Origin of the sequence: Sulfurovum sp. (assembly GCF_041562805.1) — a bacterium.
Lineage (GTDB): Bacteria > Campylobacterota > Campylobacteria > Campylobacterales > Sulfurovaceae > Sulfurovum.
On sequence record NZ_JBFFOH010000008.1, the window covers coordinates 1 to 50,104 of the forward strand.

Genomic DNA, 50,104 nt, shown 5'->3' on the forward strand with positions numbered 1-50,104 from the left:
GACATCTATTCTCAAAAATAAAGTTGAATTTACCGGTATCGGTGCACAATCAGACGATGACGATACGGAAGACAGTTACAATAAAGCAATATCTGTGGAAGGAACACTAAGTATCACTCCTGAGATTATTGCGAAAGTAGGTTATATGGCATTCGATGATCAATTTGATTACAGATATAATCTTAATTCATCAGATGATAAGATTGATGTAAAAGATCTTGATTATGCCATTAATGTCGGAGTTGATTATGGGTTCATGGCAACAAATACGCCTATTAAACTTGCAGTTGAGTACGCATGGATGGCACCATCATTGGATAGAGTGGAAAATTACGAATCTTTTATGGCAACACTTACTTGGCCATTTTAGGGTAGGTTTTTATAATATCACACGAAAGGGTGATAGATATAATACGTCATTTATATTATAATAAGAATATGACATGTTAAGTTATTAAAATTATATAAGGAAGAAATATGAATAAAAATATCGTAAAAATGAGTTTAGTTACAGCAATGCTTTTGAGTTCAGGAGCTTATGCTGGTAATATTATTGGTGCGAATCCAGGAGATACTGTTGAACCACTTGAACAGTTTGGTTTTGGCGGATGGAATTTAACTAATGTGATGGTGAATATTACAGATACAGAGTATGTGCTAAACCCAAATCTAACATTTAATTCTGATGGTACATATGATGAAATGACATATGGGGACTCTTTCGAGTCAATTATCACAACAAATGGTTTAGTTACAGGTAAACTGCATGGAAAAGACTGGCCTGTAGGTGAACCTGCAGGTATAAAAATCATTAATGGTGATACTAAAGCGAGCAAAGGTAAACCAGGAAATTGTATCTTGACAACCTCTTATCTTTCGGCAGAGAATAATCTTCCTTCTTTAGAGAATGGTTATCTTGACGGTGATGATCCAGCACCTGTAATATGTTCAAGCCCTTTCCAAACGCATAAACGTTTTAAAGTCAATATGACAGAGGCTTCAACAGAGGATTATAATACGACTACCGGATACGGTAAACCTATAGATCTTGTATTTAACCTTGATGGTACTGATATGAATATGGAAAATGTACGATACCAAGTTTTCCAAAAGATCAATAACTATACTGGTATGAGACTTGATGGGTATAAAGTTGAAGTACTAGATGAAAATGGTACAGTAAAAGCGAATGATCTTACACTTTCCATTGGTCTTGATGAAGCTTTAACGGGTGGCGATAACCCACAACCAGATGGTGATATTTGGGACGTAGAAGATATGGCTAATTATTCACATGGTTTATGGGGACCTCAAACATTTGAAGAACCTGATCCACATTTTCCAACTGATGGTTTCTTTGACTCAAAAAGAGCAGGTTTTGTAGTTGATCCAGCAGGACATGGTACACCAACGCTTGAAGGTGGCCCTACAACACTAGGAAGTAATTATGTAGATCTCTTTGGTCTTTGGTTACCTTCAAAATGGCAGCCGATCGGTATATTCTTTGATAATGACAATAATCCATTGACAGATGCGGAACTTGTTGCTTTCTGGGGTACTGTTCCAAATGCAGAAACAGGTACTTTACCAGCTTGGCATAAAGGTAAAGACTATGATCTGTCAGACGGTGATCAAAGTTGGGCTGAACCTACAGTAGAAGAGTTACTTACTTGGATTTCTGATCCACTTTATGCACAAGGTCATATTGAAGATACGCTTAACTTGGGATTGAACTATATAGTTAATGTTGGAGAAAATAGTAATATTGGTGATACATTTACTGTCCGTATTACGCCACGTGTAGCGGCTGAACAGACAGCTCCTAATTATATTATGGATGATAATGAAACTTATATAGAACCACCATCAGGGTATGATGATGCAGAAAAAATTCTTATCATTAGTCCAGCGCCATACTTTGCTCCAGGTGCAGATCTACATGTAGGTTTGGCAGACACTGAGCTAAATACAGATGATCAGAATGCAGATGAAACGATTATTGTATTAACAAGCGATAATGGTGATGAAGAAAATCTTACACTTACTGAAACGGATGCAAACAGTTCTATATTTGTAGGAACTATAGGAACAAATACAGATCCTGCTGCTGATGATGGAGAAATGAATGTAGTGGACGGCACTGTTGTAACTGCAACGTATGAAGCCAATGCTACTTTAACATTGACTGCAACAACGACTGCAGAAGATGGAACAGTGACACCACCAGTAGTAACTCCTCCAAGTAGTGGTGGCGGTGGTGGTTGTACATACAACCCTAACAGTAAGAACTTTGATATGACATTCTTAATGTTAATGGCATTGGGTCTACTCTATCCGTTCAGAAGAAGATTTCTAAAATAGTCCTCTTTGAATAAAATACATATTAAATATGGAGCAGCTGTCTTGGCTGCTCCAATATTTGTTCTTCTTTATAACACTCTATTTCAACAACAATTATTTGATCTCAAGTTAGTATCTTTTGATACAAAATCACTTTTTTTTCTGATTGTTTTTTATCCGGTGATCGAGGAGTTGGCTTTTCGTGGAGTGATCCAAGAGTTTATTGCTTCAAAAACGAAACAATACCCTTCTTTTTTCTTTTTGAGTGTGGCCAACATACTGACATCAGTACTTTTTGTTTTGATGCATTTTGTACACCATGTACCTCTTTGGGCACTATTGGTTTTTATACCGTCTTTGATCTTTGGTTACTTTAAAGATCAGTATAAACATATACTACCTAGTATATTCCTGCATATGTTTTATAACTTCTGTTCTGTGTTTATGATCGTATCGTAAGATACAGTTTAGATACACATCGCCTGTTTTATCTTTTCCTGATTTAGTTTTTTAATGAGTTTCGTTGAAAGCTCACCATAACGTTCTTCATCCAGGTTGAGTTGAGTTCTTAGCTCTTCTGCAGGTATCTCATCTGCCCATGACTTCAATAGTTTTAATTCTTTTTTAGTGAGTTTTACTTTCAGTACTTCGAGTAACTCTTCAGGTTCTTTGAGTGGGTTTACGAGTTTTTTAATATGTTTTTCTATCTCTTGATTTAATGTTGACAATGTATATTCCTGTTATTTAGTTATTTGCATTATTAAGACGTACCCGATTCCTGCTAGGAGTATGGTACCAAAAAGGTTAAGTGCCATGTTGGCAAAAGCATGTGCATAGTGTCCTGATTCAAGTAAAAAGAAGCTTTCTATTGCAAAGGTAGAGTAGGTAGTGAGTGCACCAAGTATTCCCGTAACCAAAAATGTTTTGAGTTGCGGTGAAAGAGAGGTGTTTAAATGAAAATATGCAAAAAGCATACCTATAAGCAGACTACCAATCAAATTAACAACAAGTGTACCCAAGGGTAGGGCATGAACAAAATGTTTATTTGTTGCTCCGTTAATAAACAGTCTTAGCGTTGCACCTATAGCACCACCGCTAGCGACTGCAATGATTGTTGTTAAACTCATCATCTATAACCTTTTGCATATCTGATCTCAGTGTCTCAAACCAGTTTTCATCCTCACCATTGACAGAGATAGTAGGCATAAATGTATATTTTACTGTACCGCTGTGACCAGTTCTGACATGTTCATTTAAGACCCATTTACTGCCTGTTATGACTATCGGCTGTACACGTAGTTGTAACTTCTCTGCGATGATCTTTGTTCCCTGTTTAAAAGATAGTAAAGCCTGCTTGTCTGTTCTTGTGCCTTCAGGGAAAATGGCAACGGGACGATGATAGACTTCTTTAGATTCTTTTACATCTTTGATAAGTTTGAGAAGACCGGCTTTGTTTCCACGATCCAGAGAGATCATCTCTCCATGACGCAAGAGATTACCAAACCAGATCGCATCAAAAAGTTCTTTTTTTGCTACCCATCTTAAGTGGTTGTTCTGTAATGCTTCAAGGCCTATGATATCTACGATGCCCTGATGGTTCATGACATACATATCTACAGTAGTATCCATGACACCTTCTTGAGCCAATTTACCACCCATCATAAAAAGTGTCAAACGGTTGATATGATGAACAATGGTACTTTTGTACCTACCAAACAACATTAGGGCAGGTATCATAAAAACGGCGGTATTAAATGAGATGGCAAAAGCACCCCAGTAAAATCTAATTGTCGCAAAGATCTTCATTTTTGACCCATCCTATGATTCCCTCTTTATATTCAACCTTTTGAAACCCTTTACGTTCACCCAGTAACATGGTGTCAAGCGTTTGATCGATCTTTGTACTGACCGTACTTGTTTGCGTAGGTAAGATGTAGAGTGATGCACCCTGTTTTACACATATTTTCTTATGTGGTATATAAAATGTCAAGAGGGTGATAATCGATACTACACCAAAAACAAGATAGAAGAAATCTCGTTTTAATAAGAACATGAACAAAAAGAAACCAACCAAAAATATAAAGGTATATTTTTTCAGTTTTTCAAAGCTGTCTTCTTTAGGATTTAGATCAGACTGTGTAGTGACAGAAGCATCGGCAACGACAACAGGAACTTCTAAAAAAACATACTGTTTTTTAATAGTGTTGAAATAGGTGAACTTTAGCACCTTTTCTTCTAGAGGGAGGACCACATAAAATTCGGCTTCTACCTTTGCATTATTACGCTTTAAATTCTCAACACCAGCTTCCTGTACGTCATTTAACTGCATGTCCTCAAGGTTTGCTTCAAAGGCTTCTATGGAAAGGGTGACAATATGACTTTTTTCATCATAGTTTGAGACTTGTGAATTTTTTATCTTCATGTCAGCCGCGAGTACCTGACAGAAGTCATCTCTTTGTTTGATCGTCTTTATAAAGATCGTGTTAGAGTCAAGTGAAGCTTCTCCATACTCAGATGATATAAAGAGTCTTGGAATACGAATATCTACATTCGATGCTTTAAAATAGAAGGTGTAGAAACTATCAGGACCATTTTGCACCGTAAGAGGCTTTTTGAAGAGAGGTTGGATCTCACTTGAAGTGTCAAAAGTGAATTGAGGATTACTTTTACCAGATTCCCCGGGAGCGATGATAGTCACTGCGAAGAGTTGGTTCTCATATACCTTTTTAGGCATATAACTGTATTTAAACTCGTTCTGAGCGCTTAGTAGGGTAGTATAAGCTAATATAAGACCTATGAAAAGCCATACAGAACGTAAGTGTCGCATTAGGCTTCAAAACCTTTAAGCATACGTATACCATCTTCACTTCCGAGTATAGCTTCTAAAGCACGCTCAGGGTGAGGCATAAGCCCAAATACATTTTTATCTTCGTTACAGACACCGGCGATAGATGTGACAGAACCATTAACTACAACAGGTTGACCTTTTTCGTCTGAATAACGAAGAAGTATCTGACCGTTGGTTTCTAGCTTTTTAAACCCTTCATCATCGATGTAATAATTACCATCTGCATGAGCGATAGGTATGTTAAGTACTTCACCTTCTTCACATTTATTTAAGAATGCATTGTCATTGTTTATCACACAAAGATTTTGGTGTTTAGAGATGAAGTGGAGGTTGTTATTACGCTTTAGTGCCCCTGGAAGAAGACCTGCTTCTGTAAGGATCTGGAAACCATTACAGATACCAAGTACTTTACCACCATCATTTGCATAGGCAGTAACAGCCTTCATAACAGGAGAAAATCTAGCGATAGACCCCGAACGTAAATAATCTCCATATGAGAAACCACCAGGTACAACAACAAGATCGATGTCATTTGGAAGCTGTTCACTTTCATGCCATACAAGCTCTGTTGTATGTCCTAACTTTTCAAAAGCATACTGTGTATCAAACTCGCAGTTTGTTCCAGGAAATCTTAATACTGCTACTTTCATGTTAGTTGATCTCTATTGTATAGTCTTCGATAACTGTATTGGCAAGAAGTGTTTCACACATCTCTTTTACTTCAGTTTCAGCTACAGCTCTATCTGCAGTATCAAGCTCAATGATTATCTGTTTACCAATACGTACATCAGCTACTCCGGCAAAGCCTAAAGAGTCAAGTGCATGGTGTGCTGCTTTTCCCTGTGGGTCTAGAACACCTTCTTTTAAAAATACGTTTACTACTGCTGTCATTGTTATTCCTTATCTGTTTTTAATTCTGTCTAATACTTGTCTGTACGCTTCAGTGAGTCCACCTAAACCTTGTCTAAATCTGTCTTTATCCAGTTTCTCATCTGTATCTGCATCCCAGAGTCTGAAGTTATCTGGACTGAGTTCATCGATAAGAATGATATTTCCATCTTTATCTCTCCCAAATTCAATTTTGAAATCTACAACTTTAATGTTCAGGTCAGCATAGAACTCTGTGAGTAGTGTGTTGATCCTTCTTGCCATAAAACGAATATAGTCAAGTTCAGATGTGTCATTTACCAAGTTTAAAATGAGACAGTGTTGATCGTTTAGCTTTGGATCTCCAAGTGCATCATTTTTATAGTCAAATTCAACAAGTGTAAAAGGAAGTACAGTTTTATCTGCGATACCAAGATTTTTACTGAGACTACCTGTAGCGATATTTCTTACGATAACTTCTATATAGATCACTTCTGCAGCTTTATGAAGCATGTTATTATCGTCAATTGTATCTACATAGTGAGTAGGGATACCTTTTTCATCCAAATATTTGAAGAGTTCAGTTGATATTTGATTGTTGAGGGCACCTTTACCTTCTTCAGATGATTTTTTCTCACCATTAAATGCAGTAAGGCTATCTTTAAATTCAGAGATAAGAAGATCTTCATCTTCCGTTTTCCAAATCTTTTTTGCTTTACCTTCATACAAAAGTTTAGCTTTTGTCATTTTTATTTTCCTTTATTTGTGATGATCAATGCTTTCAAAATTTGCACAGCACTTTTTAGTTGTAGATCTTTGTAGAGTTGTGATTCTGTAATGATAGTATCATCTACTTTTGTTTCATTGCTATCCACTTTTAAAAGTGTATTTGCTTCTCTGGTCGCATTCACATCTATTTTAGAAAGTTCGCTTTCCAAATGTTTTTTAAGATCACTCTCTTTTAGTAAAACAGGATCTTCTATGAGATCTATTTTTCCAAGAGGGACGTTGATGTCAGGAGTCACACCTACTGCCTGGATAGTACGTCCGCTTGGTAGGTAATAACGTGCAACAGTAAGCTTTAAAGCTTCATCTTCACCGATAGGCATAACCACTTGGACTGAGCCTTTCCCAAATGTTTTCTCACCAACAACAATTGTACGGTTAAAGTCTTGAAGTGCGCCAGATACGATCTCTGATGCGGAGGCTGACCCTCCGTTTACAAGTACAACGATAGGCGTTTTTGTATCTGTATTTTCTTTATGTGCACGGTAATTAAGGTTTTCTGATTCAAGCTTTCCTTTTTGACTTACGATAACACCTTCTTCAACAAAGAGGTCTACGAGTCCGACAGCTTGATCAAGAAGTCCACCAGGGTTGTTTCTTAGATCAAGGATCATACCTTTGGTTGCATTGTGCTCTTTCATGGCATTCTGTACACCTTCTACTACTTTCTGGTCAAAAGAAGTAACGTGTACATAGAGTATTGTATCTTCTATGGTTTTTGTATAGACAGATTGTATTTTAATGATGTCTCTGACGATCTTGATTTCGAGAGGTTTAGGCTCTCCTTTTCTTATGATCGTTAAGACCAAAGAAGTTTTAGGTTTTCCTCTCATCATTTTCACAGAATCATCTATACTCATACCGATAGTCGCAGAATCATTGATCTTTAAAATGATATCTCCGGCTTTGATACCGGCATGAAATGCAGGTGTATCCTTGATAGGTGCAATGACGGTAAGAGCGCCATCTTTCATACCTATAGAGATGCCCAGTCCGCCAAATTCACCTTTTGTTTGCACAGAAAGGTCTTTAAAGGCCTTTGTATCCATAAAAGAAGAGTGGGAATCGAGGTTAGCCAGAAGGCCTTTGAGTGCTTTATCTACAAGGTCTGTAGTATTGACATCATCCACATATTGACTCTCAATAACGTTAAGAATTTGTGTGAATTTTATGTAAGCTTCAAGTTTTTCTTTTGCCGTAGAAGGTTCATGGGTTTTGTCAGTAGTATCTTTAGCCTGAGCGAAAGATCCAAACATGTATGCTGCAGTCAAAGTGCTTACAAGTCCGGCAATGATAACTTTTTTGCTTTTTTTAATCATTAAGGTGGTGTCTCCATATGAGAATTGGTTTATAATTTTATTTAAAAACATCTAAGAGGTTGCTTTGAATGCTCTGTATTACTATACATAAGAAAGTTTAACCGTTTTATAAAAGATCATCAGATGATTATGAAGATAAACACTTCTTTACCATGCTTTTTAATTGTTTCATAGTATCCACTGAATTGTTACCACCATAAGAGATAAGCTCATAATATTGATCCACGTCTTTTATGGCACTTTTTTCTGGATTATCTTCCATATATCTTAAAAAGTATTGGTGTAGGGTTTCACCTTTTTTTCGTGTATATCCTTCTTTTTTCATCTTTTTGAACAGTGGTTCCAAAATACAAAGTACTTTATGTGTACATCGTGGACGACGGAAGTATGAAGTGATGCTAAAAGTGATCAGTACTAAAGTAAGCAAAGAAAGTACAAACAGTAAAATAAATCGTGGATTTTCTTTTGCGTATTGCAGGAGTTGCAGTTGTCGGATATTGCTATAGTAGAGTATCCATGTTTCGACTTGATATTTTGCATACATAAGATTAAGATTCAATTTTTTAATAAACTCATTATCAGTATATATTGATAATTCTGTCTCAACATCGATAAATGATGCGGTACTTGTTGTCTCATATCTAACCCAATGTTCATTTATGTAGAGCTCAGCCCATGCATGTGCATCGCGTTCTTTTATTGCAAGATAATTGTTAAGACTGTTAACTTTGTCAGCCTTGTAACCTGTGACGATACGTGAAGGTATGCCTGCCATACGTGCCATAGTAACAAATGAAGAGGCAAAGTGTACACAGTAACCTCGACGTTTATCAAATAAAAAACTGTCTGTCGTGTTGTTTATGTCAAGTGCATCTGGTTTTAAGCTATAGGTTAAAGACTGAGTTTGAAAAAACTTTATAATGCCTTCTGCTCTTTTATCGGGTGAGCTAAACAGAGTTTTTATTTTTTGTGCTTCTTGATAGGTTTTAGGATTAGATTCTTTGTCAAAACTTGATGAAGCATTGCGTGTGTGGTTATCTAAAATATCATGAAATTTATGACTCAAAGAAGAGCTTGCAGCATAATGCATAGGTTCTTTTACAGGCTTTTCAACGGTACTTATCAGATCTCTGTCTAAATCTGCATCTTTAACGGTATGTGAAGGCATATCCAACATGTAGATCCACTGTTTTTGTGTTGGATACAAAGTGACTTTGTAGTCTACAATTTCTCCAATTGTGGGGTAATAAGACTTACTTTCTCTTTTAATATAAGCAGGGAGTGGCTCCCAATGGTCTTTTTTATCTAGATAAAGCATGCTGCCTCTAAAATAGAGAGTGTTAGAAGAAGGCACTTCTTTGTCAAATCCCACTTCCATCACGATGCGGTCTGATGGAACGAGTAGGGCTTTACTGTCTAAAAACATTGTACCATCATGTCCCATACGTTGAACGGTTTCCCCTTTAAATCCATAGTTCGCATGGTCAAAAGAGATACGAGGAAAGAAGATAAAAAGTACAACTACCCAAGGCAAAGAATACATAAACATTACCATGCTTGAACGGAAACTCTCTATCAAGTCGCCACTCATACGGTGTGCCAGTACCATCCATAGTAGGAAAAAGATCTCAAATATAACATAGGTGAGCATGACAATGCCATGAAAAAAGAACAAAGAGAGTGCCAAAAAAAGTATAGGGGAGAGCAGAAGATAAAAGTTGATCTCCCTTGTGAGTCTCTGCATGGAAACGACGATCAGTAAAACATAAACAAGCAGTTCAAGAAAAAGTTTTAGTCGTGAAAGACCTCTGAAAGAGAAGACACCATATAAAGAAAGAAATAGAGTGACCATACCGATGAGAAAGACAAAGACGATCAGATATTTGGATGCAGGAGTATGTTTAAAGAACAGTATTCCCAGAACCATAAATGTAAAGATCAGCATAGGTACTTTAAGTACAAGCATCAAAGGCAAAAGCACGATGATGTATGACATGTCTAAAAGACTTAAAGGAGGATGTTTAGTATCTTGCAAGAGTTTCAAGGATAACATCTATACTCTCCTTTGTAGAATTTAGCAATTTGTGGGGCATTTGTATCATGAATGGAAGGTTTTTCTTTTCGCACTCAAGTACCCATAAACAGAGTTGGGATAAACGTGCTTCATCTTCTTTGGCCACAGTATGAAAATTAAAAACCAGTTTAGGTGTCTGTGTCTCTTTACTAAAGACTTTGACAGACATTTCTCCTTTGGCTACAGATGCCCAGTGGATGTGAGAAAGCTTTTGGGAGCCATCATACGTACGTAAACCGTCAAACTCTTTTTCCTCACCATAATAGGTCTCTTCCTGTTGCAAGAAAGAGTCTAATGGAAGACCTTTTGGCTCAGGATAGACTATACATTCATAAGACTCTTTTATTTTAAGGACTAGACGTACGGTTGAAAGAGGGTATTTACTTTCCAAATAAGCATTTTGATGAATGAATGTACCACGTTTGTCTGGTGTCACAGGAAGTTTTAGGATTTTTGATGTCTCCCCTTTTATTTGTTCAAGAAGTACAGAAGTGTTTTCATCATGAAGTGTTATAGACCATGATGTTGTAGCTGAATTGTTAAATATCTCTATAGGTATGTGACCCTCATGAAAGGCAAAAAGGCGTCCTGAGCGTAGATATTTTGCCTCAAGATGTCCCAAGTTTAAAATACCTATGGGACCAGCAGAAAATGCAAGAGAAAATACAAAGAATAGAGTAATATATACGAGGTTGAAGTCATGCATATAGGCTTCGAGAAAAAGCCCAAAAAGCAAGACTACTACAAGAGCACTGTAACGTGTAGCATGTTGGTCTATGCTTCTATATATCTGAGCGAATGTGCGTAAAGATTTCATTTTGTATACGTTTTGCTGTAGTGATACCTTCTCTAAACTTCAAACGGTGGGAGCAGACAACAGAAGTAACTGCTTGTAAATCATCAGCAGTTGCATAAGTGCGCCCCTGCAGCATGGCCCAGGATTTTACCATGGCAGTTAAGGAGAGTGCCCCACGTGTTGAAAGACCATACTCAAAGATACTACTGTCTCTGGTATAGGCGATGATATCTTGAAGAAAATCAAGTAAAGTATCACTGAGTATGATCATAGAAGCCTGTTTCATATATGTTTCTATCTGTTGTAGGGTAAGCAAGGTGGCGGATGGAGTGTCATCATGTCCTGTTTTGCCCTTGAGGATCTCTCTTTCTGATGTTTTGTCCGGATAACCTATACCAAATGAACACATAAAACGGTCTAGTTGAGAAGTAGGCAAAGGAAATGTTCCTACCTCTTCATGCGGATTTTGTGTTCCTATGACAAAAAAAGGCTTTGGAAGAGTGTAGGGCGTTGCATCTATGGTGATGGTCCCTTCCTCCATGGCTTGTAACAGAGCAGACTGTGTTTTAGGCATGGAACGGTTTATCTCATCGGCTAAAAGAAACGAGGCAAAAATAGGTCCTTTTTTAAAGATAAAAGAGCCTTCTTTCTGATTATAGTAATTTACACCAAGTATGTCTGAAGGCAGCATGTCAGAGGTAAACTGTATACGACCAAAGTCAAGTCCTAAAACTTGGGACAGATGTTTGGCTAAAGTGGTTTTTCCTACACCGGGAATATCTTCCAAAAGCAAGTGCCCACCTGCAAAAAAAGTGGCCAAAGACAAAGCAATGGTTTCTCTTTTTCCCACCAAATGGGTTTCTATAGCATCGATAATAGGAGTAAATTCTGCTGCAATTGTATAATTCATAAAAGTATGTTAGCGTAAATTATATGTAACTTCTCTATAGCGGGCACTTTTTATCTGTTCAACCTTAGTATGATGATTTTAGACTTAGATGTTTTAATAAGAAGAGATTTTTGATATACTCTTCATATAGAAATATCGTAATAGCCTGCCAAAGTGTCCGGTTAATAAATAGTTCTATTAAGAAATGGAACACATACATGATCTTTAAAGTGGGAGTAGAATAACTATGCATAATGAAGACCTTTTATATGTTGAAGATGCCAAGAAGCGGAAATTGTTTTACCGTTTCACTCCTGCAGCTATAGCTTCAAATTTTGTGCCATTGATCGTTATCTTAGATGATGAGGGAAAAGCCCAAGAAAGACACTTCGAGCACAAAATGTGGAATGTACTCACACCCCTGGATAATTTTGGATATGAAAACAAAGGTTCTTGCTGGTTGGGTGAAAAGGGAGACTTTTTTGTTAAAGATCTTTTACAACATCTGATCCATGAAATCGCCGAAGAGTATGAATGTGAAGACCATATCTACATGTATGGAAGTTCTATGGGAGGCTACGGGGCCATTTTACACGGTATTTTGTGTAAGGCAAATGCAGTCTATGCACATGCTCCTTACATAAGATTACAAGAGACAAATAATGCCAACACAGCACAGAAAAACTTTTATGATTCTATATTCAATGAAAGCATCTCTAAAGAAAATGATCTGACAAATTTTCTAAATCCTATAGATGCTTTTCCTATTTTTTACCTGTGTGACGATGGAACTGCTGATGAAAACTGTCTCGAAGATGAGATGACCTATTTTCTAGATGCATGTAAAAAAAATGACATTAAAGTTGATCTGGATCATTGTGCAAAATTGGGAAATGATGGAACTCAAACCGTAAAAGAGGTTTTGAATTTCTTTGAACGTATGGCTTCTGGCGCATAGCCAGGGAGAATAAAATGGAACTATTAATTAATATTGATGTAGACTGCTATAAAAAAGGATACTTATGGACATGAGCATGCACATGGAACAGATAAATTTAGTGAAGTCATTGAGGGGCACGTACAAAAAAGCTGATAGAGAGATGGTAGTAGAGGTAGTTAATGCGTATAAGGAAAAGTATAACTGTAGCTATAAACATGCATATGAGAAGATGGTTGATGGAAATCCATCATACTCAACATATACAGCATGGAGACGTAAATCAGCAACCAGTAAGTAATACTTCAACTTCTGATCAAACCCCTAAATTTAACTATAAACAGGTCTGAACTATCTCTTCACCAAGCCTATTAGCCTCTTGGTGCATTTTCCACCAGTATGCAAGTTCACGTGCCTCGTTTGAGTCTGTGTTGTTCACTATTTTTTCAAAGATATCACTGTCTAAGCTTTCTATTTCATTAGACAACTGTGCAACACAGTCAACAAGAAAGTCATAATCATATGAGTCTGCACATTCTTGTATCGCTTCTGGCACCTCTTTTTCAAGTGTTACCAGTAGGTAGGCATAAAGCTGACAATTTTTACGTAGTCGTAGCTCTTTGTTAGAGGGGTTAGTCATTTGTTGTCCTTTTTAAACGTTCAAAATGATGTATTTTTTCTTACTTTACCCTAGTAATGTTAAATTGTCTTTAAAATAAAATGTCGTCCGAGTGATTTTGTTTCAAGAAGGTTTTTTGAGGAGGACATTATATGACTTTAAAAAAGTAGCCTGTCACATTTTTCCTATTTTAAGTAATGTGACTTAGATAAAAAGTATTAGCTTCTTGTCGATTTTAAAGAGATGTAGTTAATGAAGATCAGATCCCTATAGCAAACCTTATGAAATAGTCTATATGGGATGTTTTATAAGGTATCAGGATACATTTAGGAGATGAATGTATTAGAGTAAAATTAGATATATTAAAATATTTACTAAGTAAACTTGACAATAAGTGACTAAAGGTTGTATAATTAATTATAATTAAATCATTTTAAGGAGTTATACTATGAGTATACTAGAAAAATTAACCAACCAAATGCAAGGTACTATCGAGTCAGGTGTATCTTTAGCATTACATAATAAAAACCAGGAAGTAGATCCTATTCATCTTATTTGGGCCTTACTTACAAACAGTGGTTCCATTTTACATCAAGCACTTAATAAAATGAATGCTGATAAAGCTGCCATTGAGCTCGAAGCTAAAAGCATTGCAAATAGATTACCGACAGTTTCGTCAGTAACAAAAGAGAACATCAAACTTTCTCAAAATCTCGTACGTTCACTGCAAAATGCAGAGGGTGTTATGACAGCGAATGGCGACCAGTACCTTGCTGTAGATGCTTGGCTCATGGCGAATGCAGGGGAGAGCTTTATCAAAGAGACGCTCGGTAAGTACATTGATATGAATGAATATAAAAAGACTCTGGAGAGCATACGTGGAGGAAAGCAGATTGACTCACAATCTGGAGATGAAACACTTGAAGCATTAGCGCAATATGCAGATGACTTAAACCAAAAAGCACTCGATGGTGAACTGGACCCAGTTATAGGACGTGATGAAGAGGTGCAACGTATGATGCAGATCCTCATCCGTAAAACGAAAAACAATCCTATACTTATAGGTGAACCTGGTACGGGTAAAACAGCTATAGTAGAAGGACTTGCACAGCGTATCGTGAACAAAGAAGTGCCTCTAAGCCTTCAAAATATGCGTGTGATGAGTCTTGATATGAACAGACTTATAGCAGGGGCGAAGTATAGAGGTGAGTTTGAAGATAGACTTAAGTCCGTGATAGATGAAGTGAAAGAGTCAGGAAATGTGATCTTATTCATCGATGAGATTCATACGATCGTAGGTGCAGGAGCATCTGAGGGTGGAAATGATGCAGCAAATATTCTAAAACCAGCGCTTGCACGTGGTGAGTTGCATACCATTGGGGCTACGACACTTAAAGAGTATAGAAAGTATTTTGAAAAAGATACAGCCTTACAAAGACGTTTTCAACCTGTAAAAGTAGATGAGCCAAGTATAAATGAAGCATTGCAAATCCTAAGAGGTATAAAAAATAGACTTGAAGTACACCATAATGTCGTCATTACTGATGCAGCATTGGTTGCAGCAGCAAAGCTTTCTGATCGTTATATTACAGACAGGTTTTTACCAGATAAGGCCATAGATCTTATAGATGAAGCAGCAGCAGAACTTAAGATGCAGATAGAGTCAGAGCCTACGGATCTTTCAAAGATCAAGCGTGAGATCTCAACGATACAGGTAGAAAAAGAAGCACTTAAAATGGAAGAGAGTGATAAAAATACGTCACGTATCGCTGAGATAGAAAAAGAGTTGGCAGATATGGAAGAGAAACGTGTTTCATTGCAAAACCAATTTGAGAATGAAAAAGCAGTATTCAATAATATTGCAGAAGTAAAAAGTGCCATAGAATCACTCAAAACGCAAGCAGAGTTTTCCAAAAGAGACGGTGACTTCAACAAAGCTGCAGAGATAGAGTATGGGCAAGTTCCAGCAGAAGAGTCAAAACTCAAAGCATTGGAAGACAAGTGGATCCAGATGATGTCTGAAGGCACTTTACTTAAAAACTCTGTAGATGAAGAGATGATAGCAAGTATCGTAAGCCGTTGGACTGGTATAAGTGTGAGTAAGATGCTTCAAGGTGAAAAAGAGAAGATCCTTGCCATCGAAAGCATCCTTAAAGAAGAGGTAGTAGGGCAGGGAGAAGCACTTAAAGCAGTGGCACGTGCCATTAAACGTAATAAAGCTGGGCTTAGCGACCTGAATAGACCTATAGGTAGTTTTATGTTCCTTGGACCAACAGGTGTAGGTAAAACACAAGTGGCTAAAACCCTTGCAAAATTTCTGTTTGACTCTGAAAAGTCACTCATCCGTATCGATATGAGAGAATATATGGAGAAACATGCTGCAAGTAGACTTGTCGGTGCACCTCCAGGGTATGTAGGATACGAAGAGGGAGGACAGCTTACAGAAGCAGTAAGAAGAAAACCTTACTCTGTAGTGCTTTTTGATGAGATAGAAAAAGCACACCCGGATGTGTTTAATACACTTTTGCAAGTACTTGATGATGGACGTTTGACAGATAACAAAGGGGTAACGGTAGACTTTAAAAATACTATTATCATTATGACCTCTAATATTGCCTCAGATAAAATTATGACAATTACAGACAAAGAGGAGAGAAGAATAGCGGTAAACGATGAACTCAAACGAAACTTTAAACCGGAGTTCCTTAACCGTCTGGATGAACAGGTTATCTTTAATCCACTTGATCTTGAAGCAATTACAAGTATCGTAGATATATTATTTAAAGGTATCCAAAGTAAGCTTGCAGAGCGTGATATTACGATTACGTTAACTGATAATGCCAAAGCTTATATCGCTGAAGCAGGATTTGATCCGGTTTATGGAGCTCGTCCTTTGAAACGTGCACTTTATGAGGTTGTAGAAGACAGACTTGCGGAACTTATACTTGAAGACAAAGTGGTTGAAGGCTCGTCAGTAGCCTTTGATGTTGTTAGTGGAGAGATAGTGGTTAATATAAATTAATTGTTTATATAAATAAATAAGTTTGCCTCAGGGTGACTTGTTTTTCTAAGTGTTGTTAGGCATAGATAAAGATTCTTCTCTACACTCAAGAGTACTGCCGTGTAGAAGACCATGATGGTCTTCTGGTCGCAATCTAGAGATAGTAGCAAGTCGGGAAAGACTTGTGATAATAGTTGATCGATGATCCAAGCGTAGTTTTACTCATTGTTTTTTCTGCTATTATTGTCTCTGTTTTGTTGTACATAACTTTCTCCTTATTTTAGTGTTTTATATTGATATCCATGCTAGGATAATATTTTACTGTCTGACCATCTTTTTATGAGTTCTAGTCCCATGTCATATGGTAGTTTACCTTCTATACTAAGTCTTTCAACCTCTTTTTGAAGTTGTGTCGTACTCATACAGTCACTTGTATAGCACAGGGTTTCATATGTTTTTGTTTCCATCTTATTAAGATCAGTTGTGCTGGTTGCAAATGTCATTGATGTACTGATAATCGTAAGTCCAATGATATTTTTTATAAATTTCATTGTCATATTAAATCCTTTCTATATTAATTTCATAGAGCAAGTATAACACTGAAATTATATTTTTTATACATCTAGTTGTATAATATTTAATCAATATATTTTTGCAGTTTTAGGATGAAGTATAATTATCTGCTGTATGGATTTTGAAAATTAGATTTATGCTTTAAGATTTTGGTGGGGATTTACTATAGGTATTATTTGCTTCTTGTTTTTGCTTATTCTTCTCATTTTGATACACTCTAAAGGCTCTAATATTCTCTAAGTGCTTATCGTATGTTGCAGAAAAGTTATGTGTACCCTTTTTGTTTAGCATAAAAAAAAGATAGTCACTGGATGCAGGTTTCATAGACGCTTTAAGTGCATCCAGTGTAACGGTACTTAGAGGATCTGGCGGTAAACCTTTATGTTTGTATGTATTATATTGACTTTTATCATTTTTAATACGTTCAGGGGTTACAACAGTATGGGCATAGGGTCCATAATTCAACGTACCATCCATTTGCAATTTCATACCTTTTTCAAGTCGATTATATATCACCGAGGATATCAGTGGCATTTCATCGATAGAATTACTTTCTTTCTGAATAATAGACGCGATCACATGTACAATCTTTAGTTCCATTAATTCTGGTTTATGTTTAAAGTATTTATGAACAAAAGTATTTAATTTTCGTCTGGAATCTAAGAACATATACTGCATCGTTTCATTTTCATCTGCTTGACGTGCAATGGTATAACGTTGAGCTAATATATCCGCTTCATCATAATATGCATGCATTTGATAGGCACTTAAAAGTTTTTTTTTATCTAGTTTCATATCATTGGAAAGACGTGCAGTTAGCTCATCCTTTGTCTCTCCTGCATATACGACAACATCCATAAGTTCATTTGTCTTTTGTTTATAGAGATGCTGAAAAAATAAAAAACGTCCATGTTCACTGGGTTCAACACTATACCACCCCTCATCAGGAGTCCTTCTAAGTCTTAACATCAGTTTATCCATCCATGTGACTTCATATCCATTTGATTTGAGTGTTTTAACAACGTCATCAATATTTGAAGAAGGGATATAGAACGTTTTGGTTCCTTCATTTACAGGAATAAGATTATAGGTTAGGGGAATCAATAATAGTAGCATGAAGATCTCAAAGTAAAGAACAAAATGTCTGTATTTATCTGAAAGTATCTTTTTCATTAATGCCCTATAACCCCATAGTTTATTTTTAATCTTAACTGTTTATTATATCTAAGTTGTATAACTTGGTATATAGATGTGTCAAATTGTCATACAAATGAAGTTTTATACTATAATAATAGAGATGAAAAGTATATAAGAAGGAGTAATATTTATGATACCATTTAATCATTTGGGGTGGATATTTAAATACATAGGACCATTAATATATCCTCACACAATACGAGAGTCTCTTTGTAGTTTCTTGATACCACTTTCAAGATCTGCATCTGTATTGGATCTTGGCGCAGGAACAGGTGTTATGAGTGAATTTGCCTATGCCTGTCGAGAGGATCTGCAATTTACTGCTGTAGATCCTGCCGAAGGTATGCTTAAATTTTCTGCGGAGTACGTTCAAACACATAAGGCTAATGCGGAAGCGCTTCCTTTTGATACTAGTAGCTTTGAAGCCATACTCATAGGTGAGGCACTTCATCATTTTCAGGATGTAGAAAAATCATTGCAAGAGATTGTACGTGTACTTGATGATGAGGGTAGGCTTTTTATCTATGATTTTGACTCAAGTACTTTTATGGGGAATACGCTTTGTCGAGTAGAAAAGATACTGGGTGAACCTGGAAACTTCTTTGCACCTGAAGTATTAAAGCAAAGACTTGAAAGTCACGGTTTTTCAGTCAGTATTAGTCAATTTGGGTATCGTTATACTATTGCTGCACAATTGCTCTAATTGTATAATGTATTGAACTTGTAGTCTCCCGTGTGCCCGTAGGTAATGCCCTTGGGGTACAAACAAGAGAATGATTCTTAATAGTTTTTTGCTAAAAATGCATTGAGTTGGTTGGCAAAAGCATGGGCATCTTTCGTCCCAAATGCTTTTGGTCCACCTGTCATCTCTCCACTCTCTCGAATGCTCTCCATGAGGTTTCTCATAGCCAGATACTGTTTGATGTTATCTACACTGTAAAGTTCGCCTCTATGGTCAATAGCATGGGCATTTTTATTGATGATCCTGTCGGCCAAGGGAATGTCAGCAGTAATGACCAAGTCACCCACTTCACATAATTCAACGATGTGATGATCGGCTTCATCTGCACCTTGATCTACGATAATGTATTGTATATATTTTGAATTGCCTATATGTATCTTTTTATTGGCTATAACTTTTGTAGGTAGAGCTAAGCGTTCTATGCTACGAAGGACGATAGGTTTAAGAAGATTAGGAAATGCATCCCCATCGATAAAGAGGGTCATACTATCTCTTTAACACGTCCTACTTCACCTGTATTAAGACGTACTTTTATACCGTGAGGATGGGTAGGGGAGTTAGTAAGGATCTTCTGTACTTTTCCGTAAGTAAGCCTTCCCGTAGCTTGATCTTCTTTAAGTACCACTCCCACATCCAAACCATACTTGATATCGGCTCGTTTTTGACCACCGTTCATCTATTATGCCTTTGGTTCGTAGTTAAGTACTTTTTTGACCGTATCTACAGAACAAAAGAAGACTGCATCAAAGACAGGATTTAATTTCACAGTATTCTCATCTATGAGATCAAAAGGCTGAAAGAAAAAACCTGGTCCGTCTTCTTTTATAACCGGCTTGACATGAAAAACGATAGGTTTTAATGTACGTACGACATTGAGGATCTTTTTATAGTTCTTCTCATCAGACTTTGGCAGGAAGTTCTCTTGCTTACTCTCATTTACACGTGCTTTAAGCAAAAGTTGCAGTTTATCATTGAAGATGACTTTATTCCACTTGATGGTTCCTAATTCGATCCTAAATTCAGTATTGCCCGAGGTAAGTGGATGTGGCTTGGTTTCACGGATGGCTTCGAGGAGTTGAAGAAAAAAGTTCTTCCCTCCAAAATTGTTTGCACACTGTAAAAGTTTTTCATGATGGAGTATTTTCTCTTCATCTGTTAAGGTACTGAAGTCGCACATAGTTTATTCTTTGTATTGATTTTTCTAATTATATCTAAATAAACCCCTATATTAAATCGCCCTTACACTATAATACAAACCAATAAAGTACAAGGTAGAGAAGTGACAGGATACACCCCCTATAATAAAGTAAATAAAGAACAACTGCAAAGAGATATAGACAATATAAAAATTACTTTGGGAGCGCCATCCCAAGAGGACTTTAAGCATTTACTAAAGATGGAACGTTGGGGAAGAATATTCACTTTTACGGGTTATTTTCTGATATTACTTTTAAGTTACCTAGAGCTACATTATACTGTGGGTACTTTCATATTTTGGACTATAGCTCTATCTGCAGCTTCCTGTATGGGCATTGGTAATGTTTCCAGATGGGCAAATATCACACATCCTATTTTACATGGTGCATATGACAAAATACCAAACATACCCGCACGTTATACCAGCAAGTATTATGCTACGGGGAAAAGAAGATATATAGACTGGCTTGACTGGCTGAAAGTAGATGCATGGTCTTTTGAACATAACATCATGCACCACTATCACCTAGGAGAAGATGATGATCCGGATAATGTAGAATATAATCTTAAATGGCTCACTACTTCAAAAATACCTATGTGGCTGCGTTATGTCATCATTTATGGTTTTACAATGGTATGGAAGCCGGTGTATTACGCACCTAACACACTCCGTATACTTGACAACAAAACACGTAAAAGATCTAAGTTACCAGAGATCAAAAAACATGTATGGAGTCCTTTTTCAGTCAATGGATTGAGATTGTGGAAAGAGTATCTTCTGCCTTATATAGGCATAAAGTTTATACTTATTCCTTTGCTGTTTCTTCCGTTGGGATGGGGTGCTGTATTGAATGCATTGCTGATTACATTTATGGCCGAATTGATGGCGAATTCTCACTCTTTTACTGTCATAGTACCTAACCATTCTGCCGGAGATATTTACCGTTTTGATACACCGCATAAAACTCAGGGTGAGTTTTACCTTAGACAAATTATGGGATCTGTAAACTATAGAACTGGTACAAATCCTTTGGATTTTGTGCATGGATGGCTTAATTATCAGATAGAACATCATTTATTTCCGACTTTACCGCTTAGTCAGTATCAAAAGATGCAGCCTATCGTAAAAGAAATCTGTGCTAAACATAACCTTGAGTACAGACAGGAGTCTGTGTTTAAAAGGGTGAGAATGACGGTTGAACTGATGGTGGGTAAAACAAAACTTCTCAAAGTAGAGGGTGTGTAAATTATGAGTACTGAGCGTAGAATGGAACGGATAGATGAGAGTCTTTTACGTAAGCAGCCTACACTTCAGGTCATGCTTGACAATGTACATAGTTCACAAAACCTCTCGGCCATAATCCGTTCCTGTGATGCGGTAGGTGTACTCGATATTTACTACACAACAAAAGAGAATGAATCACTTCGTATACATAAGACCATCACGCAGGGTGCTCACAGGTGGACACACCGTTACAGAATCAACTATGATCACAAAGTGAAATTTTTAAAACAAAAAAAAGCCCAGGGATTTCAAATTGTTGTGACACACCTTGAAGAACGTGCAGTCTCTTTTAGACAGATAGACTATACCAAACCGATACTGCTAGTCATGGGAAATGAAAAAGACGGTGTTTCTTCTGAAATAGTTGAGATGGCAGATGAAGTCATCATTATACCTATGCAGGGGATGGTACAAAGCCTTAATGTTTCCGTCGCTACGGCACTAATACTCTACGAAGCAGAAAGACAACTTGAAAATGCCGGAAGATATGACACACCTCTGTTAAGTGAAGACAAAAGAGATGAAATCAAAGATGCTTGGGTCTATCGCGATACAATAGCACGAAAGAGTAAAGGTCAGATTCCTTTGGAGTTTAAGGAAGAAATTATAGGTTTTTAATCTACACGATACCTACACTTTTATACTCTATGATACAAAAAATGAAAGGATTCACATGTTAAATAAAACAAAATATTTAGGATTGATCGCAGCTACTTCTTCAACATTATTTTTCACTGGCTGCACTACTCATAGTTCAGGTTACTATAATGATGGATATTATGATCGTGCTCCATACTCTTCAAGTGTCACTGTTGGTCTCTCCAGTTATGGTTACCCATATTATTATAATAGACCGTATTATTATGTTGGTGGTATTTATTATTATGGTGGGTATTACAGTAATGGATATTATCATTATGGTAAGCGTAAATTCCGTCATGGACATTACTACAACAAAGGGTATCGCTACTATAATGGAAAACGTTATCGTGCAGTAAACGGAAACCATGGATACTATCACAGTAGAAGTACTTACGAACGATCAAACCATTATAAAAACAGACATCGTAAAAATAACAATGATAGATCTCATACAAAGACGAGAACAAATGATAGAGATCAATATGGCAGAATGAACACGAGAACCCATGTCAGAGCGAATGATAGAGATAATATAAAAACTAAAACTAGAACCAAGAATGGTGAGTACGTCAAAACTAAAACCAGAACTAAGAATGGTGAGCATGTTCGTACTAAGACAAAAACTAAAAATGGCGATAATGTAAGAACAAAAACGAGAACAAAGAATGGTGAGCATGTTCGAACTAAAACTCGAACAAACAATGGGAATAATGGCTGGGGCAATGGTGATCAGTCTGCACCCGGAAACTCTGGTGGCAATAATAATGCTGAAAACAGTGATAGAACTAGAAGAAACTAGTATCACTTAGCGTTAAGTGATCAATAAATATTTAAAGTATTCCACCTCATATGAGGTGGAGGAATGAACTACTCTAACTGCCCATTTCCATAATGTTCAAAGAAATAGTCAGTAACTATCTCAACATCTTCGTCAGTCATAGGTGCTTTAAAGTGAACGATCATTTTATCTACTTTTCCACGCCAAAACTTTTTAGACTGTTTCCCACTGTTGATCATATATCCAAAAGAGTGACACGTCAGACAATTTGCCTGTACCGCGTCAAAACCTTTACCCATTTTTATAGGAAAAGGTACATAAGGTACTTCAACTTTTTCTTTTACTTGTGCAAAAAGTGGTGATGCAAGCAGTGTTGCAATTAAAATTAATTTTTTCATTATACTACCTCCACAGTAACTTCATCGATACCATTATATTTATATCCACCGTGATTCCATTTGATATCTTTCGCAAATGGTTGTTCATCACCTATCTTATTGATAGCTTTAGTCATAATAGTCACTTTTCCATAGGTAGTTGGTTTATATGCAAACCTAAAAGCTCTATATGAGTAACGGCCAAGTTTACCATCATCAAGAAGGGCCTTATCCCATGTTTTTCCACCGTCTGTTGAAACAAGTACATCTTGTATACCATGTCCATCATCCCATGCTACACCACGCACTACAATGTGAGAATTGTGAGACACAATAGAGTCCCTGGTTGGATAACCGATCACAGATTTAACGTTCATTTTTTTGATAGGTTTTGTTTTAGGAAATCTTTTCTCTGGTGTTTCTGATTCAGTCTCATTGTCTGGAACACGATACGCAACATCCATAAAGAAGAGTTTTTTGTATTCATTGGTCACCGTAATATTTGAAAGCATTTTAACCCATGAATCAGAGTAGTATCCTGGTAGAACCAGTCTAAGTGGGTAACCATTGAGGTATGGTAGATCTTCACCATTCATCTCATATGCCAATATCACGTGGTCATCAAGTTCACTTATTTCAAGCTCACGTACAAACTCTGGTGTTTCATAGTAGGCAGCTTTTTCAGAACCATTAAATCCTATCCATCTTGCATCTTTGTGTAGTCCTGCTTTGCTAAGAATATCAGATAATCTTACACCTTTCCATGTAGCACAGCCCATTGCACCTGAACCCCATTGAATACCACCAGCGATAGGCTTGAATGCAGAACGGCTGTTCCCCCCACATTGTAGTACAGCGGTTACTTCTACTTGCTCGAACTTTGTTTTAAGATCGTTAAGTGAGATATGCAGTTCTTTTTTCACAAGCCCATTGATGTGAATAGTATAAGTATCCGGATCAATATATGTAGGGATATCTGGCATATGCCAACGTACAAAAAACTGATCATTTGGTGTAAGTACAGAAGTAAATACATCTCTAGGTGTTTCCAACAAAGGGGGTCTGTCAGAATACATGATAAGTGGTCTTTTTTCAGGAAAAGCAACGGGTGATACTTTTCTGTTGTCGATAGGTTGTACTGTCTCTCCAGCATCAAGTGTACTGGTCCCTACTGCGGCAGCTCCTGCCGTAACTATAGCTTTTTTAAAGAATTCTCTTCTTTCCATTAAATACCTTTCCGTATAAAATTTATAATAATATAAATTTTAAGTTATATGTAGTGTGATTATGGGGAAATACCTCTTAATGAAGACTGAAAACAGATGTTAATACGACTAATTTACTAGATTATTGCAGGTTTATTTATTATCTTAGGTTTTATTATCAATTCCATTTACTTATGTATGAGAATATATTGATATACTTTTTATTACTCTAGTGGTTCAATTGTATTGTAAGATCGATCTCCTGCATCACCTAACCCTGGTACTATAAACATATTCTCATTAAGTTTTTCATCTATTTGTGCAATGAATATTTCTATATCCGGGTGTTTTTGTTCAAGTATTTCCATGCCTTCAGGTGAACCTATGATATTGAGAGAGATGATCTTTTTAGGTGACTTGGTCTTAATAACAGATATTGCATCACATAAGGATCCTGCAGTAGCTACCATAGGATCAACAATAACTACTGTTTTACCTTTGCATTCAGGTATACGGTCATAGTACAAAACACTCTGATGGGTCTTTTCATCACGTTTCATGGCTAAGAAACCGGAAGAGGCTTTAGGAAACAGTGCCGTTACGGGCTCGATCATAGGAAGACCTGCTCGTAATATAGTGACAAAAATAATATCTTCTTCTTTTATAAATCCAAATGATCGGTCTCCCTGCCATGTTGTAATGGTTTTATCTTCAAGTGTCTCCGTTTTGAGTGCTTCGTAAGCCAGAAGTCTACTAAGCTCTTGAACGATATGCCTAAAACGTAATGCATCTGTTTGTGTTTCTCTCAAATGGTTCAACAAAGTTTTAACAACAGGATTGGATAGTTCATAGATCATAATATACCTCTCATTTTATTTTATTATACCAAAATCCATTTTATCAATATCATTTTATCGTCTGCTAAAATCCTGAGACAATTTGAAATCCGAGTAGGGTGAGATTAAGAATAATGGCAATGGCAGGGATGATCATAGGATACGTTTTAATATCTTGTGGATGTGGATCTTTTAATTTGATCCTAATAAGTGATATATTTACAAGGGTAAATATAATAAAAATAAGAAAACTGGTTGACTGTGCCAAAGTAAGAATAGGAAAAGCAGTAGCCAAAAGAAAAACAAGCAGACTGGCAAAGATAGTGGCATTTATGGGGGTTCTTGTTTTTGGATGGACAACACTGAGAAAAGTAGGTAACCATCCTTGTGTACTCATGCCATAGAATATTCTTGAAACCATGATAATTTGTATAAGTGCACCGTTGATCACAGCAAACAATGCGATGACACTTAAAATCGTTGCTTTTGAGTGTGTAGCTGTTTCATATACTTTAGCCAATGGTGCCTTGGAGTGGGCCAAGTCATTGACTGGTACGACAGAAATGGAGATTATAGCAATGGCGATATAAAAGAGTGTAGCAATGATCAGAGTAATGATAATGGCTTTGGGCATAGTTTTAGTAGGGGTTTTGACCTCTTCAGCAATATTGACCATGTCTTCAAAACCAATAAAGGCATAAAATGCTAAAAAAGCACCTAATATGATTGCGTTCAATGCGCTGAACTCAATGGGCGGTGTGAAACTCTCAAGCGTATGTATATCCCATGAAACATACTCAAATCCAACATAAATGATCATAGCAAGACCAAAGGTTTCGATTAATGTAAGTAAAGCAGTAATTGTAATGGATTGGGTAATACCCCATATGGCAATAGTACATATGAGCATGACAACTATAAGTGATGTAATAATCTCTGGAGTCTGTATAAAAGTACTCAGGTAGCCGTCAAATCCATCCAAGATAGTAGCAGAAGAGAGAATCCCTGTGAGGGCAATACTGAGGCCTATAAATGTAGAAAAAACAGGGTTGTTAAATCCGGCATTGATATAAACTGCTTCTCCTGCACTCACAGGATATCTTGCACTAAGCTCAGCATAGGTCAACGCCGTAAAAGAGACAACGATACAGGCAAGAAGGAATGAAAGAGGGATATAAATTCCAGCCAAACCAGCCATCTCGCCGATAAGAACATAAATACCCGCACCAAAGATGTTACCCAACCCATAAAAAACCAGCATAGGCAAAGTAACATTACGTTTTAATTTAGGCTTGTCTATACTATCCATTTCGCTACTTTAGGCATATTTATTGTTATAGTATATTACAATCTAATCAATATGCAAAATAGTACTACTAATAAAAAATCTTGCAGGTTTGGGAGAAAGAGTTATGCTAAAATTAGAGTATAGAATAGAATAGAATTATGAAGTGTATAAATTCACAAAGGTTTGAGATGGCAACGAAAAAATCAAAAGATACACCTACGATAAAGAAGTCAAAAATTGGCTTTGATGATGTTGTAGGACATAAGCAGATAAAAGAGCGACTAAAAGGGATCATTAAGATCATAAAAAACCCTGAAATGCTTGAACGTTTTGATACGGCTATACCTAAAGGTCTGCTTCTCTATGGGCCAGTTAGTGTTGGTAAAAGTATGCTTGCAAAAGCATTTGCAAAAGAAGCAGCACTCTCTTATATGGAGATATCCGGTTCTAAACTCTTTGAACTTGATCATATTAAAGATGTGTATGAGATAGCTTCAAAGAATGCACCATGTGTGGTTATACTTGAAGATATAGATGTTAAAGGCATTATGCAGGGCGCAATCACCAATGTTTCTTTTGCAGATATCGCCAAAGTACTGGAGTCTACAGATGAGAGGGTTTTTACTGTTGCTACAGCTGAGAGTCTTGATGAAATAGACCCTGTATTAACATCATCACAGAAACTTGATTTTTTACTGGAAGTATCAGAACTTGATAAAGATGCAAGAAGGTTCTTTATAGAAAAGATCATGCAAAAACCACATGATACAAAGATCGATGTAGAACGTATCGTACGCTATATCGCAGGTATGAGTGCTTTAGAACTTGAAAGAGTTGGACGTATGGCAGCACTCAGTGTTGTTGAACAGGACAAAGAGCTTATTACAGAAGAGATACTCATTGAACAGATCAATATTATCAAATATGGGCATAAAGTTGAAAAGAAGATGATTGAGAATCTTGAAAAAGAACTCAAAATGACAGCTTATCATGAAGCAGCCCACGCAGTACTTTCAGTTTTACTTTTACCTCAGATTAAAATCGAACAGGTCACGATAGCACCAAGAAGTAAAATGCTCGGTTTTGTCTCTTATAATGATGATGACCAGCTATCAAATATATCAAAAGAAAGTTTGTACCACGATATTTGTGTACTGCTTGCAGGTCGTGTGGCAAAGGTCAAAAAAATGGGAAGTGAACATATGGATAGCGGAGCACAAAATGATCTTTCTCAAGCTTCATTACAAATCTATGCAGCCATTACGACTTTAGGGATGGATAAAGAACTAGGGTATATCAATATCAATGCTATTGGTACTTTAGACAACTATTTTCTGGAACAACAAATTGAAAAAAGATTTTTACATTGGATACATGTAGCAAAACAAGATACAGAAAAATTAGTGGATGCACATTGGGGTAAGATAGAAACTTTGGCACTCAAATTGATAGAACAGGAAATAGTAGAGAGTGATGAACTCTCTAAGATCATAGGGGAGAGTGAAATAGTCCATAAAATACCAGACAGCCTGTAGAAGATCATATTTTACAAAGAAGAAATTATGAATGGTGTTATATATTATATAGTTTTCAGTACAATTAAATATGGATGTACATAATTTTTTTCTGATACTTTTTTTAATTTTAGTGACTGCCAGAATTTTAGGTGAGTTATTTGCCCGTTTGGGCATCCCTTCTGTGTTAGGGGAATTGAGTGCCGGTATATTACTTGGTGTCTCAGGATTTGGTATCATAGAGGTAAATGATATACTCAAAGTACTTGCTGAGATAGGTATTCTGCTTTTACTCTTTGAAATAGGCCTAGATACTGATATCCAGCGGCTTAAAGAAGCAGGCCCTAAAGCAATTATTGTTGCATTATTTGGTGCAGTGTTTCCTTTTACCGTTTCAGCAATAGTCGCTTATTATGTATTTGATCTAACACTGGTTGTATCTCTTTTCATTGGTGGTACTATGACTGCAACGAGTATAGGGATAACCATGAGGGTGTTAAAAGATCTCAAAAAAGAACACTCAGATATTGCCCAGATCGTTATTGGCGCAGCGGTAATAGATGATGTCTTAGGCGTAATCATCCTTGTATTTATTTATGACTATGCCGTCATGCAAGAGTTAAGTGTGTCAAATACCTTGAATACAACCATATTCATTTTATTATTCCTGACGTTCGCGCCTATTTTTGCAAACTTTATCTCTAAATTTATGAAAGAAGCTGATAAACATCAAAAAGTACCTGGGTTTATACCAACAATAATTATATCTCTCATTGCACTATTTGCATATATTTCACATCTTTTTGGTGCACCAGAGATCTTAGGTTCATTTGCTGCAGGTATCGCACTTTCAAGACGTTTTATATTGCCTTTTGGTATAGGGTTGAGAAATGATGAAGTGTATTTGGAAAAAATAAAAAATGCTATTACTCCCATTGCCCAGATGTTTACACCTATATTTTTCGTGATGGTCGGATTATCGGTGAATTTAAATGTGATTGACTTTTCATCAACACAATTTTGGTCCCTAGTATTTATTTTCCTGTCAATTGCTGTTATTGGAAAATATATGGGAGCTTTTTTCCTAAGAAAAACAAGTGAATTAAAAAAAGCATTGATCGGTATTTCTATGATACCACGTGGAGAAGTGGGGCTTATATTTGCTGAAGTAGGGCGTGTGAACGGCATACTTGATAATCATATCTATGCCGTTCTGATCTTTGTGATCATCGTTACAACTGTCGCCCCACCATTCTTACTTAAATGGCTTTTTAAATATGACAAGTCGTAACCTTTTATAGCATTATGTATGGAAATTATTTGATCGTAGACTTGAAGTTTTTTTCCATGGATATCGCTTCATCACTTCCATAAGCAATAATATCACAATCTACTTTTATAGCTTTGTTACTGATCTTTTCTGGATAATCAACAAAATTCAGGATATGTTTTATACAATTGATTCTAGCTTTTTTCTTGTTGTCACTTTTAATAACTGTCCAAGGTGCTGATTTTATATGGGTAGCACTTAACATCATAAATTTTGCGAGCGAGTATTCATCCCATAATTTTTGTGACTCTTTATCTACAGGTGAAAGTTTATACTGCTTTAGAGGATCAGTTTCTCTTGCTTTAAATCTTCTTGCCTGCTCATCTTTAGATACTGAAAAATAAAATTTAAACATTTGAATATCTTCATCTATGATCATCTGTTCAAACTGAGGTGCATCTTTTAAAAACTTGTGGTGCTGTCTTTCAGTACAAAAACCCATAACAGGTTCAACCATTGCTCTGTTGTACCAACTCCTGTCAAAAAGAACGATCTCACCAGCACCAGGAAGGTGCTTCGTGTATCTTTGAAAGTACCATTGTGTACTTTCTTTATCACTAGGTTTTTCAAGGGCAACAACTCTTGCACCTCTTGGATTTAGGTGTTCAGTAATTCTTTTGATCGTACCACCTTTTCCGGCAGCATCTCTACCTTCAAAGATCATCAATATTTTAAGACCTTTATCTTTGACATGGTTTTGAAATTTTAGAAGTTCAACTTGAAGTCTCTTTAATTCTTTCTCATATGCTAAGGTTTCTTTCTTTACCCAAATTTGAACTTTCTCATTATGCTTGTTTGACTTTTTATTCTTTTCCATTTTATTCCTTTGATATAGGGTTAACCTATAAATTTCCCACTACTACTTCTTTGTGCATCCATGATCTCTATTTCTCTAGCTCCAGAGATCACTACTTCAGGATTAAGCGTATAGTCAAGATCTTCATCTCTATGTGAATAATTGACAGAGTTTAAGATGACTTTGAGTGATTCAATTCTTGCATGTTGCTTTTCATTTGACCGGATTACTGTCCACGGGGCATTGTATGAGTGTGTTTGTTTAAGCATATTATATTTTGTCTCTGTAAAATCATCCCATCTGTCTTGAGCTTGTACATCTATCTCACTTAGTTTCCATTGTCTGAGAGGATCGGTTTTTCTTCTTTCAAATCTTCTGGCCTGTTCATCTTTTGTCACAGAAAAATAAAGTTTAATGAGAATGATCCCTTGTCTGGTAAGATCCTTTTCAAATCCTTTAACACCTTTCATAAAATCATCATATTCTTTTTTAGTACAAAAGCCGAAAACTGATTCTACCATGGCTCTATTGTACCAACTTCTATCAAACAGGACAATCTCACCACCTCTTGGGAAATGTGAGATGTATTTTTGGTAAAACCATTGAGTCTTCTGTTCTTCTGTTGGTTTCCCAAGTGCTACTATACGATAATGTTTTTCATTCATATAACGTGTAACTCTTCTTATGGTTCCACCTTTTCCGGCTGCATCACGACCTTCAAAAAGTATGATCATTTTTTGATTTGTATCTTCAAGATGTTGTTGAAGCTTAATAAGTTCAGCTTGATAAGGCTTGAGTGCTTGTTCATTACTTCTTTTTACTTCAGCTTTATTTTCAGAGCTTGTTTCTGATTTAGATTTTTTGTATACATCGATTAACTCATCTAATGAGATCGCATTACCATCTATGTCTACTATATTGTTATCTGTCATTTTATTCCTTTGTTATATTTGTAGGTTTATATTTGATTGTTATTACTTTTCAGAATAAAGACCGTGTAGGATCTTTTTCCCTTTTTTGATCTGACAAGAAATGATTTCAAGTTCCTCTTTTAACTCATTTTTCTCTTTTTTACCTAAAGAGGCTTCTAGCAATTTATTGATCTTCCTTTTTCTTTCCCGGAGTCTCTTTAAAAGATCTTTGAGGGATTTCTTTTTTCCTTCTATCCCATAATCATTTAATCCCAGCGTATGTTTAACATTTTTAATAAACTTTTTGATACCCATTAATCATCCTTTTTTTCCAAAATTAGTTCAATATCCTCAGCATTCATTGCCAACTCTTCATTGAAGCTTATAGTATTAGTACTTATATCTGTAAATGTTACTTCCGCCATATCAATAAGGTTTTTACTAATATCATAGGCATAGGCACTGTCATTCATGAGTGATGTTGCCATTTCATTGGTGATCAATCCCTCTCTAATAAGCTTATCAAGTGTACCATTGGCAAGAATATCATATTTCTCTGTGTGTACTTTAGCTTTTGAGAGTAACAATAACTTTACATCTTCTTCGTCGGTCGTCGCAATGATGTTGATATTTCTTAAAAGTTCAGAAAGGTCTCTTCTAATAATATCGTATTGCTCTTTGATATGTGTATTTGCACTCTGTGAGTACTTGATCAAATTCTTTTGTAAATGCTTCGTATCTTTCACTGCTTCCACAATATCCCTATTTGCAAGTTTTAACTTATAGAGTATTTCAATATCATTTGGAGACATAGCTGATTGTGCTCTTGTGGAAAAGTCGATGATCTCTCCATAGATACCTTTTATTTTATTGTTATAAAATTCATCTACGTTGATAGGATCTTGGCTATATGACTCTTTGATCACTTCTTCTAAAGGCATGGATGAGATAATATTGGTTCGTTTTAAGTTTAAACCATGCGTAATGATCTCAAAGGCATTTTCATAGAGATGTTTTGTCTCTCTGACAATTGCTGCCATGGAGGTTGAGGGAAGCTCGAGAACTGACTCATTAAGGTATCTGGCACTGTCATACCCTGCATCAGACCTTGCGCTATCCACTTTCAATGTTGATTCAAGAAATGTGACAAGTTTACCTATGAACGGTACCATTACAAGTACGCCTATCACATTGAAAATGGTATGAAAAACAGCAAGTTTAAGTGCATAATCATCATTGGCTATTCCCACATAAGCACTTATTGCATCAACGGAATACATGAGTTGATGAATAAATAGTATAGCTATGAGCCCCGTGACACCATTAAATATTAAGTGTGCCCCAGCCAGTTGTTTACCAACGATATTGGAGCTCATCGCACCAAGAATAGCAGTGATTGTTGTACCGACATTTGCCCCAATTGCCAAAGCCAAAGCATTCTCATAACTTATTTGTCCAGCAGCAAGAGCTGTGATGATCAAAACCAGAGTAGCATGGGATGATTGCATCACAACGGTTGCAAATATACCAATACCTGTAAAGATGAAAAGTCCTGTATACCCTGTAACAGCATAACTTGCCAGGTCAATAGTGTCTTTAAATGCTTCAAAACCATCTTTCATATAGTGGATACCCAGAAATAAGAATCCTAATCCTGTAAGTACATACCCTATACCTTTAAGTGATTTTGCTTTTTGAAAGATCAGGATTACACCAAATACGAGCATAGGCATAGCATACGCAGAGATCTTCACTTTTAAACCTAGACCGGCAACAAGCCAAGCACCTGTTGTAGTTCCAATGTTTGCACCAAAGACAATTCCAATTCCTTGTGCAAGACCGATCAATCCTGCCCCTAAAAAGGAGATAGTCAGTACCGAAACCAAAGAACTTGATTGCATAATGGTTGTGGTGAGTATACCAAAACCAATACTTTTGTAGAGTTTATCAGTAGATTTTTGTAATATCTTCTCTAGTGTTCCTCCTGAGAAAGCTTTAAAACCTTCTTCAAGAGACAACATACCAAATAAGAAGATAGAAACACCCGCCGCTATCACCTTGAAATCTGGACTTACCCAAAAACCATAAGCCAGAATGATAAAGATTGTTGGTAATAATATTTTTCTCAACATTAAAGAACAATTCCTTTAATCATGAAAAATATTGCCGCAGATAATACAGCAGCAGCAGGGACAGTGATAACCCATGCAGCGATAATTTTTTTCACAGCATCTCTTTTAACATATTTTACTTTTTCTACATTTTTAATATGCTTTTTAGCTGCTTTGATCTTATCTTCTTCATGATCAATAGCTTTATAAAGGTCAACGATTCTTTCATAGTCTGATTTTGTTTTATTTTCTTTGTCTTCCAATGTTTTAAGCTCACCTGTATATGCTTTTAACATTTTTTTCTCATCTTCAATATTTCCCTGTTCTTTTTCTATGATCTCTTCTTGTCCTGTAGAAGCAAGATATTCTCTTAAAAAACCAACACCGAAAATACCACCAACTGCAATGTGCGTTGAAGATACAGGAAGCCCTAACTGAGAAGCGATAATAACCGTAATAGAAGCTGCCATAGCAACAGAAAAAGCTCTCATTTGGTCTAATTCAGTGATCTCGCTACCGACAGTTCTGATAAGTTTTGGGCCATATAGAGCAAGACCAATTGCAATACCAAGAGCTCCAACAGCCATAACCCATAATGGAATACCGGCCTTTGTAGAAATACCACCGGTCATGACTGCATCATTGATAGCGGCCAATGGCCCAATAGCATTTGCAACGTCATTTGCACCATGTGCAAAACTCAACAGTGCTGCTGCAAAAATCAAAGGTACGGTAAATAACATGTTGATACCAGCTCTCGTATTTTCAAGACTAGATGCTCTGTGCTGAACTGTTTTTTTAACGATCATATATACCACTAATGCAACAATGAGTCCAAAAACAGCTGCTATAAGAAAAGAAGGTTTTTTAGCATCAGGTAGAAAGACCAAAACATCAACGATGGAAGGCCAGATCTTTTTTAGTCCTTTGAGTGTTAAGTAGGTGACAAAAGCCCAAGACATAATAGCGACAAAAATAGGTACCCATTTTTTAGCAGCATCAATTTTATTTTCCTTGAATACCATGGTCTTTTTAATAGCAAATAAAAATGTCGCTGCAATGATTCCACCGAGTACAGGTGAAATGACCCATGATGCAGCTATTTTACCCATTGTACCCCATGCAACTATACTAAATCCTGCTGCCGCGATACCTGCACCCATTACACCACCAACGATAGAATGCGTTGTTGATACAGGTGCTTTCATCATGGTTGCAAAATTGAGCCATAATGCAGCTGCCAATAGTGCCGCCATCATAGCCCATATAAAAGGATCAACATTACCACCAAATGCGTCTATGTCAATAATACCCTTCTTAATGGTTTTTACAACATCACCACCTGCTATAAATGCACCACTTCCTTCAAAAATGGCTGCTATTATAATAGCCCCACCCATAGTCAGTGCTTTTGAACCAACTGCTGGTCCTACGTTATTCGCAACGTCATTTGCACCAATGTTCATCGCCATGTAGGCACCAAAGAGTGCTGCAATAGCTAAAAATACATTGTTGGGTATTCCTCCTGAACTTAAAAAACTATAAGATAAAACTGCTACCATGAAGAAGAGCGCAAATCCGAGTCGTATAAAATCAATACCACTACTCTTTATTGCCTCTTTTTCCATCTTTTTTACTGTTTGAATCATTTCCATTTTCCTCAATCCTTTTAATGTGTGTATCTATATAGTATACTCCTTCTCGTCTTAGTAGTTATAATAAATATGACTTAAAATTAAAAGTTGTTTATTAATAAGTTTAAGAATATCTACAATAAATTTTATGTTATACTATTATATAGCCTTGCTAGAAAATAAAATATGAGGGTTTAAATAAAAAAGGAGTTAGTATGGAATTTGTATATGTTGCGATTGGAGTTATTATAGGTGTTGTAGGGGCGATTGTTCTTGATGTAGATAAGTTTTCAAACAAAGTTGCAAAAGAGGAAGAAAAAATTGATACTAAAGAAGAGCATAATGAGGGAAAATAAATAACTCGGAATATAACTCGGACCAAAAAATCTTTTTGGTCCGGGAAAATATTATGAAATAGCTTTAATCACTTTTTCGCAAAAACTTTCAAACTCAGGTAAATCCAATTTTCCTTCTCGTTGTTTTGTTCCCCACATTGGTTCAGGGAAAAAACTGTCTTCTTCAAAACGTGCCATGATATGCCAATGTACATGAGGCAAATAATTACCAAAACTGGCTATATTTATCTTCTTGGGATCATAGTAAGCGATCATCTCTTTTTCTATAATGTCTAAAAGATCATAAATTTCAAATTTTATGAATCCCGGTACTTCACTCATCTCTTTGTAGGGATGCTGTGTAAAGATCTTAAGCCAAGGGATCTCACTGGCTTCTACTTCTATCCTGATATTGGTGTTTTCATAGATGATTGACATTAACGTATCCTTTTTAGTGAGTATTTTCCAAGCTTGTAAATTTGTGAGGCTTGATCGGTTTTTTTGAGTGGTTCTATAATAACATCTGCCTTCTCTCTGGCAAAAGATTCATCATACGATTGATTACTTAGATTGGCAGAAGTGGTATATGCCCATTTAAGACGATCTAAGAGCAACAGGTGATGTTTATCTTGTATGACACGGTACGAATACCCATTTGGCATAATAAACGTAGTTTTTCTTGCTCTTCGAACTTTGTTTTTATATTTTTGAGGCACACGAGTAAATGCTTTGAGTGTATGTAGTGAGTTGACTGCTTTGATATAGTACTTGTGAGGAGGGCGTTGTTTGATCTCTGTGAGTCTATCGGCATTTTGTGAGACAAAACCGATAGTGGTATCGGTCTGTGTCAAAAAAACTTTATCTTTCATCTTAACTTAAATAATCTTGTAATGCTTTAGGCTCAAGTTCACCACTTGCCGCCTTAAGTTCTTTTATGGCCGATGCTGTTGCTTTTGCCGCTGCTAATGTAGTGAAATATGCTACATGGTTAGCAAGAACAGATTGTCTGATGGTTTTGGCATCATCTTTACTTGCTTTGTTATCTGAAGTGTTGATAGCCAATGCTATTTCTTCATTTTTGATCATGTCATCAATATTTGGACGACCTTCAGAGATTTTCATTACTTTTGTTGAAGGGACACCTGCTTCTTGAAGTGCAGTATGTGTTCCCGAGGTTGCAACGATATCAAATCCAAGATCAGTAAACATTTTACCTACTTCACCTGCTTGTGCTTTGTCATTCTCGGTAAGAGATATGAAGAGTTTACCCTCAAGAGGGATGTTGTTCTTAGAGGCAAACTGACTTTTGGCAAAACTCATACCAAAAGTATCAGATATTCCCATTACTTCACCTGTAGACTTCATTTCTGGACCTAAGATAAGGTCAGAACCTGGAAGTTTATTGAAAGGGAAGACGGCTTCTTTAACGGCTACATGACCTTTAAGGATCGGTTCCATGATCTTTTTGTCAAAGTTTACTACATTAAATGTATCGTAAAACTTGAGCGCCTCTTTAAGGTCACCTTGGATCATTACTCTTGTTGCTACTTTTGCCAACGGTACACCCGTAGCTTTAGATACAAATGGAACTGTTCTTGAAGCTCTTGGATTTACTTCGATCAAGTAGATCTCACCTTTGTGGATTGCGTATTGGATATTCATAAGTCCCACTACACCAAGTCCAAGTGCAATCCTCGCTGTTTGCTCTTTTACTTCTTCTTGAAGTGCATCAGAGATGGAAACCGGTGGAAGTGAACATGCAGAGTCTCCAGAGTGGATACCCGCTTCTTCAATGTGCTGCATCACTGAACCGATGTACACATCTGTACCATCACAGATCGCATCAACATCCAGTTCAATAGCATTGTCAAGGAATTTATCGATAAGAACAGGTGCATCATTTGATACACTTACCGCTTCATCCATATATTCTCTAAGCTCTGCATCTGAATAGACAGTACGCATACCACGTCCACCAAGTACGAAGCTTGGACGAACAAGTACAGGGTAACCGATACGGTTTGCGATAGCCATCGCTTCATCTTTAGCAAAGGCTGTACCATTGTCTGGCTGTTTAAGTCCCAATTCATCTATGAAAGTAGAGAACTGCTCTCTATCTTCAGCAAGGTCGATCACCTTTGCCGTTGTTCCTGAGATATTTGCTCCGATCGCGGTAAGGCTTTTAGCCAATTTAAGGGGTGTCTGTCCACCAAAGTGTACGATCACACCGTCTGGTTTTTCAAGCTCGATCACATTTCTTACATGTTCAAAGTCGATCGGCTCAAAGTAGAGGATATCTGAAGTATCATAATCAGTTGAAACTGTCTCTGGGTTACAGTTATACATGATAGACTTCATACCCATGTCTTCGATTGCAAATGCTGCGTGTACACAACAGTAGTCAAACTCGATACCTTGACCAATACGGTTAGGCCCACCACCGATAACCAGTACTTTTTTATCATCATTTTCAGCGATAGGTGCTTTAGGAAGTTTTGTAATGTTTGTTGAAGAATAGAGGTAAGGTGTAAGTGCTTTGAACTCTGCCGCACATGTATCTACTTCATTGTAATCAAGCGTCACACCTTGCTTTTCTCTGGAAGTGTAGATGTCATTTTCTGTAAGGTTATGACCCTCTTTTTTATTGATCACTTCAGCGATCATAGCATCAGAGAAACCTTCACTTTTCACTTCTCTAAGGCGTGTAGGATCAGAGAGTAGGGCAATATCCATCTCTTTCTCACGAAGGGCAAGTTCTTCAAGCTGGTAAAGGTACCATCTGTCAATTTTAGAAAGGTCAAAGATCGCATCAACACTCATACCGCGTCTGAGCCCTTCAAATACATAAAGCATACGGTTCTCATTTGGACGTCTGATCTCTCTGACAAGCTCTTCACCATCACATTTAATAGGATTAAAACCGGTAAGTCCAGTTTCAAGTGAACAGAGTGCTTTCTGGAAAGACTCTTTAAATGTACGCCCGATACTCATCACTTCACCTACAGACTTCATTGCAGTTGTAAGTGTAGAGTTTGCAAGCGGAAATTTTTCAAAAGTAAATCTAGGTATTTTTGTTACAACATAATCGATAACCGGTTCAAAACTTGCAGGTGTTCCTGTAATGTCATTGGTAATCTCATCTAATGTAAACCCAACTGCAAGAAGCGTAGCCACTTTAGCGATAGGATAACCTGTCGCTTTAGATGCAAGTGCAGAAGAACGACTTACTCTAGGGTTCATTTCAATAACGATCATACGGCCAGTATCAGGATCGATAGAAAATTGTACGTTTGACCCACCTGTATCAACACCTACTTCACGTAAGATCTTGAAAGAGGCATCTCTCATGTTTTGAAACTCTTTGTCTGTCAGTGTCAAAGCAGGGGCTATAGTGATAGAGTCTCCTGTGTGAACACCCATAGGATCAAAGTTTTCAATAGAACATACGATGATGCAGTTATCTTTATTGTCTCTGATAACTTCCATCTCATATTCTTTCCATCCAAGCATAGATTCCATGATCTCGATCTCATTGATCGGACTTGCATCAATACCTTCTTCTGCAAGTTTTTTAAACTCTTCCATATTATATGCTACACCTGAACCACCACCTGCAAGAGTAAATGATGCTCTACTGATTACGGGGAAACCAATCTCCTTTGCAACTTTCATCGCTTCTTCAACACTGTAAGCATTGGCACTTTTAGGTAGATCCATACCAATTTTGATCATGGCTTCATTAAAAAGGTGTCTGTCTTCACCTTTTTTAATGGCATCAGGATGCGCTCCAAGGAACTTAACCCCTTCAAGCATACCAGCTTCATACATATCCATAGCAACGTTGAGTGCAGTTTGTCCACCCATTGTAGGTAAGATAGCATCAACGTGTTCTTTTTTAATGATTTTATCAATTACTTCAGCAGTAATAGGTTCGATGTAAGTACGGTCAGCAAACTCAGGGTCTGTCATGATCGTAGCAGGATTAGAGTTGATAAGTACAACTCTATAGCCTAACTCTTTAAGCGTTTTAGCTGCCTGAGTTCCAGAATAGTCAAATTCACAAGCTTGACCGATAACGATAGGTCCAGAACCGATAAGTAAAATAGTTTTGATGTCATTGCGTTTTGGCATGGAGAAATACCCTTGATTTTTAGTTTGATATTATACATAATTTAGATAGTAAAAGCCCTTAAAAAAAGGGCAAATGTAAGCTTTTAAAAGAGGTCTAAGCTACTTGAGTCAGCTTTAGGCTTCTTCTTTTTGACTTTTTTAGGGGATTCTACTATTTCAGAAGGTTCTACTGGCTCAATAATATCTTCTTGTGTCTGATCTATACGACTCGGAATACTTGAAATAAGAGGTGTACTTATGTTGGCATCTTTTAGCGGTTCAATCGTACGATTCTGCTCAACATTGGTGTCTGGAATACTGTACCTGGTCGCTAAGTTGGTACTGTTAGAGTCAAAACCTTCTGCAAGTGTGGCTTTCGCATCATTGATCAGGAAAAATGTTTTTGGATGAAAAGTATCACTATAGGTTTTAATATGTGCAACAGTATAAGAACTCTGCACTTCTACTTTTGTTACAAGACCAACAGGTATATCTGCAAAAAATATGTCATCTAAACCCGAGGTAACAACTTTATCTCCTTCTTTGATCTTATGCCATTTTGGTATGAATTTGATGATCATTTCATTTTCTTTTAGTCCCAAAGCAATACCCGGTGCTTTTGTCTTTCCTATGAAAACAGAGAAACGACATTTTTTATCTGACGTCAGGTAGCCATAGAGTTGATTGTTATGGACTCTTGCAGTACCTGCAACCACACTTCCTTGTATGAGACCATAGAGTTTTTCTTCTACCAGTCCTTTAGGTTTGGTAAGCATAATTTGAGAAAAACTGTTAAGTTTTACATAGGAGATAGTATCAGTGATAGATATGTTTTTTACAGGTACATGACTTAATGTTGGAAGTACTTCATAAATGTCTTTTACTTGTTCTATATAGTGGATCTGCTCTAGAAGTCGTTTACGTAAGATACGATTTTCTTTACTTAGCTTTTCTATAGATTCTTTTTGAAAAATATAGCTTTGGCTTTTATTTTCTAAATTTTGTGTAAAATTTTTATACTTTTGTTTAATGGGGTTTATAATATTGAGAAGCGTATCTGAAATACGCTCATCATTTCGTGATAGCAGGACTGTTAATATAAGCAACAGTAAGGCTATGATGACAAGTCTAGTCTTCATATGCCATTTGTTGTAGTAGATCTAGTTCGTCTAGTGCAATACCGGTACCTTTAGCAACAGCAAGAAGAGGGTCTTCCGCGACATAAACGGGAAGTTTTACGATATCTGAAAGATATTTGTCAAGACCTCTGATAAGTGCCCCACCACCTGTAAGTACGATACCGTTTTCTACGATATCTCCAGCAAGTTCCGGTGGTGTTTGTTCAAGCACATCTTTAAGTGCTTCTGCGATCTCTTCAATTGAATCTTTCATTGCTGCTCTGATATGTTCAGAAGTGATCTCTATAGCAGTAAGGCTTCCCTCAACTTGATCTCGACCACGTACGGTAGTTGACATCTCTTCTTTGAGTGGGATAGCAGTTCCGATCTTAATTTTAAGTTCTTCAGCAACACGCTCACCAATGAGTAGGTTAAAGTTCTTTTTAATATAGTCGATGATCGCCTGGTCAATGTTGTCACCTGCAACACGAATAGACTTAGAAATGACCAAACCGCCAAGTGAAGTAACACCAATCTCTGTAGTACCTCCACCAATATCAACTACCAGGTTACCATTAGGGTCTTTTACCGGTATACCGGCACCGATAGCCGCAGCCATAGGTTCTTCTATAAGATAAACATATCTTGCACCTGCATTTTCTGCAGAGTCCTTTACGGCACGTCTTTCAACCTGAGTCAAACCATAAGGTACACAGATAATAATACGCGGAGAAAAGAAACCTTTTCTCTTATGTGCTTTTTCAATGAAGTAACGGATCATCATTTCTGTGACTTCGAAATCAGCGATAACACCATCTTTCATAGGACGAATAGCTTTGATATTTCCTGGCGTTTTACCTACCATGTCTTTTGCTTCCTGTCCTACAGCAAGTATACGCTCTCTACCATGTTTGTCATATTGGATAGCAACCACTGAAGGTTCGTTAATGCTGATACCTTGACCTTTTACAAGTACAAGTGTGTTTGCAGTTCCTAAGTCGATCGCTAAATCGTTAGAAAACATTCCTAATAATCGTTTAAACATTTATATATCCTTTTTTGTTCTACTACGCTGTTTTTTTATCTTTGATGTACAAAGGTTTTGCACCTGACTCAACTACATCATTTGTGATCACTACCTCATATCCACTCAGTTCAGGTAACTCATACATAATATCGAGAAGAAGCTCTTCAAGTATGCTACGCAATCCTCTTGCACCTGTTTTTCTGTCCAATGCTTTTTGTGCGATCAATATAAGTGCATCTTCTTCAAAGCTAAGTTTCACATCATCAATTTCAAAGAGTTTCTGATATTGTTTGAGGAGTGAATTTTTAGGCTCAACCAAGATACGAACCATATCTTCCTTACTGATCTCACCCAGTGTAGCAAGTACATGAAGACGACCAATAAGTTCAGGAATGAGTCCATAAGAAACAAGATCATCAGCTTCAACCAGATGCAGAAGATTCTCTTCTTCTTTCTTAGAACGTTTCTCTTGACCAAAACCAAGTGTATTTGCACCAAGTCTTCTTTTAAGTATATCATTAAGACCATCAAATGCTCCACCACAGATGAAGAGAATATTTGAAGTATCTATCTGTATAAAGTCCTGGTTAGGGTGCTTACGTCCACCTTTTGGTGGAATATTAACAACGGAACCTTCTATGAGTTTAAGTAGGGCCTGTTGTACACCTTCTCCTGAAACATCACGCGTTATGGAGCGATTTTCACCCATTCTGGCGATCTTATCGACTTCATCAATAAAGACGATACCCTGTTCTGCACGTTGTGGGTCACCATCAGCAGCCATCAGCAGTTTCGTAAGAATATTTTCTACATCTTCACCAACATATCCGGCTTCCGTTAGGTTTGTAGCATCTGCTATAGCGATAGGTACATTTAAGAATCTGGCAATTGTTTGTGCCAAAAGTGTTTTTCCTGAACCTGTTGGGCCAACAAGAAGTACATTAGACTTAGCGATTTGTGTATCATCATCAATGTTGTCTTTAAAAATACGTTTATAGTGGTTATAGACAGCAACGGAAAGTGTTCTCTTCGCTTTTTCCTGACCAATGACATAGTCATCAAGCAGTGCATTAATCTCTTTAGGTGTATAAAGCGTTTGTGTTCCTAAATCTGCTTGTGCTTCTTCCTGCTCTTCTTCTCCAAAGAGAATTTTGTATGCAGAGACTACACAGTTGGAACAGATATAGGCATTTTCACCAGCGATGAGTGGATTCTCCTCACTTTCTTGTGCTTCACAAAAGCTACATGCTTTAATTGTCATTATTTATCCTCATTTGTTTTTGTTCGTGTAAAGGGAATACCTCTTTTAGAGGCTATAATAAATTCACAAAGTTGTTTTACTTTTTCAGAGCTTGTACTCTCAAAAATATTTTGTGCTACTTCTTGCAGTGGCTTACCCTGTTCAAAGAGTTCTCTATAGGCTGCTTTGAGAGCATTGATCTCTTCTCGCTCTATGTTTCTACGTAACCCAGTCAGATTGAGTCCTCTCAAACTTGCACGGTTACCTTCTGCCAAACAGAAAGGTGGAATGTCTTGCGCCAAGGCACTGGCTCCACCTATCATTGCATAGTCACCGATACGTACAAACTGATGTATAGGTGTGAGGCCACCGATAACGACATGGTTACCTAGTTCTACATGTCCTGCAAGTGTAGCACCATTTGCCAGGATACAGTTATCTCCAATGATCACGTCATGACCTAAGTGCACGTACCCCATAAGCAGGTTTCCATTTCCTATCTTGGTAACAGAACCACCACCTTCCGTTCCCGGATTGAGCAGGGTAAACTCTCTGATGGTATTGTTGTCTCCTATAATGAGTTCAACATGTTCACCATTAAATTTCAAATCTTGAGGTATCGTACCCACAGCAGAGTGGGAAAAGATACGGTTACCTTTACCGATGGTTGTATGGCCTTCGATCACAGCATGGGAAGCTACAGTAGTATTATCGCCTATTTTTACATTTTCACCAATATAGGCAAAAGGACCTACAGATACGTTATTGCCTAAGATAGCTCCATCTTCTATGACTGCGGATGCGTGTATTAAAGACATCAACAAACCTATTTGTCTACGATCATAGCTTTAAGTTCAGCTTGCGCTACCACTTTGTCATCTACATATGCTTTTGCATCAAGCTGCCATACAGCACCTTTGTTTTTGATCACAGATATTTTGTAGATAAGCTGATCACCCGGAGTAACAGGTGAACGGAACTTCGCTTTATCAATACTCATAAAGTATACGACTTTATTTTCTATCTCATCCTGGCTCTCTATATCCATACTTTTAAAAGCCAATACACCACCAGCTTGAGCCATTCCTTCAATGATCATTACACCTGGGTAGATAGGGTGACCTGGAAAATGTCCTTGAAAAACAGGTTCAGAAATAGAAACATTTTTTAAACCTTCAATATACTCACCCGGAGTAAGTTCAGTAATTCTGTCCACTAGTAAAAATGGATATCTGTGTGGTAATATGTTTTGAATATCTACAACGTTATAAAGCATAGAGAGACCTTTGATTTGAAAATTCTCTTATTTTATCTAAAAGTTTGTAAAAAGCGGTTTATATTTCTATCAAGACTTCTTTAACATCGCTGTAGGTTTTACTTTGGCAAAGGATCTCTATCTTGTTAATGGGTATCTCTTCTACGACCATGATAATAGACAGATCGTAAGGTGTTACCCCCAGTTTCGCACGCAGTGCTACTTCTTGACTAAAAGTGGGTGGAGAATAGATGAGTTCGGTGACTGTACTATAGTCCGTATCGGCCACATCATTGTAGTGCTTGAGTGTGATGAAACGTACCTCATCACGGTTCATATGATACACTTCCCCTATGTTGTACTCTATCTTTCCTCTGGTGTACTCACCTTTGATAGTGGAGTAGGGTAAAAAATGTGCTGGCACAACTTCTTTACGTACACGAAGTAAGCCCATAGTTAAACGCCAGTTTAAAAAACGTTGTTTGATTATCTTGTGCGGGATCTGTTCTTCTTCCATTTGCCAACGTTTCTCGTACATTTCTATACGTTCTTCTATGGACTCGGGCTGTATCTGACCAGACAAAGGTACAAATAATTCATCAGCCAGTTTTTCCTGTTGGTCACGTTGTATATTGAGAGCGAACATACATCCACAGTAGTCTTGACGGTAAAGTGAATCTTCTTTAGCCAAGATGTTCTGTTCCTGTGTCCCTGAAGCTTTTCTATAGTCAGGAGCCACAAAAGTGATGCCTTCTTGTTCAGCTAATAGATCACCGGATGCTTGGAGTTGTTGGAGTGATTTTTTAGGACTTGTGAGTAGGGTGGAGGTAAACGCAGTCTCTCCCATTTCGCTGGCTTTTTTTGCAGAAACTTCAAAACGTCGGTCGAAGCAGACACCGCAACGTGAGCCTTTTTCAGGTTCGTGCTCCAAACCGCGTACAGCTTCAAGCCAGTTTTCTACATCATAGTCGCCTTCTATGAGGTCTATGCCCAGCATTTTACAACTTCGTTTTACATCCAGCAGCCGTAAGTAGTATTCAGAGTAGGGATGTATGTTCGGATCATAAAAGAATCCGGTCAATTTTTCTTTCGGGTATTCTACTTGTAGTTTTTGTAAAAAGTAGTGGCTGTCTACAGAACAGCAGATATGAACTAACATCGTTTATTCCATTATGATTTTTGCAACATTCTCTGAACTTCCATGAGAAAGATATGCTTTCAATTCTTCTGCTTTTTGAGCGAAGATATTACGGTCGGTATTGTAGTACTCTTTGAGTAAGTTGTCAACTGTGACTTCTTCCTGGAGTATTTCGTTGTGTAAAGTCGTGTTATTGTAGTGTGTCAAGATGATGTTTGCCAGGCCTACTTGTTTGATGCCAAGCAGTTTTGTACCTATGAAGAAGTCTACTTTCTTTGCTATGTAGGCCAAAGTAAATGGTGTACCGATGAGAGCTGCTTCAAGTGTGGCAGTACCTGAACATATAAATGCAAACTCTGCACGTCTAAGTGCTTCATGGGTGTCACGTACAACTTCAAATTCTCTGTTGCCTCGGTAGAGTTTGGCTATTTTGTTTCTAGAAAATGAAGGCGGAATGACCAGCAAAGGTCTGATCTCAGGGAATTTTCTGCGTAATTCCAAGAAAACAGGCATAAGTCGTGTTATCTCACTTTTGCGGCTCCCTGGCATAAAAGCAATGCATCCTTTGGTCTCTTCATCATTTCTGTGTACATCAATTTCATCAAGTAAAGGGTGACCGACATATTGTGCTTTCTCACTGTTGTAAAAGTCCATCTCAAAAGGAAGAATACCCAGCAGTTTGTCACAGTACGCTTCTAATTTCTTTACTCGTTTAGGACGGCTTGCCCATACTTGAGGGAGGATATAGTAGATGATCTCTTTATCTGGGTAATTCTCTTTTAGTTTTTTAGCCAGGGGAAGGTTAAATCCTGAGGAGTCCATAAGAAGGATCTTATCTGCATCTGCGGCAAGTTCTACCATTTCATCTGCCACTTTAAAGAACCAGCGTAATTTCTTGATGGCATCTACCACACCCATAATAGCCATTTCACTTATGTCATAAAGCGGTGTACCTTCTTTTATACTTTTGTCGAAGATACCTAGCAGCACTACATCATGTGTATGTTGAAGTACTTCTTTTAAATGCAGGTTTGATGAAGGTTCGAGGGCTGAGACGAGAAGTTTCATTTAATGCTTCCTTGTGTATAACTCATGATTTATCTTCTTTCAACAATTTCTTCTGTAAAGGTTTAGAATCTATTACTTTTATATCCCTGGGAGTTTCGATCTCTCTTAGTCTTTCATTTTCCAATCTTTTGCCTCTCCAATAATATCCACCCATCACACCACCGGTTGCTGTAATAGCTAAGAGACCGGCTGTTACCATTTGCGCAAAAATAAACAATGCTCCCACACCCAAAGCAGCTGCAAAAGCGGCACCCACTTTGAAGTTGGCCTTTGCATGGGCTTTTTGAGTTTCTTTTGTAATGTTCTTATGGGCTTCTTTAATGACACGTTCTTTTGCCCGCTGCGCATTGACTCGAAGTTTATCACGTTCATTGGCAAAATCATCTTTCACTTTAACAATGGCATCTTTACTGTGATGTCCTGCTATAGAGTTAAACCAAAAAGCAACGACAAGGGCAATAATCAGTAAGGGAATAGCTAAACGTAAAATTCCTGTCATATTTAACTCAGCAGGGGCCAACAGAATCAACACATAAGTCGCTACCTGAGCGATAATAATACCAAAGAGAAATTTTAAGAGATTCATACTGTTAACCACCCAGCCGCTAAAAATGCACCTGATGCGAGTACTCCGCCAAAGAGTGCATAAGGTAGCTGTGTTCTTACATGTTCCACATGGTCACATCCAGCTGCCATGGATGAAATGATGGTTGTGTCAGAGATAGGCGAGGAGTGGTCTCCAAAGATCCCTCCTGAGATGACAGCGGCTATGACTAAAGGGATATGCAGATCCATCGTCGCACCCAACGCCAGACCTATAGGCATCATAATTGAAAATGTTCCCCAGCTTGTTCCTGTTGAAAATGCGGTAATACTCGCCACTAAAAAGATGAGAAGGGGAATGAGCATAGGAGAGATGTTTCCGCTTAGCATATGTGCCAGGTATTTGGCTGTACCAAGGTCACCAATGACTTTACCTATGAGTAGGGCAAAGAGCATGATCATACCTACGGGTATCATATCCCCTATACCTTCGTAGAATCCCTTAAAGTAGTTTTTGTGAGTGAGGGCTTTAGTCGGTACAAAATAGAGGTACATAAAGAAGAGTGTTACTATCACTGCATAGTACACGGAAGTAGAACCAGAGCCTTTAAATATGTCACCTTCTCCTGTAAAATAAAGCCCTACAGGTACCATGATAACCATCACCAAAATAGGTAAAAGCATTTTGTAGGGAGTAGCTTTTACATGTGCCTTATCATCCGGTAAAACGTAGGCTACTGGGGTAGAGTTTTTCATAGGTCCAATATTGATATTTAAAAATATAACACCTAAGACTATGGCTAAAGTAAAGAGGGAATAGAAGTTAAAAGGGATAGAGGCGATGAGCAGAGAAATACCATCACCTGAGATCACTTGAGAATCAATAGCCGTAATGATAAGACCTAAAAGCAATGCACCCCAGGCATTCAGTGGAATGATCGAACAGATAGGAGCAGACGTTGAATCACAGATGTAGGCAAGTTTTTCTCTACTAACACCATTTTTATCACACAAAGGTTTTGCTACAGTTCCTGCTACAAGTGCTGTGATGGAAGACTCTATAAAAATGATCACACCAACAATATAAGCAAGCATCATTGCTCCTGTTGGAGAATCGATCTTCTTCGCTTTTTGACTCAGATATAAAACAAAACTGTCTACAGCCCCACTAAGTGTCAGTAGTCTGATAATAGAACCGACCATAACCACAAACAAAAGCATTTTTGCGATCCAACCCTCAGAAAAAAGGGCAATGACACCATCAAAAAGTGCGATGAAGGCATCTATAGGATTATAAGCATTCAATACGAGTAAACCTGCAAATATACCGCTCATGAGTGAAACGATCACATCTTTGGTTATAATAGCTAAAATGATTGTCAGCAACGGGATTGCTATTGATACGATTCCATATTCCATAGAAGGATTATACCACATGAAGATTGTACTTGCACTATGTGTGACACTTATCACTCTACAGGCTCAAACAAAACAACTTTTGGTCGTAACAACAAAAAATTGGTCTGCACCTACAGGGACTCTGCAACGTTATGCACTGCATGACACAGGTTGGCAAAAAGTGGGTGATGAGATAGATATTAAACTGGGTAGAAATGGTTTAGGATGGGGCATAGGGCTGCATGAAGTACCAAAAGATGCACAGATCATTAAAAAAGAGGGTGACGGCAAAGCACCAGCAGGTATCTTCGAACTCAAACAAGCCTTCGGATATGCACCTTTTAATGTAAAGTACCCATATGAAGTTTACAAAGAGACAGACCATTGTGTAGATGATATAAAGTCAAGTTTTTATAATAAAATAGTAGACAGTACTAAAGTAGAGGTTGATTATAAAAGTAAAGAACATATGAAGTTTCCTAAAGACTACTACAAGTATGGTATTGTTGTGAATCATAACCATATAGATGAAAAGGGAGCCACAAAGGGTGCAGGGTCATGCATTTTTATACATATCAAGCATGTGCCTACAGCCGGATGTACAGTCATGAATGAAAATCAGATACAAACACTGCTACACTGGTTGGATCCGGAGGCAGAACCGCTTTTAATTCAGGGAACAGAGGATGTGGTAAAAAAGCTTTGGAAAACGCTTAGATAAGTTTTTAATAAATACTGTACCTTACGTAAAACACGATCTTGGTTTTTTTGTTGGGTAAAGGGTAGTCTTTATAGGCGATACGTATCACGTCTAAAGTATTTTGGTCCAAAGCCTGGTGGCCTATATGCCTTTTTAATTTGAGGTCCGAGATATCACCGTTTGGATGGAGATAAAAAGAGACGATGTTGGTTCCCTGCTGTCTTGTACGCACCGCGACATCCGGATAGCCGTTTCGGGTAAGTGTACGTTGCGTGATACTGTGGATGGTGCCCAGATTGTTTTTAATAAACTTTTTTTGTGTTTCACTGTAGGTATTGAATTCTTCACCATAAAGCTGATTGATCATTCTTGCACCATAACTGCCTGAGGATGATGGCCGGCTCCGCTGAGTAGGGAACATCGATGTACCAGAACCCATGAGTGCATTGGCAAGAGGGTCACTTGAACGCTTAGGTTGTCTGTATTGTTTCGTTTTTTTCACTACAGACTTTTTCTGTACCTTTTTAACAATTTTCTTCTTCTCCTCTTTTTTAACGACCTTTTTTACAGGTTTGGGCACTGTTTTAGTGACATTATTTTCTTCTGTGCTCTGCTGTGCAAATACCTTTTTACTCTCATCTAAATCTTTTCTCTTTATGGGTTGTACTGCTGTTTCCATCGGTTTTTGGATGAGTGGCTTGGGTATGGGCGGAGTCACGATGGGTTTAGGTACAGGCACTGGCTTTGGTTTAGGTGCAGGAGGAATAACCATCTGTTGCAGATTAAGGCTTATCTTTTTATCTTCTTTCTTAGTGGGTAAGAAGGTGATCTCTTTCCAGTTTTTAGTAAAGAGCAGCAAGATCAGTAAATGTAACAATAAAGAGAGTAATAATCCTTTCAACGTTCTGATGATACTCTCCTTGTATATAGCCCTAAGTGCCGTTAGTGTATAATCTTTGCAATTATACATTATGAGGATTAATAACATGGCATATGACAAAAGTATAGCAGCATTTGAAGAAGCATATAAAGTGATACCCGGGGGGGTTGACTCACCGGTACGTGCATTTTCAGGAGTAGAGGGTACACCACCATTCATCCAAAGAGGTGAGGGGGCATATCTTTTTGATATTGACGGTAACAGATATATCGACTATGTACAAAGTTGGGGTCCGCTTATTTTTGGTCATGCAGATAAAGAGATCGAAACATCAGTGATAGAGGCCGTTCAAAGAGGATTGAGTTTCGGTGCTCCTACGACTATAGAGACGGAGCTTGCA

Annotated in this window: 54 protein-coding genes; 15 read left to right on the forward strand and 39 right to left on the reverse strand. The window is 37.4% G+C overall.

Translation table 11 applies throughout. The features are described from left to right. From ABYK33_RS02075 to mrtJ, 3 genes are all read left to right on the forward strand, one after another. A partial coding sequence (locus ABYK33_RS02075; RefSeq protein ID WP_373031249.1) for a hypothetical protein occupies nucleotides 1-370 on the forward strand: 370 nt, incomplete at its 5' end. Between the two features lie 107 nt (nucleotides 371-477). After that, nucleotides 478-2,361, forward strand: a complete 1,884-nt coding sequence (locus tag ABYK33_RS02080) for a choice-of-anchor F family protein (protein WP_373031250.1) — start codon at nucleotides 478-480, stop codon at nucleotides 2,359-2,361. Nucleotides 2,362-2,367: 6 nt separating this feature from the next. After that, nucleotides 2,368-2,799, forward strand: a complete 432-nt coding sequence (gene mrtJ, locus ABYK33_RS02085; RefSeq protein WP_373031251.1) for a JDVT-CTERM system glutamic-type intramembrane protease — start codon at nucleotides 2,368-2,370, stop codon at nucleotides 2,797-2,799. An 8-nt stretch (nucleotides 2,800-2,807) separates the two neighbouring features. Here the strand turns inward: mrtJ and ABYK33_RS02090 are convergent, their stop codons facing one another. The 11 genes from ABYK33_RS02090 to ABYK33_RS02140 all read right to left on the reverse strand — a co-directional run bounded on the left by ABYK33_RS02090 (nucleotide 2,808) and on the right by ABYK33_RS02140 (nucleotide 11,940). Further along, nucleotides 2,808-3,068 carry a hypothetical protein gene (locus ABYK33_RS02090; RefSeq protein ID WP_373031253.1) on the reverse strand — a complete coding sequence of 87 codons (261 nt, stop codon included), beginning with the start codon at nucleotides 3,066-3,068 and terminating at the stop codon, nucleotides 2,808-2,810. A gap of 12 nt (nucleotides 3,069-3,080) precedes the next feature. Next, entirely contained in the window at nucleotides 3,081-3,470 is a 390-nt protein-coding gene (gene crcB, locus ABYK33_RS02095) for a fluoride efflux transporter CrcB (RefSeq protein ID WP_373031254.1), read from the reverse strand. Continuing rightward, complete coding sequence (locus ABYK33_RS02100) at nucleotides 3,436-4,146, reverse strand: lysophospholipid acyltransferase family protein (protein WP_373031255.1); 711 nt, start codon at nucleotides 4,144-4,146, stop codon at nucleotides 3,436-3,438. Before ABYK33_RS02100 ends, crcB begins: the two co-directional genes overlap by 35 nt. Continuing rightward, complete coding sequence (locus tag ABYK33_RS02105; RefSeq protein ID WP_373031256.1) at nucleotides 4,124-5,167, reverse strand: hypothetical protein; 1,044 nt, start codon at nucleotides 5,165-5,167, stop codon at nucleotides 4,124-4,126. Before ABYK33_RS02105 ends, ABYK33_RS02100 begins: the two co-directional genes overlap by 23 nt. Continuing rightward, a complete protein-coding gene (purQ, locus tag ABYK33_RS02110) occupies nucleotides 5,167-5,838 on the reverse strand; it encodes a phosphoribosylformylglycinamidine synthase subunit PurQ (RefSeq protein WP_373031257.1) in 672 nt (223 codons plus the stop codon). Before purQ ends, ABYK33_RS02105 begins: the two co-directional genes overlap by 1 nt. Before the next feature lies 1 nt (nucleotide 5,839). Then, nucleotides 5,840-6,079 carry a phosphoribosylformylglycinamidine synthase subunit PurS gene (gene purS, locus ABYK33_RS02115; protein ID WP_373031258.1) on the reverse strand — a complete coding sequence of 80 codons (240 nt, stop codon included), beginning with the start codon at nucleotides 6,077-6,079 and terminating at the stop codon, nucleotides 5,840-5,842. A gap of 9 nt (nucleotides 6,080-6,088) precedes the next feature. Then, a complete protein-coding gene (gene purC / locus ABYK33_RS02120; RefSeq protein WP_373031259.1) occupies nucleotides 6,089-6,802 on the reverse strand; it encodes a phosphoribosylaminoimidazolesuccinocarboxamide synthase in 714 nt (237 codons plus the stop codon). A gap of 2 nt (nucleotides 6,803-6,804) precedes the next feature. Then, nucleotides 6,805-8,160 (reverse strand): S41 family peptidase, encoded by a 1,356-nt coding sequence (locus ABYK33_RS02125; RefSeq protein ID WP_373031260.1) that lies wholly within the window; start codon nucleotides 8,158-8,160, stop codon nucleotides 6,805-6,807. A 127-nt stretch (nucleotides 8,161-8,287) separates the two neighbouring features. Further along, a complete protein-coding gene (locus ABYK33_RS02130; RefSeq protein WP_373031261.1) occupies nucleotides 8,288-10,213 on the reverse strand; it encodes a transglutaminaseTgpA domain-containing protein in 1,926 nt (641 codons plus the stop codon). After that, nucleotides 10,182-11,051, reverse strand: a complete 870-nt coding sequence (locus ABYK33_RS02135; RefSeq protein WP_373031262.1) for a DUF58 domain-containing protein — start codon at nucleotides 11,049-11,051, stop codon at nucleotides 10,182-10,184. The genes ABYK33_RS02130 and ABYK33_RS02135 overlap by 32 nt, the downstream gene beginning before the upstream one ends. Further along, entirely contained in the window at nucleotides 11,017-11,940 is a 924-nt protein-coding gene (locus tag ABYK33_RS02140) for an AAA family ATPase (protein ID WP_373031263.1), read from the reverse strand. The genes ABYK33_RS02135 and ABYK33_RS02140 overlap by 35 nt, the downstream gene beginning before the upstream one ends. Before the next feature lie 226 nt (nucleotides 11,941-12,166). On the opposite strand from ABYK33_RS02140, the gene ABYK33_RS02145 reads away from it, so the two are divergent. Further along, a complete protein-coding gene (locus ABYK33_RS02145; protein ID WP_373031264.1) occupies nucleotides 12,167-12,877 on the forward strand; it encodes an alpha/beta hydrolase family protein in 711 nt (236 codons plus the stop codon). 64 nt (nucleotides 12,878-12,941) lie between these two features. Beyond that, nucleotides 12,942-13,157 (forward strand): hypothetical protein, encoded by a 216-nt coding sequence (locus tag ABYK33_RS02150; protein WP_373031265.1) that lies wholly within the window; start codon nucleotides 12,942-12,944, stop codon nucleotides 13,155-13,157. Between the two features lie 33 nt (nucleotides 13,158-13,190). Here ABYK33_RS02150 and ABYK33_RS02155 read toward each other — a convergent pair whose 3' ends face one another. Further along, nucleotides 13,191-13,496, reverse strand: a complete 306-nt coding sequence (locus tag ABYK33_RS02155; RefSeq protein WP_373031266.1) for a hypothetical protein — start codon at nucleotides 13,494-13,496, stop codon at nucleotides 13,191-13,193. A gap of 427 nt (nucleotides 13,497-13,923) precedes the next feature. Here ABYK33_RS02155 and ABYK33_RS02160 point away from each other — a divergent pair, with 427 nt between their 5' ends. Further along, a complete protein-coding gene (locus ABYK33_RS02160; RefSeq protein WP_373031267.1) occupies nucleotides 13,924-16,497 on the forward strand; it encodes an ATP-dependent Clp protease ATP-binding subunit in 2,574 nt (857 codons plus the stop codon). Nucleotides 16,498-16,781: 284 nt separating this feature from the next. Here the strand turns inward: ABYK33_RS02160 and ABYK33_RS02165 are convergent, their stop codons facing one another. Beyond that, a complete protein-coding gene (locus tag ABYK33_RS02165) occupies nucleotides 16,782-17,033 on the reverse strand; it encodes a hypothetical protein (RefSeq protein WP_373031268.1) in 252 nt (83 codons plus the stop codon). Nucleotides 17,034-17,190: 157 nt separating this feature from the next. After that, nucleotides 17,191-18,222, reverse strand: coding sequence for an endolytic transglycosylase MltG (mltG, locus tag ABYK33_RS02170; RefSeq protein ID WP_373031269.1), 1,032 nt, complete (start codon nucleotides 18,220-18,222; stop codon nucleotides 17,191-17,193). Between the two features lie 154 nt (nucleotides 18,223-18,376). On the opposite strand from mltG, the gene ABYK33_RS02175 reads away from it, so the two are divergent. After that, nucleotides 18,377-18,949 (forward strand): class I SAM-dependent methyltransferase, encoded by a 573-nt coding sequence (locus ABYK33_RS02175; protein WP_373031271.1) that lies wholly within the window; start codon nucleotides 18,377-18,379, stop codon nucleotides 18,947-18,949. 77 nt (nucleotides 18,950-19,026) lie between these two features. Here the strand turns inward: ABYK33_RS02175 and ABYK33_RS02180 are convergent, their stop codons facing one another. From ABYK33_RS02180 to ABYK33_RS02190, 3 genes are read right to left on the reverse strand one after another with little or no spacing between them, the layout of a single operon-like run. After that, nucleotides 19,027-19,473, reverse strand: coding sequence for a YaiI/YqxD family protein (locus tag ABYK33_RS02180; protein ID WP_373031272.1), 447 nt, complete (start codon nucleotides 19,471-19,473; stop codon nucleotides 19,027-19,029). Further along, complete coding sequence (locus tag ABYK33_RS02185) at nucleotides 19,470-19,664, reverse strand: YwbE family protein (protein ID WP_373031273.1); 195 nt, start codon at nucleotides 19,662-19,664, stop codon at nucleotides 19,470-19,472. The genes ABYK33_RS02180 and ABYK33_RS02185 overlap by 4 nt, the downstream gene beginning before the upstream one ends. Nucleotides 19,665-19,667: 3 nt before the next feature. Beyond that, nucleotides 19,668-20,165 carry a hypothetical protein gene (locus ABYK33_RS02190; protein WP_373031274.1) on the reverse strand — a complete coding sequence of 166 codons (498 nt, stop codon included), beginning with the start codon at nucleotides 20,163-20,165 and terminating at the stop codon, nucleotides 19,668-19,670. A gap of 102 nt (nucleotides 20,166-20,267) precedes the next feature. Here ABYK33_RS02190 and ABYK33_RS02195 point away from each other — a divergent pair, with 102 nt between their 5' ends. The 3 genes from ABYK33_RS02195 to ABYK33_RS02205 are packed head-to-tail and all read left to right on the forward strand — an operon-like array spanning nucleotide 20,268 to nucleotide 22,911. Then, on the forward strand, nucleotides 20,268-21,431 hold the full coding sequence (locus ABYK33_RS02195; RefSeq protein WP_373031275.1) for a fatty acid desaturase: 1,164 nt from the start codon (nucleotides 20,268-20,270) through the stop codon (nucleotides 21,429-21,431). 3 nt (nucleotides 21,432-21,434) lie between these two features. Further along, nucleotides 21,435-22,088 (forward strand): TrmH family RNA methyltransferase, encoded by a 654-nt coding sequence (locus ABYK33_RS02200; protein ID WP_373031276.1) that lies wholly within the window; start codon nucleotides 21,435-21,437, stop codon nucleotides 22,086-22,088. A 55-nt stretch (nucleotides 22,089-22,143) separates the two neighbouring features. Beyond that, the gene (locus tag ABYK33_RS02205; protein WP_373031277.1) at nucleotides 22,144-22,911 is read left to right on the forward strand and encodes a hypothetical protein; all 768 of its coding nucleotides are present in this window, start codon (nucleotides 22,144-22,146) and stop codon (nucleotides 22,909-22,911) included. 68 nt (nucleotides 22,912-22,979) lie between these two features. Here the strand turns inward: ABYK33_RS02205 and ABYK33_RS02210 are convergent, their stop codons facing one another. The 4 genes from ABYK33_RS02210 to ABYK33_RS02225 form a co-directional block, all read right to left on the reverse strand. Then, nucleotides 22,980-23,288 (reverse strand): sulfite:cytochrome C oxidoreductase subunit B, encoded by a 309-nt coding sequence (locus ABYK33_RS02210; RefSeq protein WP_373031279.1) that lies wholly within the window; start codon nucleotides 23,286-23,288, stop codon nucleotides 22,980-22,982. Next, the gene (locus ABYK33_RS02215) at nucleotides 23,288-24,493 is read right to left on the reverse strand and encodes a molybdopterin-dependent oxidoreductase (RefSeq protein ID WP_373031280.1); all 1,206 of its coding nucleotides are present in this window, start codon (nucleotides 24,491-24,493) and stop codon (nucleotides 23,288-23,290) included. Before ABYK33_RS02215 ends, ABYK33_RS02210 begins: the two co-directional genes overlap by 1 nt. A gap of 203 nt (nucleotides 24,494-24,696) precedes the next feature. Next, complete coding sequence (gene upp / locus ABYK33_RS02220) at nucleotides 24,697-25,329, reverse strand: uracil phosphoribosyltransferase (protein ID WP_373031281.1); 633 nt, start codon at nucleotides 25,327-25,329, stop codon at nucleotides 24,697-24,699. Nucleotides 25,330-25,393: 64 nt separating this feature from the next. After that, the gene (locus ABYK33_RS02225; protein ID WP_373031282.1) at nucleotides 25,394-26,617 is read right to left on the reverse strand and encodes an APC family permease; all 1,224 of its coding nucleotides are present in this window, start codon (nucleotides 26,615-26,617) and stop codon (nucleotides 25,394-25,396) included. Between the two features lie 167 nt (nucleotides 26,618-26,784). Between ABYK33_RS02225 and ABYK33_RS02230 the strand changes: the two genes are divergently transcribed. Both ABYK33_RS02230 and ABYK33_RS02235 read left to right on the forward strand, forming a co-directional pair. After that, the gene (locus ABYK33_RS02230; RefSeq protein WP_373031283.1) at nucleotides 26,785-28,131 is read left to right on the forward strand and encodes an AAA family ATPase; all 1,347 of its coding nucleotides are present in this window, start codon (nucleotides 26,785-26,787) and stop codon (nucleotides 28,129-28,131) included. A 70-nt stretch (nucleotides 28,132-28,201) separates the two neighbouring features. After that, nucleotides 28,202-29,401, forward strand: a complete 1,200-nt coding sequence (locus ABYK33_RS02235; RefSeq protein ID WP_373031284.1) for a cation:proton antiporter — start codon at nucleotides 28,202-28,204, stop codon at nucleotides 29,399-29,401. 25 nt (nucleotides 29,402-29,426) lie between these two features. Here the strand turns inward: ABYK33_RS02235 and ppk2 (ABYK33_RS02240) are convergent, their stop codons facing one another. Genes ppk2 (ABYK33_RS02240) through ABYK33_RS02260 form a run of 5 tightly spaced genes read right to left on the reverse strand, consistent with a single transcriptional unit; the run spans nucleotide 29,427 to nucleotide 34,913 of the window. Next, entirely contained in the window at nucleotides 29,427-30,257 is an 831-nt protein-coding gene (ppk2, locus tag ABYK33_RS02240) for a polyphosphate kinase 2 (RefSeq protein WP_373031285.1), read from the reverse strand. Nucleotides 30,258-30,277: 20 nt separating this feature from the next. Then, nucleotides 30,278-31,168, reverse strand: a complete 891-nt coding sequence (ppk2, locus tag ABYK33_RS02245) for a polyphosphate kinase 2 (RefSeq protein WP_373031286.1) — start codon at nucleotides 31,166-31,168, stop codon at nucleotides 30,278-30,280. 42 nt (nucleotides 31,169-31,210) lie between these two features. Beyond that, nucleotides 31,211-31,462 carry a hypothetical protein gene (locus ABYK33_RS02250; RefSeq protein WP_373031287.1) on the reverse strand — a complete coding sequence of 84 codons (252 nt, stop codon included), beginning with the start codon at nucleotides 31,460-31,462 and terminating at the stop codon, nucleotides 31,211-31,213. After that, on the reverse strand, nucleotides 31,462-33,279 hold the full coding sequence (locus ABYK33_RS02255; RefSeq protein ID WP_373031288.1) for a Na/Pi cotransporter family protein: 1,818 nt from the start codon (nucleotides 33,277-33,279) through the stop codon (nucleotides 31,462-31,464). The genes ABYK33_RS02250 and ABYK33_RS02255 overlap by 1 nt, the downstream gene beginning before the upstream one ends. Then, on the reverse strand, nucleotides 33,279-34,913 hold the full coding sequence (locus ABYK33_RS02260) for an inorganic phosphate transporter (protein WP_373031289.1): 1,635 nt from the start codon (nucleotides 34,911-34,913) through the stop codon (nucleotides 33,279-33,281). Before ABYK33_RS02260 ends, ABYK33_RS02255 begins: the two co-directional genes overlap by 1 nt. A gap of 194 nt (nucleotides 34,914-35,107) precedes the next feature. On the opposite strand from ABYK33_RS02260, the gene ABYK33_RS02265 reads away from it, so the two are divergent. Beyond that, nucleotides 35,108-35,248, forward strand: coding sequence for a hypothetical protein (locus ABYK33_RS02265; protein ID WP_373031290.1), 141 nt, complete (start codon nucleotides 35,108-35,110; stop codon nucleotides 35,246-35,248). A gap of 51 nt (nucleotides 35,249-35,299) precedes the next feature. Here the strand turns inward: ABYK33_RS02265 and ABYK33_RS02270 are convergent, their stop codons facing one another. The 12 genes from ABYK33_RS02270 to ABYK33_RS02325 all read right to left on the reverse strand — a co-directional run bounded on the left by ABYK33_RS02270 (nucleotide 35,300) and on the right by ABYK33_RS02325 (nucleotide 48,163). After that, the gene (locus ABYK33_RS02270; RefSeq protein WP_373031291.1) at nucleotides 35,300-35,665 is read right to left on the reverse strand and encodes an HIT family protein; all 366 of its coding nucleotides are present in this window, start codon (nucleotides 35,663-35,665) and stop codon (nucleotides 35,300-35,302) included. After that, a complete protein-coding gene (locus ABYK33_RS02275) occupies nucleotides 35,665-36,096 on the reverse strand; it encodes a Sua5 YciO YrdC YwlC family protein (protein WP_373031292.1) in 432 nt (143 codons plus the stop codon). Before ABYK33_RS02275 ends, ABYK33_RS02270 begins: the two co-directional genes overlap by 1 nt. Nucleotide 36,097: 1 nt before the next feature. Then, complete coding sequence (gene carB, locus ABYK33_RS02280; RefSeq protein WP_373031293.1) at nucleotides 36,098-39,358, reverse strand: carbamoyl-phosphate synthase large subunit; 3,261 nt, start codon at nucleotides 39,356-39,358, stop codon at nucleotides 36,098-36,100. An 83-nt stretch (nucleotides 39,359-39,441) separates the two neighbouring features. Beyond that, nucleotides 39,442-40,476 (reverse strand): rod shape-determining protein MreC, encoded by a 1,035-nt coding sequence (gene mreC, locus ABYK33_RS02285; RefSeq protein WP_373031294.1) that lies wholly within the window; start codon nucleotides 40,474-40,476, stop codon nucleotides 39,442-39,444. Next, nucleotides 40,466-41,500: a rod shape-determining protein gene (locus ABYK33_RS02290; protein ID WP_373031295.1), complete on the reverse strand. Its 1,035-nt coding sequence runs from the start codon at nucleotides 41,498-41,500 to the stop codon at nucleotides 40,466-40,468. The genes mreC and ABYK33_RS02290 overlap by 11 nt, the downstream gene beginning before the upstream one ends. A gap of 22 nt (nucleotides 41,501-41,522) precedes the next feature. Beyond that, nucleotides 41,523-42,743: an ATP-dependent Clp protease ATP-binding subunit ClpX gene (gene clpX, locus ABYK33_RS02295; RefSeq protein ID WP_373031296.1), complete on the reverse strand. Its 1,221-nt coding sequence runs from the start codon at nucleotides 42,741-42,743 to the stop codon at nucleotides 41,523-41,525. Beyond that, nucleotides 42,743-43,540 (reverse strand): acyl-ACP--UDP-N-acetylglucosamine O-acyltransferase, encoded by a 798-nt coding sequence (lpxA, locus tag ABYK33_RS02300; protein ID WP_373031297.1) that lies wholly within the window; start codon nucleotides 43,538-43,540, stop codon nucleotides 42,743-42,745. Before lpxA ends, clpX begins: the two co-directional genes overlap by 1 nt. An 8-nt stretch (nucleotides 43,541-43,548) precedes the next feature. Then, nucleotides 43,549-43,998, reverse strand: coding sequence for a 3-hydroxyacyl-ACP dehydratase FabZ (fabZ, locus tag ABYK33_RS02305; protein ID WP_373031298.1), 450 nt, complete (start codon nucleotides 43,996-43,998; stop codon nucleotides 43,549-43,551). A 58-nt stretch (nucleotides 43,999-44,056) separates the two neighbouring features. Continuing rightward, nucleotides 44,057-45,136, reverse strand: coding sequence for an epoxyqueuosine reductase QueH (locus ABYK33_RS02310; RefSeq protein WP_373031299.1), 1,080 nt, complete (start codon nucleotides 45,134-45,136; stop codon nucleotides 44,057-44,059). A 3-nt stretch (nucleotides 45,137-45,139) separates the two neighbouring features. Continuing rightward, nucleotides 45,140-46,183 carry a lipid-A-disaccharide synthase gene (gene lpxB / locus ABYK33_RS02315; RefSeq protein WP_373031300.1) on the reverse strand — a complete coding sequence of 348 codons (1,044 nt, stop codon included), beginning with the start codon at nucleotides 46,181-46,183 and terminating at the stop codon, nucleotides 45,140-45,142. Nucleotides 46,184-46,205: 22 nt separating this feature from the next. Further along, complete coding sequence (locus tag ABYK33_RS02320) at nucleotides 46,206-46,769, reverse strand: hypothetical protein (protein WP_373031301.1); 564 nt, start codon at nucleotides 46,767-46,769, stop codon at nucleotides 46,206-46,208. Then, complete coding sequence (locus tag ABYK33_RS02325; RefSeq protein WP_373031302.1) at nucleotides 46,766-48,163, reverse strand: Na+/H+ antiporter NhaC family protein; 1,398 nt, start codon at nucleotides 48,161-48,163, stop codon at nucleotides 46,766-46,768. The genes ABYK33_RS02320 and ABYK33_RS02325 overlap by 4 nt, the downstream gene beginning before the upstream one ends. On the opposite strand from ABYK33_RS02325, the gene ABYK33_RS02330 reads away from it, so the two are divergent. Further along, on the forward strand, nucleotides 48,162-48,845 hold the full coding sequence (locus ABYK33_RS02330; RefSeq protein ID WP_373031304.1) for a L,D-transpeptidase: 684 nt from the start codon (nucleotides 48,162-48,164) through the stop codon (nucleotides 48,843-48,845). The genes ABYK33_RS02325 and ABYK33_RS02330 overlap by 2 nt on opposite strands. A gap of 4 nt (nucleotides 48,846-48,849) precedes the next feature. Here ABYK33_RS02330 and ABYK33_RS02335 read toward each other — a convergent pair whose 3' ends face one another. Then, the gene (locus ABYK33_RS02335) at nucleotides 48,850-49,701 is read right to left on the reverse strand and encodes an energy transducer TonB (protein ID WP_373031306.1); all 852 of its coding nucleotides are present in this window, start codon (nucleotides 49,699-49,701) and stop codon (nucleotides 48,850-48,852) included. A gap of 109 nt (nucleotides 49,702-49,810) precedes the next feature. Between ABYK33_RS02335 and ABYK33_RS02340 the strand changes: the two genes are divergently transcribed. Then, nucleotides 49,811-50,104 (forward strand): aminotransferase class III-fold pyridoxal phosphate-dependent enzyme (locus tag ABYK33_RS02340; RefSeq protein WP_373031307.1); only part of this gene is annotated, 294 nt, incomplete at its 3' end.

What these genes read in the sequence shown, in the direction of transcription:
- ABYK33_RS02080 (WP_373031250.1), top strand. Translation starts at nt 478, where the DNA reads ATGAATAAAAATATCGTAAAAATGAGTTTAGTTACAGCAATGCTTTTG.
- crcB (WP_373031254.1), bottom strand. Translation starts at nt 3,470, where the DNA reads ATGATGAGTTTAACAACAATCATTGCAGTCGCTAGCGGTGGTGCTATA.
- ABYK33_RS02100 (WP_373031255.1), bottom strand. Translation starts at nt 4,146, where the DNA reads ATGAAGATCTTTGCGACAATTAGATTTTACTGGGGTGCTTTTGCCATC.
- ABYK33_RS02105 (WP_373031256.1), bottom strand. Translation starts at nt 5,167, where the DNA reads ATGCGACACTTACGTTCTGTATGGCTTTTCATAGGTCTTATATTAGCT.
- purQ (WP_373031257.1), bottom strand. Translation starts at nt 5,838, where the DNA reads ATGAAAGTAGCAGTATTAAGATTTCCTGGAACAAACTGCGAGTTTGAT.
- purS (WP_373031258.1), bottom strand. Translation starts at nt 6,079, where the DNA reads ATGACAGCAGTAGTAAACGTATTTTTAAAAGAAGGTGTTCTAGACCCA.
- purC (WP_373031259.1), bottom strand. Translation starts at nt 6,802, where the DNA reads ATGACAAAAGCTAAACTTTTGTATGAAGGTAAAGCAAAAAAGATTTGG.
- ABYK33_RS02125 (WP_373031260.1), bottom strand. Translation starts at nt 8,160, where the DNA reads ATGATTAAAAAAAGCAAAAAAGTTATCATTGCCGGACTTGTAAGCACT.
- ABYK33_RS02130 (WP_373031261.1), bottom strand. Translation starts at nt 10,213, where the DNA reads ATGTTATCCTTGAAACTCTTGCAAGATACTAAACATCCTCCTTTAAGT.
- ABYK33_RS02135 (WP_373031262.1), bottom strand. Translation starts at nt 11,051, where the DNA reads ATGAAATCTTTACGCACATTCGCTCAGATATATAGAAGCATAGACCAA.
- ABYK33_RS02140 (WP_373031263.1), bottom strand. Translation starts at nt 11,940, where the DNA reads ATGAATTATACAATTGCAGCAGAATTTACTCCTATTATCGATGCTATA.
- ABYK33_RS02145 (WP_373031264.1), top strand. Translation starts at nt 12,167, where the DNA reads ATGCATAATGAAGACCTTTTATATGTTGAAGATGCCAAGAAGCGGAAA.
- ABYK33_RS02150 (WP_373031265.1), top strand. Translation starts at nt 12,942, where the DNA reads ATGGACATGAGCATGCACATGGAACAGATAAATTTAGTGAAGTCATTG.
- ABYK33_RS02155 (WP_373031266.1), bottom strand. Translation starts at nt 13,496, where the DNA reads ATGACTAACCCCTCTAACAAAGAGCTACGACTACGTAAAAATTGTCAG.
- ABYK33_RS02160 (WP_373031267.1), top strand. Translation starts at nt 13,924, where the DNA reads ATGAGTATACTAGAAAAATTAACCAACCAAATGCAAGGTACTATCGAG.
- ABYK33_RS02165 (WP_373031268.1), bottom strand. Translation starts at nt 17,033, where the DNA reads ATGACAATGAAATTTATAAAAAATATCATTGGACTTACGATTATCAGT.
- mltG (WP_373031269.1), bottom strand. Translation starts at nt 18,222, where the DNA reads ATGAAAAAGATACTTTCAGATAAATACAGACATTTTGTTCTTTACTTT.
- ABYK33_RS02175 (WP_373031271.1), top strand. Translation starts at nt 18,377, where the DNA reads ATGATACCATTTAATCATTTGGGGTGGATATTTAAATACATAGGACCA.
- ABYK33_RS02180 (WP_373031272.1), bottom strand. Translation starts at nt 19,473, where the DNA reads ATGACCCTCTTTATCGATGGGGATGCATTTCCTAATCTTCTTAAACCT.
- ABYK33_RS02185 (WP_373031273.1), bottom strand. Translation starts at nt 19,664, where the DNA reads ATGAACGGTGGTCAAAAACGAGCCGATATCAAGTATGGTTTGGATGTG.
- ABYK33_RS02190 (WP_373031274.1), bottom strand. Translation starts at nt 20,165, where the DNA reads ATGTGCGACTTCAGTACCTTAACAGATGAAGAGAAAATACTCCATCAT.
- ABYK33_RS02200 (WP_373031276.1), top strand. Translation starts at nt 21,435, where the DNA reads ATGAGTACTGAGCGTAGAATGGAACGGATAGATGAGAGTCTTTTACGT.
- ABYK33_RS02205 (WP_373031277.1), top strand. Translation starts at nt 22,144, where the DNA reads ATGTTAAATAAAACAAAATATTTAGGATTGATCGCAGCTACTTCTTCA.
- ABYK33_RS02210 (WP_373031279.1), bottom strand. Translation starts at nt 23,288, where the DNA reads ATGAAAAAATTAATTTTAATTGCAACACTGCTTGCATCACCACTTTTT.
- ABYK33_RS02215 (WP_373031280.1), bottom strand. Translation starts at nt 24,493, where the DNA reads ATGGAAAGAAGAGAATTCTTTAAAAAAGCTATAGTTACGGCAGGAGCT.
- upp (WP_373031281.1), bottom strand. Translation starts at nt 25,329, where the DNA reads ATGATCTATGAACTATCCAATCCTGTTGTTAAAACTTTGTTGAACCAT.
- ABYK33_RS02225 (WP_373031282.1), bottom strand. Translation starts at nt 26,617, where the DNA reads ATGGATAGTATAGACAAGCCTAAATTAAAACGTAATGTTACTTTGCCT.
- ABYK33_RS02230 (WP_373031283.1), top strand. Translation starts at nt 26,785, where the DNA reads ATGGCAACGAAAAAATCAAAAGATACACCTACGATAAAGAAGTCAAAA.
- ABYK33_RS02235 (WP_373031284.1), top strand. Translation starts at nt 28,202, where the DNA reads ATGGATGTACATAATTTTTTTCTGATACTTTTTTTAATTTTAGTGACT.
- ppk2 (WP_373031285.1), bottom strand. Translation starts at nt 30,257, where the DNA reads ATGGAAAAGAATAAAAAGTCAAACAAGCATAATGAGAAAGTTCAAATT.
- ppk2 (WP_373031286.1), bottom strand. Translation starts at nt 31,168, where the DNA reads ATGACAGATAACAATATAGTAGACATAGATGGTAATGCGATCTCATTA.
- ABYK33_RS02250 (WP_373031287.1), bottom strand. Translation starts at nt 31,462, where the DNA reads ATGGGTATCAAAAAGTTTATTAAAAATGTTAAACATACGCTGGGATTA.
- ABYK33_RS02255 (WP_373031288.1), bottom strand. Translation starts at nt 33,279, where the DNA reads ATGTTGAGAAAAATATTATTACCAACAATCTTTATCATTCTGGCTTAT.
- ABYK33_RS02260 (WP_373031289.1), bottom strand. Translation starts at nt 34,913, where the DNA reads ATGGAAATGATTCAAACAGTAAAAAAGATGGAAAAAGAGGCAATAAAG.
- ABYK33_RS02265 (WP_373031290.1), top strand. Translation starts at nt 35,108, where the DNA reads ATGGAATTTGTATATGTTGCGATTGGAGTTATTATAGGTGTTGTAGGG.
- ABYK33_RS02270 (WP_373031291.1), bottom strand. Translation starts at nt 35,665, where the DNA reads ATGTCAATCATCTATGAAAACACCAATATCAGGATAGAAGTAGAAGCC.
- ABYK33_RS02275 (WP_373031292.1), bottom strand. Translation starts at nt 36,096, where the DNA reads ATGAAAGATAAAGTTTTTTTGACACAGACCGATACCACTATCGGTTTT.
- carB (WP_373031293.1), bottom strand. Translation starts at nt 39,358, where the DNA reads ATGCCAAAACGCAATGACATCAAAACTATTTTACTTATCGGTTCTGGA.
- mreC (WP_373031294.1), bottom strand. Translation starts at nt 40,476, where the DNA reads ATGAAGACTAGACTTGTCATCATAGCCTTACTGTTGCTTATATTAACA.
- ABYK33_RS02290 (WP_373031295.1), bottom strand. Translation starts at nt 41,500, where the DNA reads ATGTTTAAACGATTATTAGGAATGTTTTCTAACGATTTAGCGATCGAC.
- clpX (WP_373031296.1), bottom strand. Translation starts at nt 42,743, where the DNA reads ATGACAATTAAAGCATGTAGCTTTTGTGAAGCACAAGAAAGTGAGGAG.
- lpxA (WP_373031297.1), bottom strand. Translation starts at nt 43,540, where the DNA reads ATGTCTTTAATACACGCATCCGCAGTCATAGAAGATGGAGCTATCTTA.
- fabZ (WP_373031298.1), bottom strand. Translation starts at nt 43,998, where the DNA reads ATGCTTTATAACGTTGTAGATATTCAAAACATATTACCACACAGATAT.
- ABYK33_RS02310 (WP_373031299.1), bottom strand. Translation starts at nt 45,136, where the DNA reads ATGTTAGTTCATATCTGCTGTTCTGTAGACAGCCACTACTTTTTACAA.
- lpxB (WP_373031300.1), bottom strand. Translation starts at nt 46,183, where the DNA reads ATGAAACTTCTCGTCTCAGCCCTCGAACCTTCATCAAACCTGCATTTA.
- ABYK33_RS02320 (WP_373031301.1), bottom strand. Translation starts at nt 46,769, where the DNA reads ATGAATCTCTTAAAATTTCTCTTTGGTATTATTATCGCTCAGGTAGCG.
- ABYK33_RS02330 (WP_373031304.1), top strand. Translation starts at nt 48,162, where the DNA reads ATGAAGATTGTACTTGCACTATGTGTGACACTTATCACTCTACAGGCT.
- ABYK33_RS02325 (WP_373031302.1), bottom strand. Translation starts at nt 48,163, where the DNA reads ATGTGGTATAATCCTTCTATGGAATATGGAATCGTATCAATAGCAATC.